Source organism: Biostraticola tofi (assembly GCF_004343195.1).
In the GTDB taxonomy this organism is placed as follows: domain Bacteria; phylum Pseudomonadota; class Gammaproteobacteria; order Enterobacterales; family Enterobacteriaceae; genus Biostraticola; species Biostraticola tofi.
Genome location: NZ_SMCR01000009.1, coordinates 57672 through 114642, shown reverse-complemented (window position 1 = coordinate 114642; position 56971 = coordinate 57672). Strand labels below are relative to the sequence as shown.

The following is a 56971-nucleotide window of genomic DNA, read 5'->3' as shown; positions in this document are numbered from 1 at the left end:
TGCATGGTCGCCGGTTCGAGGATGTCGCAGCGGATAATCAGGGTAGAATCTTCATAGAACGGGTCCATGACCGCCGTGGTCACATCGGGCATCAGCACCATGTCGGATTCATTAATGCCTTTCCAGCCGCCAATTGAAGAGCCGTCGAACATTTTACCTTCTTCAAAGAAATCTTCCTCTACCTGATGGGCAGGTATGGTAACGTGCTGTTCCTTCCCTTTGGTATCAGTGAAACGTAGGTCGACGAATTTTACTTCGTGTTCTTTAATCATCGTCATAACGTGTTCGGCGGACATACTTATTTCTCCCGGATGTGTCAGTGTCGTCTTGGAACGAATTCAAGTGGATTTATTTAGCTGGTTAGACTAAAGCTAAAACTGTGCCAACATTTAAATTAGCTGCTCAACGCGCCCCGATTCGATGTTTTGGCAAAGATTAGCCTGCACCAGTTTGGTTGCCAGGCTCTATAGTAGTGCATTTGGTGCGGATATCAGCACCAAATTGGTGCAATAGATGTGTCGGTGCACGATATTGCACCGATTATGGGACGTCAAAGCAAATAAAATGACGCAAATGCAGAGAACAGCGCGATCTTGTTTAGTCCCTCGTCTATTCCGTGTACAATAACGCGCTATTTCTAATGCCTGAGGCAAAGTTGTGATCGAAAATTTGCGTAACATCGCCATCATCGCGCACGTCGACCATGGTAAAACTACATTGGTCGATAAACTGTTGCAACAATCCGGAACACTGGGTGACCGTAACGACGCTACAGAACGCGTAATGGACTCCAACGATTTGGAGAAAGAGCGTGGGATTACCATCCTCGCAAAAAACACCGCCATCAACTGGCAGGATTACCGTATCAACATCGTTGATACCCCAGGACACGCCGACTTCGGTGGCGAGGTTGAACGCGTAATGTCCATGGTTGACTCAGTGCTGCTGCTGGTCGACGCCATGGATGGGCCTATGCCCCAGACTCGCTTTGTGACTCAGAAGGCATTTGCCTATGGTCTTAAGCCTATCGTTGTCATCAACAAGGTCGACCGCCCTGGCGCGCGCCCTGACTGGGTCGTTGATCAGGTATTCGACCTGTTCGTCAACCTTGGCGCCACCGACGAACAGCTGGATTTCCCCATCATTTATGCTTCCGCGCTGATGGGTATCGCTGGCTATGAACACGAGAACATGGCTGAAGACATGACCCCGCTGTTCGAATCGATTGTTAAAAAAGTTGAAGCGCCTAACGTTGACAGCGATGGTCCGTTCCAGATGCAGATCTCACAGCTCGACTACAACAGCTATGTTGGTGTTATCGGCATCGGCCGCATCAAGCGCGGTTCAGTCAGACCCAACCAGGCTGTTACCATCATCGACACCGAAGGCAAGCGTCGTAACGGTAAAGTGGGTCAGGTTCTGGGCCACATGGGCCTGCTGCGTATCGAGTCCAAACTGGCTGAAGCCGGCGACATCATTGCGGTTACCGGACTGGGCGAACTGAACATTTCCGATACCATCTGCGATCAGGCTCAGGTCGAAGCTCTGCCTCCGCTGACCGTCGATGAGCCTACCGTATCCATGTCCTTCGGCGTAAATACCTCGCCGTTCTGTGGTAAAGAAGGCAAGTATGTCACCTCTCGTCAAATCCTTGAGCGTCTGAACAAGGAGCTGGTGCACAACGTGGCACTGCGGGTTGAAGAAACCGAAGACCCGGATACCTTCCGTGTTTCAGGCCGTGGCGAACTGCATCTTTCTGTTCTTATCGAAAACATGCGCCGTGAAGGTTTTGAAATCGCCGTTTCCCGTCCGAAAGTTATTTTCCGTACCGTTGATGGCGCGAAGCAGGAACCATTCGAACAGGTAACTCTGGACATCGAAGAGCAACATCAGGGCCCGGTCATGGAAGCCATGGGTATCCGTAAGGGTGACATGCGCGACATGCTGCCTGATGGCAAGGGACGTATCCGTCTGGATTACATCATTCCTAGCCGTGGTCTTATCGGTTTCCGTACCGAATTCCTGACCATGACTTCAGGCACTGGTCTGCTGTATTCCACGTTCAGTCACTATGATGACGTACGCCCGGGTGAAATCGGCCAGCGCCAGAATGGCGTTCTGATTTCCAACGGCCAGGGTAAAGCGGTTGCCTATGCTCTTTACAGCCTGCAGGATCGTGGTCGTCTGTTCCTTGGACACGGTGCTGAAGTTTATGAAGGTCAGATCATCGGTATTCATACCCGTTCTAACGACCTGACGGTAAACTGCCTGACCGGTAAGAAACTGACCAACATGCGTGCCTCTGGCACCGATGAAGCCACCACCCTGGTTCCGGCGATTAAAATGTCTCTGGAACAGGCGCTGGAATTCATTGACGACGACGAACTGGTGGAAGTGACTCCTCAGTCCATTCGTCTGCGTAAACGTTACCTGACTGAAAACGAACGTAAGCGCGCCAACCGTTCTTAATCGTTCCGACCTGTTATCAATGCCAGTCAACGTTGTTGACTGGTTTTTTTTTGCCTGCATTACCCTCCTCTTTCCTTGCCAGACCCGGCTTTTGATCTCATATTCCGTTTTACAGGCCCTGGTTGTCTGAATGATGCGGGTTCATTGCTGTTCAGTTGGAGCATTTCCGGCTACATTGAACTGCACCATTCCACCAGAGGAGGGAACCATGCTTTATATCTTTGATTTAGGTAACGTTGTCATCGATATCGATTTTAATCGTGTATTGGGTGTCTGGAGTGATCTCAGCCGGGTACCGCTGGCGGCGCTGAAAAAACAATTCGTCATGGATGAAGCTTTTGAACTGCATGAGCGCGGCGATATTACCGACGAAGAGTTTGCCGGGCGTATTTGCCATCAACTGGGCATCGCACTGAGCTTTGAACAGTTTACCGCCGGCTGGCAGGCGGTGTTCGTCGGCGTGCGTCCCGAGGTCATCGATATCGCCCGCCGATTGCGCGAACAGGGACAGCGGGTAGTGATATTGTCCAATACCAACCGGCTGCACTGCAGCTTCTGGCCAAGCCAGTACCCGGAAGTCCAGCAGAATGTGGATAAGCTGTATCTCTCCCAGGACCTGGGCATGCGTAAGCCTGAGCCGGAAATCTACCGTTACGTGCTGGAACAAGAAGGCGTCGAGGCCAGCGATGCAGTGTTTTTCGATGATAATGCCGATAATATTGCCGGCGCTGAGGCTGTTGGACTGGAATGTATTCTCGTCACGGACAAGAATGTGGTGCCCGCCTATTTTGCCTGAGTCACTTTTGTCTTTTACCGGGGGAGGTCATGATGATGAGTCGTCTTAATCTCAAAAAAATGACGCCGTTGCTGACCTTCTTCAAATTATTGATAAAGCGCGCCTACGCTGATGATATCAGCGTGCTGGCGGGTCATCTGGCTTATGTCTCATTGCTGTCGCTGGTGCCGCTTATCACCGTTATTTTTGCGCTTTTCGCCGCATTCCCGGTATTTTCAGAAGTCAGCATCCAACTGAGGCAATTCATCTTTACCAATTTCATGCCGGCGACCGGTGATGTCATCCAGCGCTATCTGGAACAGTTTATCCTCAATTCAAGCCGGATGACTGCAGTCGGCACCTGCGGTCTTATCGTCACTGCTTTGCTACTGATTTATTCGGTGGATTCAGTGTTGAATATCATCTGGCGCAGTAAGAAAAAACGCCCGGTGGTGATTTCGTTCGCCGTTTACTGGATGGTGCTTACTCTTGGCCCCCTGCTGGCCGGCGCCAGCATGGTGGTGAGCTCTTATCTGCTTTCACTGAACTGGCTTAACAATACCGGCATCTCCACCTTCAAGGACGTCGCTTTGCGCGTGTTGCCACTGCTGCTGTCATGCGCTTCATTCTGGATGCTATACAGCCTGGTGCCTACCGTGCGGGTGCCGGCACGGGATGCGCTGACCGGGGCGCTGGTGGCCGGTTTACTGTTTGAACTGAGTAAAAAAATTTTCGGCCTGTATATCACCCTGTTTCCATCGTACCAGCTCATTTATGGCGTGCTCGCCGTCATTCCCATCTTATTTCTCTGGGTCTACGTAAGCTGGTGTATTGTATTGCTGGGGGCGGAAATTACCGTCTCACTTGCGGAACACCGGCATCGCGATCGGTCTGAATCAGGTAACAGGGAGCTTAAACCGTAATGATAGCCTTGCTGCAGCGGGTAAGCAGTGCCAATGTGGATATCGCCGGCGAAACAGTGGGAAAAATCGGCCCGGGTCTGCTGGTTTTGCTGGGCGTAGAAAAAAACGATGATGAGCGCAACGCTGCCAAGCTGTGTGAACGGGTGCTTGCCTATCGCATTTTTGCCGATGAGCAAGGGAAGATGAACCTTAACGTCCAGCAGTCCGGCGGCAGCCTGCTGGTGGTGTCGCAGTTCACACTGGCGGCGGATACCTCCAAAGGTCTGAGGCCCGGTTTTTCCCGCGGCGCTTCTCCTGTCAGCGCCGAGCATTTATATCAGCTATTTATTGATTGCTGTCGACAGACCGGCATTGAAACCCAGACCGGGCGGTTCGCGGCTGATATGCAGGTGGGCCTGGTCAATGACGGTCCGGTAACCTTCTGGCTTGAAGCGTGAATGGCGTGGCCGATGCGACGTCAGGTAATTATAAGAGAGAGAGTGGCATGTATCACTTGCGTGTACCGCAGACCGATGAAGAGCTGAACCAGTACTATCAGTTTCGCTGGGAAATGTTACGCAAGCCATTGCACCAGCCGATGGGTTCCGAAAGGGATGCTTATGACGTGACCGCCCATCATCAGATGGTGGTTGATGAACAGGGCAGACCGGTCGCGGTCGGACGGTTGTACGTTAACGCCGATAATGAGGCCTCTATCCGCTTCCTGGCGGTTCATCCTGATGTGCAAGATAAAGGGCTGGGAACGCTGGTGGCGATGACCCTGGAGTCTGTAGCGCGCCAGGAAGGGGTCAAGCGGGTAGTCTGCAGCGCCCGCGAAGATGCGGTCGAGTTCTTTTCCAAACTGGGTTTTATCAACCAGGGCGAGATCACCGTTCCCTCAACGACACCCATCAGGCATTTTCTGATGATAAAACCGATAGCCACCCTGGATGATATCCTGCATCGGCCAGACTGGTGCGGCCAACTGCAGCAAGCCTGGTATGAGCATATTCCGCTGAGTGAGAAAATGGGCGTGCGCATCAGCCAGTACACCGGCCAGAAGTTCATGACCACTATGCCTGAGACCGGTAACCAGAATCCTCATCATACCCTGTTTGCCGGCAGTCTCTTTTCACTGGCGACCCTGACCGGATGGGGTCTTATCTGGCTTTTGCTGCGAGAGCGCCACCTTGGCGGCACGATTATCCTGGCGGATGCGCATATCCGTTACCTTACCCCGGTAACCGGCAGGCCGAGCGCGGTTGCGGACTTGGGATCGCTGAGCGGGGACTTGGATCGACTGGCGCGCGGACGCAAAGCCCGGGTCCAGCTGGAGGTTGAAATGTTCGGCAATGATTCTCGCGGAGCGATTTTCGAAGGCGTTTACCTGGTTTTGCCGCCTTCCCCGGATAAGCCTCTGGAGCGGGGCGGCTCCCAGGCCATTATCTGACGGTTTACCACATCTGGGCTGGTGCCCCTGCAACGCTTGAGCGCAGGCCGGAGATACCCAGGCCTGCAGGCGGAATGCACCGCCCGGCTGCCGGGCCGCTATGGTGCGTCGCTGGCTGAAACATCGCCATTTACCATGGTCTGGTTGATGCTGTTGCCGCGGGTATCCACTGCACGCAGTTGACCGCTGATCGACTCTTTGAAAGATGTTGATCCCGCCAGGCTACCGCTCAGGTTTAACTGCAAATTGCCATTGCCTGCCAGCGGCAACGCCGGCCAGCCCCAGTTTTCCATCAGATTTACCGGTACAGATCGCCCGGACAGTCGCAATGTGAAGGCCCGTTCCGGCTGTTGACTTACCGAACCGCTGAGCTCGACCAGGCCCGATCCGGCAAAGGCGCTGGCTTCACTGATGGCGATTTTTCCCTCGTCTGCCTTGAGCGCCAGGGAAGGCCGACGGATATCAATTTTATTGAAGGTTGCATCGCTGCCGTTCAGGTTGAGATTGCCAGACCAGATCCCCCAGCGATGGTCACGAACCAGTTCCAGCTGTCTGGCGCTGACGTCAAGTGCGGTGACCTGAAACGGAAACGAGGGGGTAATATCAATCAGCAGATTGCGACTGGCCGTCAGCTTGGTGACCGCTACCCCGGCAAGCCAGGCCGGCAGTGGTTTCTGCCAGCTTTGCCGCCAGTCGGCAGGAAGGGTGTATTCGAGTCCGGCCATCATGAAATCATCTAGCACCAGACGCTTGCCATCACGCAGCCACTGGCCGGCGGTGCGCATCAACCCGCCTTCCCAGCGGCCGCTGAACTGCCCGATGGTGATACCCGACGGTGAAAAATTCATGCTGGCTATCGGATCGGAGAGATGTATGGGACCACTGACCAGTTCGCTGGCATTGAAAGACAGGTTGCCATCCTCGGAGGACCAGTCCCCCTGCTGAAAGGTTATGTCGCGCAGCGATAAGTCCAGATCGCTGAAGGCCCAGCTTTTGCCTTCCATGCGGGCGTCTATCAGGTCAAAGCGATGAATGGTAATTTTTGGCACTCGTGAAATCTGCTTCAGGAACTGCTCCAGCGACAGTTCGGTCTGCATGCGGACGTTGCTGAGGCGCAGATTGTCGACCTGCCAACTGCCATCCTGCTCACGACGGGCATTGCCGGTTAACTGTCCCTGGGACAGGTCGGCGCCCACATCATCCAGCGTCAGCTGCTGATTGTTTATGTTTCCCCTGACCAGGACATTTTCGGCCGGCATATCGTTAAGCGTCAATGAGCGGGCGCTGAGTTCGAAGCGGGCGCTACGGCCCAAAGGAAAGCCATTTTCCGGTTTCCAGGGGGTAATGCCGGCGCTGACGTTCTGGCCATTGAGATGCCACTCGCCGTGAGGGGATTGCACCGCCATGCCGTTCAACTGCAGCACGTCTGCCTGGAGAGGAAATGCCAGCGAGGCGGGATCAAGGTTTAGTGTGCCGTCCTGCAGCCTGATGCGTTCAAAATGGTAAGGGTCGGTCAGCTGGCGGCTGCTGAACCCTGCAACCAGCCGCTTGGCCACCAGCGTCGGCGTCCGCTCTTTCTGACCAAAAGCAATATTATCAAAAGCCAGCTCGCTGAGCTTTGACCAGCTATGGTCGATTTTACCCAGGGATAATTGATAATTGCTGTGGCGAGTGACCAGCTTGCCTATCCAGCCGGCACCCCAGGATGTTTGCAGCAGTACATATATCAAAACGATAAACAGCACTAGGACCAATAGTAGCGATAACAATATTTTCCCGATAAATTTCATTGCCTGGTCCAGTCCCGATGAAAGCGATACTGTGTTTATGCCGGAAATGACTGGCTATCTCAAGGGGCGAGTGCAAATCCAGGGTTAAAATAAAAAGCCGCTGCAGGAAACAGCGGCTTACATCCAGGCTTTTTAGTTATCTCAGGGGTTTAATAGCTGATCAACGCTCAGTAGTGCGCTCCGGCGGTAATATCAGGTTGAGTACGATGGCGGTAATACCGCCGGCAGCGATACCGGAGGACATCAGCGTCTTCAGCCACTGAGGAGCAAACTGCAGGATAAGCGGTTGCTGGGATACACCCAGGCCGACGGCCAGGGAAAGGGCAATAATCATTATCGCCCGACGATTCAGACGCTCGCGCGATACGATACGTACCCCTGAAGCGGCAATAGTGCCGAACATCACAATAGTGGCGCCGCCCAGCACCGGTTCAGGGATATGCTGGACGATACCGCTGACCGCAGGAAATAGACCCAGGATAATCAGCATCAGGGCGACAAAGAAGCCCACATAGCGACTGGCCACGCCGGTCAGTTGGATAACGCCATTATTCTGGCCAAAGCAGGAATTGGGGAAGGTGTTGAAGACGGCCGACAGCATTGAATTAAGCCCGTTGGCCAGAACGCCGCCCTTCAGTCTGCGCATATACAGCGGCCCGCGTACCGGCTGCTCGGACACATCGGATGTAGCAGTAATATCGCCGATGGTTTCAAGCGAGGTCACCATAAACACCAGCATCAGCGGAATAAGCAGGTTCCAGTCAAAGCCAAGACCATAATAGAGCGGGGTCGGAATAACGATAAGCGATTGTTCCGCCGCCGGCGGGGTTTCGGGCAGCATACCTGCCACCCATGCCGCCAGATAACCAACCAGCATGGCGATAACCAGCGAAGCCACGCGCAGATAAGGGTTGCGCTGCCGGTTAAGCAAAATGATGACCAGCAATACGATACCGGCCAGCATCAGGTTTTTCGGCGCCCCGAAGGTGTGGTCGTTAAGCGCTGAAAAGCCACCGCCGATTGACGTAAGCCCGACCTGGATAAGCGAAATACCGATAATCATGACCACGATGCCCGAGACTAACGGGGTAATAATGCGTTGGGCCAGGTGAAGTACCCGCGATAGCAGGATTTCGGTACAGGATGCGACCATTAGCGTGCCAAACAGCGCCGCCATCATGACCGGCACATCGACGCCGCCGTTTTTCAGCGCCAGCCCGCCCATAATCAGCGGACTGACAAAGTTGAAGCTGGTGCCCTGAATGGACAGCAAACCGGATCCCACCGGCCCCCAGGTTTTGATTTGCAGTAACGACGCCAGGCCGGAAGCGAACAGCGACATACTGATAATGTGCTGCGTATCCTGGGCCGGTAATCCTAACGCCTGGCAGATAAGCAACGCCGGGGTAATCACCGCCACAAACATCGCCAGCAGATGCTGGCAGGCGGCAAACAGAGTCTGCGGAAGAGGCGGACGATCATCCAGCCGGTAAATTAATTCGCTTTTGGCGGCCGGGGCGGTGGTCTCTGCGCTGTCGGCTGGTTGAATGGTCATGATCTGAAGCGTTCCTGAGCGGCAAAGTGGGCATTTTAATCATCTTTTTTCGAAAAGCAATCGATTGCGATAGTGCTTCGCTCCAGTGGGTTGATATAAGTCAACTCAGGGCTAGAAATAGCCTTTGATTCCAGGGTCTAACGATTTTACCGCGATGGCATCCTACCTAGGCATTGGTGTATTTGACGCGCTCGGGCATCCAGCGTTCGATCAGCGCCTGAGCAGACTGGGGCCAGTGCTGATGAATATGGCGCGCCAGACGCTGAACCTCGGGAATCATTGCCTGATCGCGTAGCAAATCGGCAACTTTGAACTCTGCATTGCCGGTCTGTCGGGTGCCTAACAGCTCGCCGGGACCGCGTATCTCCAGATCTCGCTGCGCAATGACAAAGCCATCATTGCTGTCTCGTAATACCTGCAGGCGCATTTGGGCGGTCTTACTCAGCGGTGACTTGTAAAGCAGAACGCAGTGGGAAGCAATGGCGCCACGGCCGACACGCCCACGCAACTGGTGAAGCTGGGCGAGCCCGAGACGCTCGGGGTTTTCAATAATCATCAAGCTGGCGTTGGGGACATCGACGCCCACCTCGATAACGGTGGTAGCGATCAGTAGTTGAATCTGACCGCTTTTAAACGCCTGCATGACCTGCTGCTTTTCTTGGGCTTTCATCCGGCCGTGGACCAGTCCGACCGTCAGCTCAGGCAATGCCAGCTTGAGCTCTTGCCATGTTGCCTCGGCGGCCTGTGCTTCCAGCAGATCTGACTCTTCAATCAGGGTACAGACCCAGTATGCCTGGCGCTGCTCGTGCCGGCAGGCCTGACGTACTCGCTCGATAATATCAGGGCGGCGCGTATCGGGGATGGCGACGGTGGTGACCGGTGTGCGCCCGGGGGGCAGCTCATCAATCACCGAGGTATCGAGATCCGCATAGGCGGTCATCGCCAGGGTGCGCGGGATGGGTGTAGCGGTCATAATCAACTGGTGAGGGTGGTAGCCCTGCGCCAGCCCTTTTTCCCACAACGCGAGCCGCTGGTGGACACCGAATCGATGCTGTTCGTCTATGATAACCAGCGCCAGTCCGGCGAATTGTACCTGTTCCTGAAATATGGCGTGGGTACCGACCACCATACTGACGCTGCCATCGGCAATGGCCTCCTGAGCGCTGAGCCGGGCTTTGCCTTTTTGCTTGCCCGCCAGCCAGCCAACATGAATACCGAGTGGTTCAAACCATTGCCGGAAATTATAAGCATGCTGCTCGGCCAGTAATTCTGTCGGCGCCATCAGGGCAACCTGCTTGTTTGCGCCGATAGCGCGCAGTGCGGTCAGGGCGGCAACCAGGGTTTTGCCCGAACCAACATCGCCTTGCACCAGTCGCATCATCGGAACGCTCTTTATCAGGTCCTGCTCTATTTCAGCCACCACCCGCTGCTGAGCACCGGTCGGCGTAAACGGCAATGAAGCCAGGAACAGGTCCTTCAGCGGGTGATCGGCAGTAAGGGGTAACGCCCGGTCTTTCTGCACGCCGGCGCGTACCGCCAGCATGCTGAGATTATGCGCCAGCAGTTCTTCCATAATAAGACGCTGCTGGGCAGGATGCCTGCCCTGTTCGAGTTCAACCAGTGAGATTTCAGGCGGGGGACGGTGCAGCAGCTGCAAAGCATCCGGCAGGCTGATTAAGCTGCGGCCAAGTTCAGGCGGCAGCAATTCGGCGATGTGATGCCGCTGGAGCAACTGCAGCGCCTGATCGGTAAGGTTGCGCAGTGTCGCCTGTCTGACGCCGTCCGTCGTCGGATAAACCGGCGTCAGCGAGGTGGCAAGCAAAGGACCGTCCTGGTTATCACCCAGCACATGGTATTCGGGATGGATGATCTCCGCGCCGATCTGGCCTCGGCGGATTTCTCCGTAGGCAGTGACCTGCCGGCCCGGGGACAGGCTGTTTTTCATCGCGGCATTGAAATTGAAAAAGCGCAGCGTGATAACCCCGCTGTCGTCACGCAGCCGACAGGTCAGCATGCGGCGGCGGCCAAAACTGATGTCGGTATTGACCACCTCGCCCTGTACAGTGGCGAACATGCCGGGAAGTGTCTCGCCGATGGCATACAGGCGGGTACGATCTTCATAACGTGACGGCAGATGGAGCAGCAAATCCTGCAGGTTTTCCAATCCCAACCGAGCAAGCCTGGCCGCCTGTGCCGGGCCGACGCCTGTCAGAGAGTTCAAGGGGAGGGTGTTCAACATCTGGCCTTGCATAGTTCTCTGCTCCGTGGCGTATCGGTTAACCTGGGGGCCAGCGTCGGTTGGCAGAGACCGGCCCCCAGGTCAGTTACGGTTGCGGGTCACTTTGATCACATCCGGCATGATACGGATTTTACGCATAATATTGGCCAGATGGATACGGTCATTTGTTGTCAGGCGGATAAAGGCGCTATAGACGCGGCCGTCTTTTTCTTCCGTATTCAGGCTCTGGATATTGGAATTGGCGGCGTTGATTGAGGCGGTCAGGTTCGCCAGCGCGCCCTGATGATTGAACATCTCCACTTTAATCTCAGCGATAAACTCCTGCTCGCTGACTACGTCCCATTCCACAGGCATGAATTTCTCAGGCTCTTTCTGGTAACCGCGGATATTACGGCAGGATTCGTGATGCACTACCAGCCCTTTACCTGGGCTGACATGGGCGATGATCGGATCACCGGGGATTGGACGGCAGCATTTGGCGAAGGTGATAAGCACCCCGTCAGCCCCTTTGATAGGCAGCGTTTTAGGCCCTGTCTGTGTCATATTGGAAGGGTCGCCCTGCAGATTGCGGGCAATTACCACGCTCATGGCGTTGCCAAGCCCGATCTCGGCCAGCAAATCATCCAGGGTCGCCAGCTTCATCCGATCAAGCTCATGCTGGATATTCTGGGGCGGGACTTCAGTCAGCTTGCGGCTGCCGCCAAGCGCATGGTTCAACAGACGGCGGCCCAGTCCTACGGAATCATCGCGCTTGAGATTTTTCAGCATCTGACGGATTTTGGCGCGCGCTTTGGAGCTGACGACAAAATTAAGCCAGGCGGCATTCGGCCGTGCGCCGGGGGCGGTGATGATTTCAACCGTCTGCCCGCTGCTCAGGGATTGCGAAAGCGGATAAGGCTGGCGATCTACCCTGGCGCCGACGCAGGCATGACCGATATCGGTATGGACGGCATAGGCAAAATCCACTGGAGTGGCGCCGGCGGGCAGCTCAACGATCCTGCCCTCAGGCGTAAACACGTATATCTCATCAGGAAACAGATCAGATTTAACGCTTTCGATAAACTCGAAGGAACTGCCGGCGCTTTGCTGAAGTTCAAGCAGACTCTGCATCCAGCGCTGAGCGCGGATCTGAGCGGTAGTCCCGGGTTCACCCTGCTCTTTATAGGCCCAGTGAGCGGCTACGCCCATTTCTGCCATTTGGTCCATGTCTTCGGTGCGGATTTGCACTTCAACCGGCACACCATGGGGACCAATCATCGAGGTATGCAGGGATTGATAGCCGTTGGCCTTGGGTATAGCGATGTAATCCTTCACCCGCCCTGGGCGCGGTTTATACAGGCTGTGCATCTGTCCCAGTACGCGGTAACAGGTATCCACTTCACCGACGATCACCCGAAACGCATAGATATCCATAATGGAATGAAAGCGCTGTTCTTTCAGGTGCATTTTGCAGTAAATGGAATAGAGGTGTTTCTCGCGTCCGCTGACCCGGCAGGGAATACCCGCTTCGATAAGCCGGCCTTCTATTTCAGAGAGGATTTTCTGAATCATCTCCTTGCGATTACCGCGTGCCGATTTTACAACTTCCTTGATGACCCGAAAACGATTGGGATACAGCGCTTCAAAACCCAGCTCTTCTAGTTCGGTTTTAAGGTGGTGAATACCCAGGCGGTGAGCCAGTGGGCTATATATCTCAAGGGTTTCGCGGGCGATGCGGCGGCGTTTATCCGGACGCAGGGCGCCCAGAGTCCGCATATTATGCGTGCGGTCAGCCAGTTTGATAAGCACGACGCGGATATCCTGCACCATCGCCATGATCATTTTGCGGAAGTTTTCCGCCTGGGCTTCTTTTTTATCGCGGAATTTAAGCTTGTCGAGCTTCGATACACCTTCGACCAGTTCGGCAACGCTCTTGCCAAACAGCTGTTCCATATCCTGATAGGTGGCTGGCGTATCTTCAATCACATCATGCAGCAGCGCTGCCATGAGGGTTTCATGATCGAGACGCATTTCAGCCAGGATACAGGCAACGGCAACCGGATGGGTTATATAGGGCTCGCCACTGGAACGAGACTGCCCCTCGTGGGCATCGCGTGCCACAAGGTACGCCTGCCGGAGGAGTTTTATCTGATCCTCGGGCAGGTAACGTTCAATAAGCAGATTCAGACTTTCAAAGAGATACAATTGCGAATCGTAGCCTGGAATTAACGACGGCCTTCAGCGATAGCGGTTACCGCCTGGATCTCTGCGGCTTCCTGCTCTTGCTGCTCCTGGCGATCGCGTAAATCAAGAATCTGGTTGGTGATCAACCCTTCTTCGATTTCGCGCAGCGAGATAACGGTAAATTTATCGTTTTCTTCCGGTACCAGTGGATCCTTGCCGCCGACCTGCAATTGTCTTGCGCGACGTGCAGCGACCAGCACCAGGTCAAAACGGTTACCAATTTTTTCGACGGCGTCTTGTACTGTTACGCGTGCCATGATTCTGTACTCCACTGATGAAGAAATGACTGGGCATCATACTGAAACTTGTCTCAGTCTGCCATTAGTTTGGTGATTAATGCGTAATGACGTAGTTTTTGACGCTCAAGACGCAGTTTTTCAGCGCGGATAATGGTTTTCAAGTCCATTAGCGCTGTGTTGAAATCATCGTTCACGATCAGGTAATCATACTCTGCATAGTGCGTCATTTCGGCAACGGCCTGCGCCATCCGCTGAGTAATGACCCCTTCACTGTCCTGCCCGCGCCCGCGAAGGCGGCGCGACAGCTCTTCTTTTGAGGGCGGCAGTATAAAAATGCTGCGGGCAAGCGGCATTCTCTGCCGTATTTGCTGCGCCCCTTGCCAGTCAATATCCAGGAACACATCCACGCCGGTGGAGAGCGTCTGGGTGATAGTTTCGCAGGACGTGCCATAATAATTACCGAACACTCTGGCATGCTCAAGGAAGGCATGCTCTTCGATCATTCGTTCGAATTGTTCCACGGAAACAAAGAAATAATGCTCTCCGTGTTTCTCTCCAGGGCGAATCGGGCGCGTAGTATGTGAAATCGATACTTGCGTATCGTAAAGCGGCTGTGTTTTGAGCAAAGCCTGGATCAGGCTGGATTTCCCCGCGCCGCTTGGAGCAGAAACAATGTAGAGCGTACCTTGGACCATAATGGGATATTCAGCTGAAGTTGAAGGAGCGATCTGTGAAAATGAAACCATGCATCATTATACACAGCATTTAACCATCATGCAGCCTTCCTTTTCAGCCTTTAGCGCCAGATACGGCGCCAAACCTGGCTTGGTGTCGTTACTGCCGTCTGGATTGTCAGGCCGGATAAATACCGCGGCCATTACCCAGGTTGCAGAATTCCCGAATGCGGCCCTTTATCCGGCAAACCGATTGCGTACTGCACTTATAAAAGGGGGCGGGCAGAGGATTACAGTGGCAATTACAGCGAATTTACTCATTCAGCAGTGGGTTAGTCAGATAATTATCAAGCCTATTTAATGTATTATCAGTTTATGGCTAAACAATAAGGCAGGTTCAGGCTATGCAAGCGGCAAATTCTTTCCGCCTGCATAACCACACTTACGAGATTAACATCATAAATATTTAATAATCGACTAGTAAAAAATTCATTTCCGTGTCCCAAACGTACTTATTATTTTTACGCAATTTCCAGCGTAGGTTTTTTGGACCATTCAATTGGGGTGCCGATTATAAGTATTGAGTAAGGCTAATGTCTTTTTTACTAAGATTATTGAGCTACTGGAATCAATAAGCCTTCCAATCAAGTTGCCTTACTTTTGATTAACTTCCAGCGCTGTGCAAATTTCATGAAATTTTTCCAATTGCAGTTCATTGAGCGGGGCAAACATGCGCTCAAGGATAACCTGATGGGTCTGCTGGGCAAATTGCAACTTATCAAGGCCTTTTTCAGTGATATAAACGTGCTTGACGCGGCGGTCGGTAGGGCTCTGCTGGCGCTGCAGCATTTCGTCTTTTTCAAGAGCATCCAGAACAGTTACCACAGTACGAGAGGAGAAGCCCATATAGTTCTTGATATCAGTCGCGCTGGTTTTGCCGCGGGTAATCAACTGCAGAATTTTCATTTTAGACATCGACAGCCCATCGTTTACCAATTGACCATTGACTTCTTTTTTCAGGCGATGATAAATGCGTGATAAAGATTCAACCATGACTGATGTATCGATTACTTTTTCCATTTTTTCTTCTCTCTTTATATTACAGCGATGACTATTTAAAATACAGGTGTGTCAAAATCTTCTGATGATCTTAAAAAGATTAATTTTTTTGTAAAACAATGTCAGGAGCCGCCAAAATCTTAGGGCTCTACAAAAGCATACATTTTTAATTAATTCTTCCTACTAAACCCTACAGAGCTTTAACGTTAACTGACAAATAACCGGATGCTGTTCAACTCCATTACGCTGAGTATTTCGGCTGAAAGAGTATCCCGTACTTTGTCTTTCTCTTGAATAACGCAACCAATAACAATTAATCCGGATATTCATTATTGATGACGGGGAGCAGTTTATATGAATATTTCCATTTTTGAAATATGACTAATTAAAAAATACGAATGTATAATGTAAATATAACAATGATTATATGTTTTTAGATTTTATTAGTGCAATGGTAAATTAATATCTGGCTATTCATAAGTTCTCTATGCCTTTTCAGCTGTCAAAAGTCGTTGAATGACATGGTCTTTTTTATTATCGACACCTCAAACAATAACTTCAGCGAAATGTGATACAAAGGCATAGAATCGCGTCATGTTTGAAAATAATTTGATATTTTTTCCTCACAAACATATCTGCTGCGTGCTTTTCAATGCACGTTAATACGTATAACCTATTGATATATATGATTTGATGTTTTTTATTTTTTTAGATAAAGTCAGTGGAAACTAGTTAATATCTATATTAATCAATATATTATGGCGTTACAGCGCATTGGCAGTGTCGCCTGGCATGAAAAATCACCACTGGCCGCTGGCGCAGACAGTCAATAGCTGATCATTCATCCCTGATGTCAGCCTTTGGGGCCGGTATGCAACTTCTCTTTTCGACCCCCTGTCACTTCCTGGTCGGTAGTTTATCTATAGTAATAGCAGATGATAATGGGAGGAAACACGTCTATGTTCAGCCATGTGCAGTTGGGAGCCAGGGATTTGTCGCGGATGATACGTTTTTATGATGACGTTCTTGCGGAACTGGGGCTCAAACGAGCGGCCAATGTTGACGATATCGCCGGGGTCATATGGAAAAAAGCAGGTCAGAGATGGCCGCAGTTTGTGGTCAATGTTCCTTATAATGGGTTGCCGGCAACCTGGGGGAATGGATGTCAGATAAGCTTTGCGGCCGTTTCGCCGGATGCGGTGGCGTCCGCCTGGTCAGTGGCTCTGGCCTGCGGCGGATATGATGAAGGGGAGCCTGGAATAAGGCCCCTATACAATGAAGACTTCTATAGCGCCTATTGCCGCGATCCTGAAGGCAATAAACTGAGCTTTGTTTTCGCCGGCGGCTTGAGCGATTCCTTCAAAGGTATTTAAAGAACACCGTGGTTGCGGTCAGAGTACCATCCGGCATCAGAGCATAATCGGGTATGATTCCCGACTGCTGCCAGCCCAGACGGGGATAGAGTGATTCGGCACTGCTGCCGGTGGCGGTATCGAGTACCAAAAGCATTTTCCCTTCTCGCCGAGCCCACGACTCGGCTTTTGTCATTAGCGCCGCGCCTATCCCCTGTTGCCTGGCCTGTCGATGCACCAGTAATTTCGCCACATCAGCCCGATGAGGCTGATTTTCCGGTTGGGCAAGCATAAGCTGGACGGTACCGACGATACGCGTAGTCGCATCACGGGCGACAAGTAAAGCGATCTCCCCGGCTTCGATTTGTTTATTCCGACTCTGCCAATATTGAGCCGCACGATCTGGGGTAAGGGAGGCCATAAAGCTGACTGAGGCGCCGCCTTCGACGCAATCCAGTAAAACATCGGCCAATTCAGACAAAACCTTGCCATCGTTCAGGGTATCTAATCGTTCAATTGCTATCCTGTGCATTAAATTCACTGCCTGTTTGGCTGACAATACCAAATTGATTATGATGGTTTTCTGCAACGGCTTCTAGCCATTAGCGAGCTGAATTACTTATAGGAAATATCATGGACTTACTTTGGCAAAGCTGGCACCACAATGAGCTTGATACCCGGACGCTGTATGCCATCCTGGCATTGCGAAACCGGGTTTTTATTATCGAACAGCATTGTCTGTATCAGGATGTAGACGGTAATGACTTGAAGAATGATCACCGGCATATCACCGCTTTCAAAAATCAAGAGTTGATCGCCTATGCACGTATTCTTACCCACGACCAAGGGGTAAGCATTGGACGGGTGATTATTTCTGAGCAGGCAAGAGGGTATAAACTTGGCCAGCAATTGATGACGCGTACTTTAGCTGACTGCCACGCTTTCTGGCCCGGTCAGAAAATCTCCCTCTCTGCCCAGGCTCATTTGCAGGATTTCTACCGGCGCTCCGGTTTTACAGCGACAACGGACGTTTATGATGAAGACGGAATTCCACATATAGGCATGACTTATAGGCCACTTTGAACATGGCCTGCTCCGTTCTATGGTCGACAATTAAAGGCGATGGTGCTTTTACAGTCTGATTACTTACTCTGAGCCACCGCCCATGCTACCTTTTTTCCGAGAGGCTCATTTCTGCAGAAATACCCGGACCGAAGCCAGCGATAATGCCTCGGTCGCCGCTATTAAGACTACCAGCCTCCCACATTCTGCGATAGGCTTCAAACACTACTGAGCTGGCAATATTGCCGCAATTCACCAAGGTGTCTCGGCTGAACGCAAATTTCTCACGGGCAACGCCTAGATATTTGCATAAATCGTCCAATATTCTCGGTCCACCGGCGTGGATAATGTAGTAGTCAAGATTATCGATTTCCCAGCCACTGGCCGCAGCCAGTTCCGTCATTACCGGCGCCAGCGGTTCCATGGTACCCGGCACTCTTTTGTCCAACCTGAAATGGAATCCACTGTCTTTTACCTGGTAGCGTATCCATTCTTCGGTGTCAGGAATTAAATAGCTGCTGTTTTTAAGCAATTCAAGCCCGGCACCTTGATCAGCAGTAACCACTGCCGCGGTTATTGCATCTCCGAACAGGCCATCGGAAAGCAGGCTACCAATGTCGCTATCGGTAGGTTGATAGCTAAGGGAACAGAATTCGCAACTCACGATGAGCACATTACTGCCGGGATGCGCGGCAATAAAATCTTTGGCTCGATTAATAGCCGCACCGCCCGCGGCGCAGCCTAACTGGGCGATAGGAATTTGCACTGTATTATAGGGTAAGCCCATTTTATTGATGAGCCAGGCCGTCAGAGAGGGCATAAGGAAACCTGAGCATGAAACGAAAATAATGGCTGATATATCACCGGGCATTATCTCGGCATTATTCATGGCTTGGCAAATCACATCAGGAACCAGTCGTTTTGACTGATATTCAAACACCGCATTCCGATAGCCGAATCCGGGATGCAAAGAGGCTAATTCAATGGGCTGAATAATATGCCTTTTTTTAACGCCAGTGTTGTTGATCAGATCAATGGCTTTTTTGAGATTCGGACTGTCCTTAAATTCCCTTTTGGCTAATTCAATGGTTTCTTCCAGGGTGATTATATATTCTGGCAGGTACAAAGCAGGTTTATTTAATATAGGCATTGTTAACTTTTCTCCATGTCGACTGACTGCTTAATATATATGGCTTGAATTTTTATTATTGAATTTAGGGTGAGCAGTGATTTTGACAGTCTGGTTTTTTTTTGTCAATTGAGGGTGAAATATGAATAAAATAATTGTTGCGTTTTTAAAAAACTGTTTATTCAATGTTTTAGGCGATTACCGGGCGTGAATATTTAGACTGCTGTAAGGATTAAGCAAGAATAAATATAACTTTTACCCATGAGAAATAACCTGTCATATGATGTAACTGCTAACAGGATGGCTTGGCAGAAAATTGCATAGGTAAAGAAGATATTCACAACAAAACGCTGATGTTGATATCAGTATTTAGTTATAATCAATTCGATAGGATTGTGTGAGATGTAACTCGTTAAATAGTCAATTATTGCTAGTTGCGATGCGCTAGTGATTAATCTGTAATAGATCCAGGCCGATGGATGCCAGGAATATTTTAATGTGAGGTTATGCCCCGGTATAAAGGACAACCCAATGAAGCGTAAAGGCATTATTCTCGCAGGAGGCGCAGGCACCCGATTACACCCCGCCACGCTCGCCATTTCAAAACAGTTATTGCCGGTATTCGATAAGCCGATGATTTATTACCCGCTCAGCACTCTGATGCTGGCTGGTATCAGAGAAATTCTTGTTATCTCCACCGAACAGGACATCCCTCGATTTCAACAACTGTTAGGAAGTGGCGAGCAATGGGGGCTACAGCTTAGCTATTGTGTGCAGCATACTCCTGATGGTCTGGCTCAGGCATTCATCCTGGCTGAGGATTTTATCCAGCAACACCCTTGTGCGCTCATTCTCGGGGATAACATTTTTCACGGTAACGACCTGCCTAAACTACTGCAGCATGCAATGCAGAATGAACAGGGTGCCAGTGTGTTTGCCTACCACGTCACTGATCCGGAGCGGTATGGCGTGGTGCAGTTCAATGCCTTGGGCGATGTACTCAGCCTGGAGGAAAAGCCTGAGAAACCGCAATCCAATTGTGCCGTAACCGGACTTTATTTCTACGATAAAGAGGTGTGCCGGCTGGCAAAAACATTAGCGCCTTCGTCTCGGGGAGAACTCGAAATTACCGATTTAAATCGATTATATCTGGAGCAGGGCAGATTAAAAGTCGAGGTAATGGGACGGGGCTATACCTGGCTTGATGCCGGGACACACAAGTCCTTGCTCGATGCCAGCCAATTCATTGCCACCCTTGAAACCCGCCAGGGTCTCAAGGTGTGCTGTCCGGAAGAAATCGCCTATAAACAGCACTGGATAGATGATATCCAGCTTACCCATCTCGCCCAGTCTCTGATTAAAAACGGCTACGGGGAATATCTGTTGTTTCTGCTTAAAGAGAATGCGCTATGAAATCCATCCGACTGTCCATTCCCGATGTTGTTCTGGTTGAGCCACGTCTGTTTGAGGATGAACGCGGTTATTTTTTTGAAAGTTTTAATCTGGAAAAATTCCAGCAGGCGGTTGATCGGGACGTTTTTTTTGTACAAAGCAACGAATCTTTATCTGTTCAGAATGTTATCCGTGGTCTTCATTATCAGATTGAACGCCCTCAGGGCAAGTTGGTCAGGGTGGTGGAAGGGGCTGTGTTTGATGTCGCAGTTGATCTTCGCACTGATTCGTCAACCTTCGGTCATTGGGTAGGAGCGACACTTTCTGATGACAATAACCATCAACTCTGGATACCTGAAGGATTTGCCCATGGTTTCCAGGTCTTGTCCAGAGAGGCAAAATTTCAATATATGGTAACCGAATACTGGTGCCCCTCTTATGAACGGTGCATACGCTATGACGATCCCGATATCGATATAGTCTGGCAGCAGCTTGCCGCACCTGATGGCCATCTCCTTGAGAGGAGCGTATCAGCAAAAGACCAGAATGGGACTGCCCTGGTAATGGCCGAGGTATTTTGATAGATGATGAAAATTCTTATTACCGGTGGAAGCGGCATGCTGGGAGCGTATGTCACCAGGGCCTGCAATATCTCTCGATATAATATTGTCGTTGCCGATCGCAGCAGGCTGGATCTGTCTCATCCGAGCGCCATTGAACATTACATTAAAGAAATACAGCCTCAGGTAATATTGCATTTCGCCGCAGAAACCGATGTCGATTTATGTGAACGTGATCCTCGGCGGGCGGGTATATATAACCACCTTGCCACCGAACATATTGCACGCGCTTCTGGGGCTTGCGGAGCATGGCTTTTATATATCTCCTCTTCTAACGTGTTCGGCGCAGAGGGTAAAACCTGTTACAACGAATTAGATATTCCTTTACCTACAAATTACTACGGTCGCTCCAAGTTGATGGGCGAGCTGGCGGTACGGGCACATTGTCCTGACAATCATCTTATCCTGCGCGCCGGATGGATGATCGGCGGTGGCCCGGAAAAGGATCACAAATTTGTGGGGAAAATTGTTCAGCAAATCAAAAGCGGCGCTACGGAACTCAGAGCGGTAAATGATCGATTAGGCAGCATTACCTACGCGGGTCAACTTAGCGATTTCATTATCTGGGCAACCGAGCATCGTCAGACCGGAACGCTGCATTTTGCCAGTTGCGGCACTATCAGCCGTTTTGATATCGCCAGAGCTATCGGTGATATTCTTGATTTCAAAGGCAATATTCACCCGGTCAAGTCATCGCTGTTTCCTCTTTCTGCGCCACGTCCTTTTTCCGAGGGCATTGAGTCAGTCTATCTCTCATTAGCCGGTAAGGCATTTATTCCCGGCTTCTGGAAAGATGACCTGGCAAAATATGTGGCATCATTTCAGGTCTGATTGTTCAATCTATGAAAAATAAAATCCTTAGCTTCTTAAAATTCAAAAGGCAATTTGGCCTGGGTAATACCGCCATCTTTGCGCTCTATAAATGTTTTCCGCGGTTTTTTGTCCTGTTGCATCAAAAGGTAGGGAACAGCGGGCATTCTACCTGGCCGGAAATGGCTTTTGTGCAACCGGTGATGGTAATCAATAAGGTGCTGGATTATCAGTCTTGGTCAGACTATGGCGGGGCACTGCAGCCTGTAACGGGAGACGCTACACGTCCAACCTATATCTGGTTTGTACCAGACTGGTCCAATGTTTGGGGCGGGGGACACTATACGCTGTTTCGATTTGCCAACCACTTTGCCAGTTATAATAGTAGGAATATCATTTTTATCTATAACAATGAAAGGCATGACAGTTCGGCCACACTTCAACAGGAATTGATGGCGGCGCTGCCCGATTGTCGGCTGGAAGTGATTATCGATCCCAAGCTCCTGCCTGCCTGTACCGGAGCGATTGCCACCACCTGGCAGTCGGCCTATCACGTCAGGGCATTTAATTTCACCAAGACTAAATTCTACTTTATGCAGGACTATGAAAGTCTGTTTTATGCCTATGGCACCGACTCTTTACAGGCAAATGCCACCTATGGCTTTGGCTTTGTGGGCATTACCGGCGGCGGCTGGCTTAAAAAATGTTATCAGTCCCATGGTGGGCATGCCGAAAATTACCTGTTTGCGGCCGATCGTGACATTTTTTATCCATCCGAAGCCGACGGCAGGGTTAGAGATAAAGTAAAGAGGGTGTTTTTTTATGGCCGTCCTTCTACCGAACGTCGTTGTTTTGATCTGGGCATGGCGGCATTGCAAAAAATTGCCGAAAAATACCCGGATGTTGAGATTGTCATTGCCGGGCTTGATCTCAAGTCTCAGCCGCCTTTCCCTGCCGTCTTGCTGGGAAATATGTCGCTTAAGGCAACCGGACAGCTTTATCGCACCTGTGATGTGGGTATTGCATTTTCAGCGACGAATCTTTCTTATCTGCCGGTAGAATTAATGGCATCCGGAGTGCCCGTTATCTCCAATTGCGGAAATCAGGTGGAGTGGCATTGTCGCCATGGGCAAAATGCCTGGCTCGCTGACCCAGTACCAGAGACCATCCTTGAAGCGTTTACCCGGCTTTATGATGAGCGAGCACTGCGGCAGAAATTAGTCAATGGCGGCCTGGCGACGATGGCGCATATAAGCTGGGAACAACAAATGTCACGCATCTATGAGTATGTGGTCGCTAATAGCCGTTAATACAGCCGTTAATACAGCCGTTGATGAAGCAGTTGATAATCGCTAATCAGAGCTTTTGCTGTTGGATGTCGGCATCCGGCCTGCTTTGAACCCATCGCGAACGCCCAGCAGCATCATTTTCATCCGTTGCCATCTGGGCGCCGCCAGCAGCGTAAAAAAAAGAAAAAATATCATTAGCCGATAAATATGTGCCAAGCGCCATGTCAGGCTCATCGGCGTGCAGCCTAGCAGCAGCAGGGTATTACGGAATATAAAATAGTTTCGCTGCGGGCTGTGTGCCGGAACTTCACGCCAGCGGCCCAGCCAGATACGAATAATAGAATCACCCAGACAGTGAATGAGGCAGGCCTTGCTGGCGCCGTACAGATGATATCCCCGGCTGGCGGCGCGAAAACACCACTCCGTATCCACCTGATCAATAAACAGCTCATCCCTCATCAGCCCGACATCTTTGAGCACTCGGCAGCGGATGAGCATTCCCGACGCAATCAGAAAATCTGTTTCTATGCAGTCGGCCGCCGGGCCGGGAAACTCGCGCCTGATTAAAATACCCCGCTTGCTGACAAATCCAGAACGGGTGAGCGTGCGACGGTCGATGCAGCTTGGGCCCACGGCGCCCACCTGCTGATGTAACATCAGTTGTCTGGACTCGACCAGCAGTAATTGTTTGACCATGTCATCAGCCGGCAGACTGTCATGATCAAGCAACAGGACGTGGGAGGCGTTTAATAGCCAAGAGATCCGGATGCCGGCATTCTGGGCTGCCGCGATACCCTGATTTTCACCCATAATGAAAAGATGGCGATGATCATCTGCCTCTGTCAGCTGAATCAGAGCGGCCTGACGTCCGGTATCGGATGCGTTGTCGATGATAATGATGTCTGCCACCTGACGGCTGAGGGATCCGATAACTTTTTCCACCCTATAAATCTCAGGATTAAATGTGACGATAATGGCACACACGTGCGGTATAGACTTCTCCATCATACCTCCTGCCGCAGACTGGGCTTTAATAAGCATGCTTGCGCCTACCGGCTAATGATATTGTGCTTCCAGCCAGTCAACATAGCTGCCGTTTGTCACTTGTTTGACCCATTGGGCATTACCCAGATACCAGTCCACCGTTTTATTCATTCCTGATTCAAAGGTTTCAGCGGGCAGCCAGCCTAATTCTCTCTCCAGTCGGCTAGCGTCCAAGGCGTAGCGTATGTCATGCCCCGGTCGGTCAGGGATAAAGCGAATCTGCCCGGCGTAAGACTGACCGTCAGATCGGGGTCTCAATCGGTCCAGCAGGGAGCAGACCAGGCGGACCACTTCAATATTGGTTTTTTCATTTTTCCCGCTGATATTGTAAGTTTTGCCTGCTTTACCTGATGACAGAATCGCTTGCAGAGCCTGACAATGGTCTTTTACATATAGCCAGTCGCGGATTTGCTGTCCGTCGCCATATACCGGCAGGGCTTTACCGGCCAGGGCATTATGAATGGTCAGCGGAATAAGCTTTTCCGGGAAATGGTAAGGCCCATAGTTATTAGAGCAATGAGACGTCAGCACCGGTATGCCATAAGTCCTGCAATACGCCCGCACCAGATGATCACCCGAGGCCTTACTGGCCGAATAAGGGCTATTGGGCGCATAGCGATTATCCTCTTTGGCGGGGGGGGCGTCCGCCGCCAGAGAGCCGAAGACTTCATCTGTCGAAACCTGTAAAAAACGAAACGATGCACGCAGTGGTTCAGCGGCCGCCTGCCAATACTCACGCACCGTTTCGAGCAGGTTGAATACGCCGAGAATGTTAGTTTGTATAAAGGGGGCGGGATTGAGAATTGATCGGTCAACATGGCTTTCTGCCGCAAAGTTGATGATCGCCCGGGGCTGATAGCGTGCCAGAAGCGTACCCAGTAACGCCCGGTCGCCAATATCTCCCTGAACGAACTGATGGCGGCCATCGGTGGAGAGGGACGCCAGGTTTGTCATATTGCCGGCATAGGTGAGTTTATCAAGATTAACAATGGTTTCGTCCATTTGCTCAAACCAGTGCAGGATGAAATTACTGCCTATAAAGCCGGCTCCGCCGGTGACTAATATGGTCATATGGTTAAATCTTCTTGAATAATGCGGCGAACAGCAGGCCCAGATTGCCTAACAGCGTCTGTCGATAGATCCCGGACTGGCTTAGTACCATAAGACGAGGAAGCAGCCAGGCATTGCGTGCGGCGGTAAAAGTATGGAGCAATCGCCGGTTTTCCGGCTTTAACCGATTACTGAGTCTATTCAGCGCTGTAATGTTGCAATCGATCCAATTCCTGAATTCCCCTTGCCAGAGTTTACGAAGTCTCACCCATTTATTGCGTAGGCCAGTATTGGTGCCGACGACATTTCGGGCATGTTGCCGATAACGTACTGATGGATATTCATCGTAGATGATATCTCCGCCGCAACCGGCAATAACAAGATAGGCCCACCAATCATGAGAAATGATGTTCACCTGCCCGGCCTCGACCAGCAGTCGCCGTGCCGCATGATTGAAGATCATGGTATTTGCACCGCCCAGGCTTTGTATAAGGGCATTCGCAAAACTGGGCGGCCTGGTAAACAACGGAGAAAAACCCAGTTCTCTGTCCCACTGGTCTACTATACGGGTTCTGGAGCAATACATCGCCGGATGATCCGCGGCTGTTTGTTGTATAAGCGACAGGGCGCGGGAGAGTTTATTGGGTTCCCAGATGTCATCCTGATCGGCAAAAGCATAATATTCGGCTTGGATATCAGTATTAAACACTAGGGACATAAAATTAGCGGCAAACCCCTGTCCCGGTCCGGATACCAGTTTGAGCCGCTGGGTTCCCCATTTTTGTTGAAATGACGCAATAAGCGGCAGGCTGTCATCTTGGGAGCCGTCATCGGAGATCCATACGGTCCACTCGATGCAGCTCTGGCCGGCTATCGATTCCAACTGATGAGACAGATAATCTTGGGCATTGTAAGTACCCATTAAAATAGCGACCCTGATGGGTGATTGCTCGCTGTGGCGTATTGTATTCACTTCATTCCCCCACTGGCAGAAAATCATCTCGAATTCAACCCATGACGGAATATGACGCCTGTATTATGGCGCTGTTTCATCACGGCGTCCGAGTCAGTATACTTACAGTAAAAGCTCATACTAGATCAGAACGTAATACTCATGAGTGTTTATAAAATTATTAACTAATTAACTTGATCTTGCTCGGTGAAATAAATATTTCAGTATCTAAAATCGTGAATTTCATTGCGATAAGGTAATATGAGGCTAAATAAGAAAAGTTATTATGAGCGATTGTTTATACTTTCCCAATCCATCCGTATTAATATGAATCAATCACGTTAAATTCGGCGATTGATTTATTTACCAAGTAAATGCCTTCGCGAGATTAAATGAAAAAAAACCAAGTATTCTGAAAGTGAGCAAAGAACAATAGTCAGTCAAAAATGCCGGGAATTTTGACAGTCATTTTTCATTAATAAGAGCAGCTGTGGCCATGTATCGTGCTTTTAAAGATGTGAAACAGACCTTGCATCACCATCTGCCGATGATTTTTCATCTGGCATACAGTGATACCAAGGCCAGATATAAACGCAGTATGCTGGGGCCTTTATGGCTTACCCTGGGCGCGGCTATTGGTGTGGTGGGTTTGGGTCTGGTCTGGAGCCAACTGCTGAACCAGCAACGCAGCCAGCTTATCCCTTCGCTGACGGTAGGATTGATTCTGTGGCAGTTTATCTCCGGCTGCGTGACTGAAAGCACCGCCGTTTTCGTCAGACAGTCGCAAATCATCCGCAATCTACAACTGCCCTATTTTATTCATCCTCTGCAACTGATGGCGCGTCAATCGATCACTCTGGCACATAATCTGCTGGTGCTGGTCGGCGTGCTCTGTGTTTATCCTCAGCCTGTCGGCTGGGTGAGTCTGCTGGCGGTGGTCGGGCTGGCAATCGTATTAATCAATCTACTGTGGATATCAGTGGTCCTGGGGCTTATTGGTGCCCGATTCAGAGATGTGGAGCAGATTGTCCAGTCGCTGATGCCTATTATATTTTTTTTGACGCCAGTGATTTATAAAGCGGGCCATGCTGGCGTAAATCAGGCAATTATCTGGCTGAATCCCTTTACTTATTTTATTACTCTGGTGCGTGATCCGATATTCGGTGTGGTGCCGGATCCCTTTGTCTATCAAGTCACACTGGCAATGGCGATAGCCGGTTGGATCTTCACCCTGGCCCTGTTCAGTCGTCATGCAGGTCGTCTGGCATTCTGGATTTAATCATGGCAACGCTTATCTTTGAGAATGTGACGGTGACATATCCTATTTATAATGCGCACTCGCAATCCTTGCGCAACCAACTGGTACGCATCGGCACCGGCGGGCGTATAGGCGGGCAGACCGGTACCATCGTTACCATCACTGCATTAAACAATATCAGCTTCGCGCTGCACAGTGGCGATGCTGTGGGTCTGGTCGGGCATAATGGCGCGGGCAAAAGCACCCTGTTGCGGACCATGGCCGGCATCTATGCCGCCACCGCCGGCAACATTCAACGCAGTGGATCGGTGGCGACGGTTTTTGAACTGGGTGCCGGGATGGATCCGGAATTGTCCGGCTATGAAAATATACTACGGATGCTGTTACTGATGGGTAATTCCCTCGCCGATGCCAAGGCAAAAGTGCCGGATATAGAGGATTTCAGTGAACTGGGCGATTTTCTGGTATTGCCGGTGCGTACCTATTCATCGGGCATGACCATGCGGCTGATGTTTGCTGTCGCCACCTCGGTCAGGCCCGATATCCTGCTGATAGACGAAATGTTCGGTACCGGCGATGACCTATTCCAGAAGAAAGCCGAGGCCCGGATGCAGGACTGGATTGCCGGCTCGGATATCTTTGTGTTTGCCTCCCATGATCGCAGCCTTATCAAGCGGCTGTGTAACCGGGTGCTCCGACTGGAGCATGGGGACGTTTATGAGGATGATATCGATCGGTTACCCTGATGTAGGTAGCTTAATGGAGCAATAGCCCTTTCAGCCGCTGCAATCCAGTCAGCCGCTGAAAGGGTTCACCGAGTGCCGCCTACCACCAGATTATCGACTTTCAAGGTAGGCTGACCGACGCATACCGGTACACTTTGCCCGGCTTTACCACATACGGCAACGCCGCGATCCAGGGCCAGGTCATTGCCTGCCATGCTGATCTGGCGCAACGTTTCCGGCCCATTACCGGTAAGCGTGGCACCTTTGACCGGGGTGGTGATTTTGCCGTTTTCAATCATATAAGCCAGCGCGGTCTGGAAACTGTACTGCCCGCTAACGATATCCACCTGGCCACTGCCCAGGTCGGCCAGATATAACCCGTTTTTGACTGAACCGATGATTTCCTGTGGATCATACTTGCCGTTACGCATAAAAGTATTGGTCATACGCGGCATCGGCAAATGGGCATATGACTGACGGCGGCCGTTACCGGTGGGAGGCAATCCCATCAGGCGGGCACTCAGGCTGTCGTGCATATAGCCTTTGAGTATACCGTCTTCAATCAGCGTCGTGCACTGGGTCGGTTGTCCTTCGTCATCCACGTTCAGCGATCCCCGATGTCCCGGCAGGGTGCCGTCATCGACGATGGTAATACCTGGCTGAGCCACGCGTTCACCCAACTTACCTGAATAGACGGATGTCCCCAGCCGGTTAAAGTCGCCTTCAAAGCCATGCCCCATGGCTTCATGCAGCAGCATGCCCGGCCAGCCGGCGGCGATGACCACGGGCATACTGCCGGAAGGGGCGGCTATCGCTTCCAGATTAATCAGAGCCGATTTAACCATGCCGCTCACCGCCGTCTGTAAAGCGGCATCATTAAACAGGTTAAAATCCCCGCGCCCGCCGATGCCGGTACTGGCTGATTCTTTGACGCCATTTCGTTCGACTATTACACCGATGCGCAGCACCAGCATCGGCCGGATATCTGCCGCCTGGTACAAATCATGGCGCAGCAGATAGTTCACCGAGTGGGTTAACTCCAGACTCGCTGTGACCTGGACCACTCTGGGATCCTGGGCGCGGGTCAGCCGGTTTATTTTTTGCAGCAGGGTGATTTTTTGCTCTGTATCCCGCGCAAGTATTGGATCGTCGGCGATAAAATGCCGCCGGTCAGCGAAGCATGCCGACCCAATGGCGAGCGGAGACCTGCCTGGAGCAGCAATGGTTTTCACCGATCGGGCGGCATGTTGCAAATGCTTCAGATCGATGTGCTGGGAAAAGGCGAAGGCGGTCTGGTCATGCTCAAGCGCACGTAGACCAAAGCCCTGGTCAACGTCGAAAGAACCAAAGTTGACCACGCCGTTTTCCAAAAACCAGCTTTCACGCCGCAGGCTCTGGATATACAGATCGGCATAATCGACCTGATGGCTCAGCACCGAGCCCATGATATCCTGCAGTCCGTCATCGGTGAGATTGTTTGATTCCAGCAACAGCTGCTTTACCCGCGCCAGATGGGGGGATGTGACCTTTACACTCATGATAAAACTCCTCTGGCTTAGCGCCCTGCCACCTGCAGGTTGTCGATTAACACTGAACCGCTGGTCAGTGCGCCCTGGGTAAAGCGGTCAGCTCCGACAGCAACAATCTGGTTGAACATCTGCTTCAGGTTGCCGGCTATGGTTACGCCATCGACCGCATGGCATAGCTTGCCGTTTTCTACCCAGAATCCCTGCAGGCTGCGTGAATAATCACCGTTTATCAATCGAGCGCCTCCACCAGTGAAACGCGTTACCAGCAGGCCGGTGTCCAGTTTTTTCAACATGGCGGCAAAATCATCGCCTGCTTTGGTTTGGCTGCTGTGCAGGGAAAGATTGCCTGGGCCCCAGCCGCTGCCGGTAGGCACCATGCCAAGGCGTCTGGCGGCGTAGGCCGAGAGGAAAAAAGCGGCCAAGTTCCCCTGGTCAACGATCCGTCTGACTGAACCGGCAATGCCGTCGCCATCAAATGATCGGCTGGCAAGGCCCTGTGGCACAAAAGGGTCTTCTTCGATGCTGATGTGGCTGCTGAACACACGCTGGCCTAACTGGTCGGCGAGAAAACTGTTCCGGTGATACAGCGCCGCGCCGCTGGTGGCCTGCACCAGATGCTCAAGCAATGTGAGGGCGCAGCCGGGATCAAACAGCACCGGACAACGCCTGCCGCCGTTCAGCGGGGCGATATCAAGCGCCGCCAGCGCCCGGCTCCCGGCCTGCAGACCAATGGTTTCGGGTGTCATCAGTGATGTCGCACGATGGGAATGCGAGCTCCAGAACGCCAGTTGGCTGCGGCCGTCCTTGGTGGCCAGCGCTTTGGCGCTCAAAAGGTGTTCGGTTTGCCGGTCGCCCTGGGCAAACCCACGGCTGTTCATTAAAAACCAGCTGGATTGCCCGGAACGGACCCAGGCGCCGTCGCTCTCGACATTACTGCCCGCCTGGTTCATGCCCGTTTCGATACGCTGGGCCAGATGGATGGCGCGAGCTTCATCTACATCCCACGGATGCCACAAATCAAGCTCTTGCGGTGCCTGGCAAAGGAATTCAACCGCTGCCAGGCCGGTAAACTGATCTTCGCCGGTATAGCTGGCAATACGGCAGGCGGCCTGTACCGTTTCCCGCAAGCGCGCCGGCGAGAAATCGGTGGAGCGGGCAGTGCCCTGATGATCGCCGCGGTAAACGGTAAGCGACATACTTGACTGGGCATCGCGGGTGCGCGACCGTACCCGGCCCTGACGCATTTCTATCAGCAGCCCATTACTTTGGGAAAAGTCCACCTGGGCATCGGTAGCCCCTTCATCCCTGGCAAGTGAAATGACGCTGCTGGCCAGTGCAGCCAACTGCGGCTGGCTGTACGCGAACGTATCGGTCATAGCTTCCTCCTTTAAAGACGCACAGGTTAAAAATCCGGGGCATCGGCCAGCAGACGATTGAGGGTCTGCTGCCACTGCGCGCTTCGCGGCCGGGCAAGTTGCTCAATGCTTTGATGAAAAGCGTGTTCTTTTTCAATGAATTCCGGATTCAGCGACTGCCATTCCTCTCTGAGTCGGGAGATTTCATCCTGGGTAAGTTTACCGTTCGGACTCAACCGTTCTTGTTCCATGAACCAGGCCAGACGGGCATCAGGCGTGGCCCGGTCCTCATCACTCCAGCCAGACTGAATTTCCAGCAGTTGGAACTCGGCCCAATTGATGTTGAGTGCGATAGTGCTCCATTTGCTGTCATCGGTGGTGGCGGGGGGAGGGGACAATTGCTCCAGCATGGCGGCGATATTTTTTTCCAGTTGGCGTCCGGACTGCTGCAGGTTTTGCCCCAGCAACGAAACCTGCTGTCCGATGTCTGACCAGGCCTCGGCGCCGACCTCATCGCCGTTAAGCCTGGCGGTGCACAGTGCCTGCCATTGGTTCAGCAACTGTACCAGCCGTGGATCGCGCAGGTGCTGGTTCCAGGCGGTAGCGCTTGCTCCTAGCCACCACTGCATAAACCGCAGCGGCACCAGCCGAAAATCCTTGCCGGCCTGCAGGGCGGCAAACAGGGCGCTGACCTGGTCCGCCGTCAGGTAGCCGCAGCGATCTATCAAGCGGGCCAGGGCAATCGGCAGGCCGGTGATGCGTTCAAAGGCATTGGTGTCCGGCTGGTGTACCATGGCCGCGGACGTGGTGCCTTTTCCCTCTATCCAGAAACTGCCCAGCCCGATGGAGAGCCGGCCTGCTTTCGCATGGTCGGCGATTCTCTGGCCGATAAATGCCTGCAGCAGGTCATCGCCGTAAAAACTGCCCCATTCCAACGTTTCCGATTGCGCAACCCGCGGTTGTGAAACCACATCAATCTGATGGGATCCCAGCCAGCTATTCAGTTGGCCCAGTGATTGACTGCCCACCTGGCGAACCGGCTCGGCATTGTCACGGAACAGCAGCAGGGTAGGAATACCGCGCACCGCATAGCGTTCCATTACGGCGGGGTATTTTTCGACGTCTATTTTGGCCACCAGCAGTTTGCCGACGGTGTTTCTGGCCAATTTATCGATCACCGGCGCCATGGTGCGACAGGGCACGCACCATGGCGCCCAAAGATCTATCAGTACCGGAAGCCGAGCGTCGGCCAGGAACGAGTCCAGGCTGGTATCGGTTAACTCATGGGGATGATTGGCCATAATTATTCCTAGTGAAAATCACTTATCCTGCCCGGGAGCGAGGGTAAGAATATGATGATGAAATTGCTCCAGCGACTTGCGGTGGGCCACGCTGATAAGGGTGCTGTCGGGAAGCTTTTCGACCAGTGTCTGGTACAGCTGGTACTCGGTGTCTGGATCCAGGGCGCTGGTGGCTTCATCCAGAAAAATAAAATCAGGCCGGTGCAGGAACACCCGGGCCATGGCCAGCCGTTGCTGCTCACCGCCGGACAATACCTGCTGCCAGCGGCCTGACTCGGTCAGCGAGTCGGCGCGCTCCGCCAGACAGCTGTCTTCCAGCGCTTGGCGGTATTGCTGGTCGGTAAAGGATTCCGGCTCCAGAGGATAGGCCAGCGCACTTTTCAAAGTGCCGACCGGAATATAGCTTTTTTGCGGCAAAAACAGGGTTCGCACGCCTTCTGGGGCGATTATCGAGCCCTCGCCATAGGGCCATAGGCCGGCACAGGCTCGTAACAGAGTACTTTTACCGCTGCCGGATTGTCCTGTGACCACCCAGCGTTCGCCGGCATTGACCTGCCAGTGCGGTAAATGAGACAGCACCACGCCATCCGGGCGAAACAGGGTCAACCCGTCGCAGAAAAGTGCGGTTCCCTGCCGTGTCAGACTGATGCCGGCGAGTTGATCGCGCGCTTTGCTCAAGGCCCACAGCAGGTCTCTAAGCCGGTTAGCTAATGCCACCCAATTGGTAAAGCTTTGATAAGCTTGCTGAAAAAAGGCCAGGGTGCTGAGCAGGGTGCCATAGGCCATGGTTATTTGAGTCAAGCCTCCCATGGTGATTTTCCCCGACAGCAGCAACGGCAGCGCCAGCAGCATAGGCAAGGGGGAAAAAACCTGGGCGAACATGCTCTGAAACAGGCTGAGTTTGAAGGTTTTGCGCATCATCAGCAGGGTGTTATCCCTTACTCGCCCGAAGCGGGACACCAATCGTTGTCCCTCGCGATCGCCGCCGCCGAAAAAGGCAATCTGTTCGGCATTTTCCCGCATCTGCATACCGAGGAAACGGAAATCCGCCTCCACCGTTTGCCGATGCATATTGACGCCGATCAGCACCTTGCCCAGCCAGTGGGTCAGCGCCAGATGGGCAAACGAATAGAGATACACCGCAAATACCATATAACCGGGAATGGTCAGCGTCCGTTCGCCCAGGGGGATCGACAGCGCACCTGACAGCCCCCACAAAATGATGGTAAAGGTGGTCACATTAACCACCACGTAAATAATATTTGTGAAGAGGTTAATGGTGGTATCGGTGAATAGCTTTATATCCTCGGCAATACGCTGGTCGCCATTGGTGATAAGGTTATCCCGCTCTAATTGGTAATAGGCTGGATGCCGGGTCCAGTGGCTTATGAAACTTTTGGTCATCCAGGTTCGCCAGCGCAGGGTCAGATACTCGATCGCCAGTACGCTTATCAGCGGCATAATGGTGCTTACTACGCCGATGCCCAGTGTTTTTAACATCGTCATACTGATAAGCGGCCAGTCCAGCGCAACCAATGCATCAGTCAGACCGCCATGCAGTTTATTCAATGCCACATGGGCATAGGTCGTGGTGAAGTTAATCGTCAGAATCAGGCCGAGCAGAGCAAAAGCCAGCCATCTTTCTGACGATACCCAATAAGGGCGAATGAGTTGCCATATACCCGGACGATTACCGTCATTGGGCAACTGTTGGTTGTCGGCTTGGGTTTTCATCATGGCTTAGAATGAATAACTTACCGACAAACGGGCTGTACGGCCCGGTTTCACGCCGATATAACTTGCCGTGGTGGAGTAATCATAAAGATCGCGGTCGAAAATATTTTTAACGCCCAGCGTAACGGTGTATTTCGGCTGACGATAGAAAATCGAGGCATCGGTTTGCGCCCAGCCACCCATTTTGAAATAGTTGCCCGTTGAGCCATTCAGCGTTTCACTGGCCGCTTCAATGCCCACGCCGGCGCCTAATCCCTGGAAACGCCCCTCCTGCAGCTCATAGCTACTCCAGATACTGCCGGTATGTTTGGGTTGAGCAGTGATTCTGGACTTATAGCCGGTCTGATCCGAATTATCGGCATCTTTCGGCTGGGCAAAGGTATAACTGGCGCTGATATTCCAGCCCGGCAGTACCTCGCCGTTTAAATCGAAATCGAAACCCTTGGTTTCACGGCCTTCCGCACCCACGGCATCGCCGGCGATATTATAAATGACCACGTTTTTCTGCTGAATATCGAAAACGGAGGTGGTGATAGTCAGATTGTCGTCCAGCAGATTAAATTTGACGCCGGCTTCCTTTGATTTACCGGTAGAAGGGGGCATCGGTTTTTTAGTGATGGTGTTTAACGCACCGGCAGTCTGGAAGCTGTTCAGTAAATTGGCATAGACGGTGACTTCAGGGGTGATGTCATAGCTGACGCCATAGCTGGGAATCCATTTCGTTTCATCAGAGAAGCTGGTATTGGTGCGATTGCGTGGGTAGGTGGATGTTTTGGATGTCCACTCGGCGCGCTTGACGGATAATTGCAGATGGAGTTTATCCCAGATATCGATCTGGTCCTGCAGAATCAAGCCCTTTTGATCCTGAACCATTTTATAGGACTTATAGCCGGGGATCGGGATATCAGGAAATGACAGGCTGTCTGGATTATTATAGTTCCCCGTGGTGAAAATTCTGCCGCTGTATAAATCCCAACTGGTGGTGGTCAAATGCTGGTAATCATAACCGACCAGAATATTATGGGTTAACGGACCGGTATCAAATTTACCGCGAATATCGTTTTGCAGACTTATCGAGTTCAAATCCTGCTTATTGGCCAGTTCGTGGGTGGTTAAATCCCCATTAGTCGCAACGGCATAGGTTTCATGAATCCGGTAGTTCATGGTGCTGTCAAGATAAGTGGCCTTGCTGTTAAACGACCAGTTGTCGCTTAAATCCTGACCCAATTCGTAATAGACCGTTTTCGCATTGCCGGCAAAATGGTTGTCTTTATCGCCCAGCCGATAGGTTGGCAACCGCTGGACACGGTCATTGTTATACAAAGTGGCTGCCGGGCCAGAGGAGCGGGAAACATTGAATTCCGCGCCTACCGTCAGGCGGGTCGTATCGCCTTCCCATGCCAGGGCGGGAGCCACATAATCCGCACGTTTACCGTTAAAATCCGGAAAACTGTGGTCTGCATGCATGGTAGAGGCATTTAAGCGGTAGCGAAAACTTTTATCGTCATTCAGCGGACCGCCCAGATCGATAGCGGTTTTGACTTCGCCGTATTTGGCGGTTTCGAATTTCACCGTGTGCAATGGATAGGCGGTCGGGGCCTTACGCACCACATTAACCGAACCGGCAGGTGAACTGTTGCCCGCCAGCACCGCCTGCGGTCCTTTCAACACCTCTACCCGCTCGATACCGTCAATGTTGGAATAGCCGGTGGCGCTGCCATTAGCGGAGGTGCCGGGGTTGGATACGCCATTGGTGGAACCGGCGGTGACATTAAAACCACGAATATTGAGTGAATTAGGCCCGCGGTTACCGCCCTGCAATGTGACGCCGCCGGCATTGCGCAATGCATCCTCCACCGAGATCGCCTGCCGGTCTTCAATAAGCTTGCGGCTGACGACCTGCACCGATTGTGCGGTTTCCTGCAAGGCGAGAGTGGTGCGGGTGGCTGAGCTGGACAGGGAGGGGTTATAAACGCTGGCGTCCTCGCTCTTTTCAGCGCCGCCGCTGACGGTAATCGCCGGCAGGGTCTGGCCGCTGTCCCGGGCGGCCTGTAATGCTGATGTCGGCGCTTTTGGCGGGGTGGTGGTAACGGCATCAATGGTCAGGGTGCCGTTTGCGGTGGCGGTGACGGACAGCGGAGTGCCCTGCAGCTGCTGCAAGATCGCCTGTTCAAGCGTGAACCTGCCGTTAATCGGTTTAGCCTGATAAGGCGCTACCCGTTTGGGATCAAATGAAATGGTCTGCTGACTCTGACGGGCAATGGCGAGCAAGGCCTGTTCCAGTGAACCTGATGATACTGAATAGGTGCTGGTTGCCGTCGGTGCCGCACTGGCTGACTCAGGTAGCAACGCTGTGCTGGTCAGGGCTAAAGTGATATGAATGGCCAATGCCAGCCGGCCTGGTTTAAAGCGTTGCTTCCATGCGCGTTGCAGTACTGCGTTCATTGATCGGGCTCCCAGAAAAAGATAAAAGTGTCACGACGCCATATTGGGGTCAGCAGGTCATCTACGTGGTTATGTGCAACCAGCAACCAAATGTGTCACCGTCGGGTAATGACTTTTTTTCTGAAGCGGGGTCTTACGCTTTAATTTATTAAAAAACTTACTATTATTTTTTATACTCTTTCAGTAATAAATAAATATATTCAAGCGCCGAGAGATTTCACTGATACGACTGTGCCAAGGGGAGCGAAATGAACTCTCAGCCCCTTTTTGGTGCGAGACAGGGCCGATTTGTCGTAAAAATGCACTGTGTCTGCTCATCAGCTATGCCAGGTAAAAGAGACAAGCTGGCTTATACCGAAACTGGTCTTAGCAAATAAAAAAATATACTTATACTCTATGGGTATAACGTAGATATAAATATTATTGGCTCGTTTATTGCTGAACAGGCTTGAATACTCGCACCACTCTGCCCAGAACAAATAAAGTCAGGAATGAGCGGCACAATAAAGAGGGGGAACCTATCCCTTATCTGGGCCTGAGACAGGGTTTTACGATTAGATTTAGCCAGACGGATAATATGATGCCAGCTGAGTTTACCAACCGTTCAGATTTACTCACGCTTATATTTCGCAGTGATTACCGATGGCTCACTGACAAATTAAGGCGGCGCATCAGTCACGGCACTGGCGCGGAGGACATTGCCAGTGAAGCGTTCGTCAGGCTGGCGGCAATACCTGAATTACTGGACATCCGTGAACCCAGGGCCATGCTGACGACGCTGGCCCAGCGCGTGCTGTATGAAAACTGGCGCCGTCGCGATTTGGAGCAGGCCTATCTGAAAGCCTTGGCAAGCAGTCCTCAGCTTTGCCATCCTTCGCCGGAAGAGCAGGAAATGGTCATTGAGTCACTGTTGGCTATTGACCGTGCCCTGGACGGACTGTCGATCAATGCGCGCAAAGCATTTCTGTTTAATCAGCTTGATGGTATGACCTATGCCGAAATCGCGCAGGAGTTGGGTGTGTCCGCCAGCATGGTACGCAAGTATGTGGCGAAGGCGCTAACGAACTGTTACCTGGTGACAGCAGGCCCCAATGAATAATTTGTCGATAAGCAAATGATAAAATCAACTGCCTGCCGCCCTGATAGCGCGGCTCAAAAAGCCATTGAATGGATGGTACTGCTCCGTTCCGGCGAGGCTACCGAGGACGATTACCTCGAGTATGAGTGCTGGCGCTATGCCGATGCGAGACACGATGCCGCCTGCGCGAAAATCGAATCGACACTGGGCAAGATTCAAAATCTGGCGCAGATGATGCCGCAGGAGAACATGCGTCAGGCGCTGATGGCGCCCTCCAGCCGACGTAAGTTTCTGCAGAATACCTTAGGCATAGCGTCGGTTGCCGTGGTCGGCAGCCTGGCGCTGAATCAGGAATATTCGCTGCCCTATCTGCTGTCCGATGCGCATACCCAGACTGCCCAGCGCCGGCGTATTGAGCTGGACGACGGCAGCACCCTGGACATGAACGCCCGTACGGCGCTGAATATTATCCTTGATGAACGGATGCGGGATGTTGAGTTACGCACCGGCGGCGTCATTGCCAAGGTGGCAGCGGACGATCGCCCGTTTCGCATCAACACCGGCATTGGCCATATTCTTTCCAGGCAAGCTCGTTTTCATGTCCGCCAGGAGTCCGGTGGCATCCATCTGGCGGTACTGGACTCGGTGGTGAAAGTGACTGGTTTGCGGGGCAACAGCCAACTGGTCAAAGCAGGCCATGGTCTTTGGTTCAATCAGCATACGTTTTACCCGGTGGCGATTTCGCCTTATGCAGAAACCGCCTGGACCGAAGGGCGTCTAGAAGTGAGAGATGCCTCGTTGAGCTCGGTTATCGGCTCGCTTAAAAATTACAGCCAGGCGGTTATTCGCCTCGATCCTTCCATCGCCCAACTGCGCGTCAGCGGTAATTTTCCGCTGGACGATGTGCCCTATGCCCTGGATGCGCTGGCCCAGACGATGCCGATTGCGATTACCCGCACCACGGATTATTGGATCCACATCAAAGCGGCAGATGTCTGATGGCGATGGAGCGGCAATTTTTTTGCCTCCAGAGTGTCACTTTTGGTTCCTCATTGCACATACAGGATAAGTCTCCCAGAGATTGCTGGTAATACAGGTTTGCAGGCAGTCAGGATTTATCGCGAGGTAGTGGTGAAAGCACAGCAGCTGATGTTGAACGATAGGATTGAAGTACCGGCAATGGCCGCCGCCGCTATGCCTTTACCCACCGGTATCGCTGCCAAAAAAAACTACCTGTCCCGGTTAACGGTGGCGGCTGTGATAATCGCCCATCTGGCGGTTATAGCCGCTGCACTGACTCAGACTACCCAGTATCGGCCACTGGATATCATTAATCCGGCTGAGCAGACCAGTCTCCAGGTCACCATGGTCGAAGCGCCAGTGCCTGAGCCCGCTCCGCCGGAACCCCAGGTGAATGAAGCGCCGCCGGTACTGGCGGCTGAAAACAGCCAGCGGGAAGTGGTACAGAATGAAACGGTGCCCGCCACGCCTGCGCCAGAAATAAAACCGGTAACGCCAACGCCCAAACCGCTTCCCAAGCCTAAACCTAAAAAGGTTATCAAAGCCAAACCGGTGCAGGAAAATCCTCGTCCGGTGGTCGAGGCTGAACCTGCGCCGATAAAGAACGCCAGAGTAGCCGCACAAGCGGCAATCCCGGCAACCTCGCGGGGGGAAATGTTGAAAAGCGTGCCTAATGCCACACCTAAATCAGTGTCGACGGTGGGCTGTCAGGTGCCGGCACCTGACTATCCGCGCAAAGCCAAACGGCTGCGCCAACAGGGCGAGGTGCTTATCAGGCTGGTGATCAATGCCAACGGCACGCTTGGCCGCAGTGAAATAGCGCGCAGCAGCGGTTTTGACAGTCTTGATCAGGCCGCGATGGCGGCGGTGTCCGGCATCCGCTGCAATCCCTATCTGGAGAACGGCCAGGCCATTCCGGTGATGACGGTGCAGCCTATTACGTTCACATTAGCCGGCTAGCCCAGATAGGCGCCGGCAGATGAACACCCTTCAGTGAAATGACCGATAGCGTTTTTGATAATCGAGGAAGCAAAATGAATGAGTTTGGCATTGAACACGTTTGGCAGCAGGGGGACATGGTCACCCGCGGCGTTGCCCTGGTCCTGCTGGTCATGTCAGTGATGTCCTGGTCGGTCATTATTATCAAATGCATCCAGGGTGCCGGGTTGCGTAACATCGCCCAGCGCACCAAGCACCGTTTCTGGAGTGAAAAGACCCTGCCGGCAGCGATAGAATCCCTGGGCAACAGGGGGAACAATCCTTTTCGTGACCTGGCGATAGCCGGGCATGCGGCCCTGTCTCACCAGCACAATATCGAAGCCGGTATCAGCAACAATATCGATATCAGCGACTGGCTGGCGCGTGGCTTGAAAAACAGCATTGATGACAGCAGCTCTCGCCTGCAGTCCGGGCTGGGCATTCTGGCCTCGATTGGCAGTACTGCGCCTTTTGTCGGTCTGCTGGGCACGGTGTGGGGGATCTACCATGCGCTGCAGTCCATCAGTATGGTGGATCAGCCGGATCTGGCCCATGTGGCCGGCCCGGTCGGAGAGGCTCTTATCATGACGGCGTTCGGTCTGTTCGTGGCGATCCCGGCGGTGCTGGGCTACAACACCATCAACCGGCGCAACCGCGGCTTGCAGCATGCCATTGCCCGCTTTGCTCACGATTTGCATGCCTACTACCTGACCGGCTCACGGGTGACGACCGCCGATGTCACCGAACTGCGCATCAGCGAGGCATCGGTGGCCCACCGAGTGCAGCCGTTTCGTGCCGGTCAGTCAATCTAACCGCGGGTCCGGGAGCTTGTTATGAGTATGTTGGGCAGTTCGCAGTTCGAAGCCGATGAAGATCCGTTGGTCAACGATATCAATATGACGCCGTTCATTGATGTCATGCTGGTGTTATTGATTGTATTTATGATTACCCTGCCGGTTATCAATCATGCTGTTAAGGTCAATTTGCCCAAAGCGAACGCCAGCGCAGTTGATAAGCACGTTAAGGCGATAGATATTTCGATCATGGCTGACGGCAGCATTGCCTGGGATAAACAGCCGCTGGACGATATGGCGTTTAAAGGCCGGCTCGAAGAAGCGGCCAAACTGCCCCAGGCGCCTCATTTGCGTATTTATGCCGATAAGGCTACGGAATATGGTCGCGTCTCGTTTGTGATGACCAGTGCTCAAGGGGTAGGACTGTCGAAATTTGATTTCGTGGTCGATAAAACCGGTTCATAGCCTGCTGGATGCAGCTGTTGGCGGAATGGGCATCGCCTATCTGGCGACATGGCTGGCCGCTGAGCCGATTGATAACGCTAAACTCACTGTCCTTACTCTTTCCATTCCCTCGGCCGATCTGCCAATTACCGCGCTCTGGCCACGCTCGAGGGATTTAGCGCCTAAAGTCAGAGTGATTGGCGATGCATTGGTGAGCCAGTTTGTTCCGCTGACGCCCTGGGATAGACGGTTCAAAGACAATCACCCTCAATGACTGTGTTTGCGGCTGCCGAGGAATGTCTCATTCAGGTTAATATACTGATAAAATAAGGTCTTGTGCTGATTTACTTTTCCTGTCATGCAGTGAGAATTCACCCCTATGACACGGTATAAGGAAAATGTAATGCTTGGATGTTTAAAGCTCTTAGCATGCCTGCCTGGCAGTAAAGTCTCTCCAGGTGAAAGAAAGCCCTTTGTAGGCAAGACCCAGATAAGCGCTGAGGGTTACAGCGTTACCCATTCCAGTCGGCCGGATATCCGACCGGTCAAACAGGTTGAGGCCAGGGCCGCCATGAGTGCGCAGCAGTTAACGGCCGTCAGAGCGCTTTTTGATGATTTGGGTGTGACAGAAAATCTCAGTGAAGACGCGACAATCAACCCGGAAAACTGCGGCATGCCTTATTTTCCGCCCTGCCGCACAGCGAGCGATATTCACCGAAACTCGACAATGGCTATTGAATTTGTTTTCCCCTGAAAGAGGTAATGCCGCGCGCTGACGCCATTCGCCCAGCGGCTTCATCGGTTATCGGCGGCCAGGGGGTAACGCAATTGGATCTCTGGGGCACCTTCATCGATCATGGTGAACATGTTTGTGAATAGTCCTGACAATGCTTTTATCTGATGGCGGTTTACTCTGCCGCATTTGAAACGTTCAAGTCATGGCATCGAAAATCCCTTTCTGGTGCGAGTCATGTGAAAATGCCATTGTTATCTGTTTAAGCGTTACCAGCAGCTCTGCTTGCGAGTCAATCCTTGCTTGTTGGCATCCGCCAGGTTAAGGCCTTAGGTAAAAAGGACGTGTGCGCTTAGGTAACATCCTATGCGGCTACATGAACATAAAAAAGCCTGCATCACGACAGGCTTTCAGGATTTTTACCATTGCGTGCGGCGCCAAGAATGGCTACTCGATATTTTGAATCTGCTCACGCATCTGCTCAATCAATACCTTAAGCTCGATCGCCGCCGCGGTGACGCCGGCATTAATCGATTTCGACGCCAGGGTGTTCGACTCCCGGTTAAACTCCTGCATCATAAAATCAAGGCGCCGGCCGACGGCCTCTTCCTTCTTCAGGATGTTATAGGTTTCCTGCACGTGGGCATCGAGCCGGTCGAGTTCTTCAGCCACGTCAACCCGCTGGGCCAGCATCACCAACTCCTGCTCCAGGCGGTTGTTTTCCAGCTGTACTTTGGCATCTTCCAGCTTTGACTGCAGGCGCTCGCGCTGCCACAGCAGGATGTCGGGCATTTGCTGACGCACGGTGGTGACGGCGGCGCTGACGCCGGCCAGACGTTGCTCAATCATCAGCTTCAGTGCATTCCCTTCGCTTTCGCGGGCGATGATGAAGTCATCCAGGGCGGCATCCAACCCGGCCAGCAGCTCGGCGCTGATGGCATCCAGATCCTGTTCCTGTACCGACATCACGCCTGGCCAGCGCAGGATATCAACCGGATCTATTTCTCCTTCGTCGCTCTGCATCTTGACCCATTGAGCGGCTTCAACCAGCTGTTTGGCTAACGTTTCATTCAGAATAAGAGCGCTTTGCGCGTGCGGATTGATATCAAAGCGCAGGTTGCACTCGATTTTGCCGCGGGTCAGACGTTTACGGATACGATCGCGAATGGCGGGCTCCAGGCCACGGAACTGCTCCGGCGAACGAATGTAGGTTTCCAGATAACGCTGATTAACGGAGCGAAGCTCCCAGGAAGCGTTGCCCCAACTGCCCTTGATTTCACGACGGGCGAAGGCGGTCATACTGCGAATCATAAGCGTACCTGTAGTTAATGGGGTAATAAGAGTTGAGGGGGATTATATCGCCCCAGCGACGGGCATGATAGGCATAAGGCATCTAAGGCCGTATAATGCGCAGCCAATACACGAATTGCGAGCCGGAGATACCCGATATGCGCCCAGCAGGCAGAGACGTACAGCAAGTGCGGCCAGTAACCATCACCCGTCACTTTACCAAACATGCAGAGGGCTCAGTGCTTATCGCCTTTGGCGAAACCCGGGTACTTTGCACCGCTACCGTCGAAGAGGGCGTGCCGCGTTTCCTTAAAGGCCAGGGCCAGGGATGGATTACCGCCGAGTACGGTATGCTGCCCCGCGCCACCCACAGCCGTAATCCGCGTGAAGCCGCCAAAGGCAAGCAGGGTGGGCGTACCCTGGAAATCCAGCGTCTGATTGCCCGCTCATTGCGCGCGGCGGTGGATTTGACCAAGCTGGGCGAATATACCATCACTCTGGACTGTGATGTCCTGCAGGCCGATGGCGGTACTCGCACAGCATCTATCACCGGCGCCTGCGTTGCCCTGGCCGATGCGCTCAATGGTATGAAGAAAAAAGGCCAGTTGAAAGCCGATCCGTTCAAAGGCTTTGTCGCTGCGATTTCCGTGGGCATCGTCGCCGGCCAGCCGGTGTGCGATCTGGAATACGTGGAAGACGCTGCGGCTGAAACCGATATGAATGTGGTCATGATGGAAGATGGCCGCATGATTGAAGTTCAGGGAACGGCCGAAGGCGAGCCCTTCAGTCAGGAAGAACTGCTGCAACTGCTGTCTCTGGCGCGCGGCGGTATTGAAAGCCTGATTGCGGCGCAGAAAGCCGCCCTGGCTGATTAATTTCCTCCAGCGACAGCGGTATCGACAGTTGATGAAGGTTGCCTGTGTAATGCCGCCTGTTGCCAGACAGTTTTATCCAAAGCAGCCGGTTTTCCATGCTCGCCCTTCGGGCTGAACGGGGCTGCAGAAAATACGATGCATCAGTGAGGAGTGGTCTCGGTGAAAGATTATCAGCGTCAGTTTATTGAATTCGCTTTAAACAAGCAGGTACTGAAGTTCGGCGAATTTACGCTAAAATCGGGCCGCATCAGCCCCTATTTTTTCAATGCAGGCCTGTTCAATACCGGTCGCGACCTGGCGCTGCTGGGCCGTTTTTATGCGGCGGCGTTAGTGGATTCGGCTATCGATTTTGATTTGCTGTTCGGCCCTGCCTACAAAGGCATCCCTATTGCGACCACTGCCGCAGTGGCACTGGCTGACCATTATGAGCGTGATGTGCCTTACTGCTTTAATCGTAAGGAAGCCAAGACCCATGGCGAAGGCGGCAATCTGGTTGGCAGTCCGCTGCAGGGCAAAGTGATGCTGGTGGATGATGTCATTACCGCAGGCACCGCTATCCGTGAGTCTATGGACATTATCACCGCGCATCACGCCACGTTGGCCGGCGTGTTGATTTCGCTTGACCGGCAGGAAAAGGGCCGCGGCGAGATATCGGCCATTCAGGAAGTCGAGCGGGATTACCACTGTCAGGTCATCGCCATTGTTACACTGGCAGACCTGATTGATTATCTGGGAGAAAAGACCGAAATGGCGGATCATCTGGCGTCGGTTCGCGCCTATCAGCGCCAATACGGGATCTGATCGTTGCGCCTGGCGGTGCGGGCCGGGCCGCACCGCTTTTCACACGGTTCAGCGTCCCAGTTGCGCCACCAGCAGCGGCCAGCGCGTATCGAAATCCTCGGTAGGCAGGTAACGGAATTCGGTACGAACGAAACGGGAAAGCATGCCCTCGCAAAATGCCAGCAGCTGACCTGCAAGCAGGGCTTCATCATGTTCGAAGGCCTCACCCTCCCTGAGCTTGCGTTCGCGCAGGACTTGCCGTAATTGCACTTCAATGCGTTCATAAAGCTGGTTGATACGCCCCTGTAAGCGATCCTGTTCAAACATCAGCGCATGACCACTCATGATACGGGTCAGACCTGGGTTACGTTCGGCAAAACCCAGAATAAGCAGCAAAATCAGACGAAGACGATTAAGTGTTTCCTTTTCGTCCTGTAGTATCAGATTGATTCGGCTGATAAGGCTGTCTTCGATAAACTCAATCAGACTATCGAACATACGGGTTTTACTGGGGAAATGGCGATAAAGCGCCGCTTCTGAAACACCGACTGTCGCAGCCAGCTTTGCGGTGGTGATACGCTGACTGCCGTCGCTGGACTCAAGCATTTGCGCCAAGGCCTGCAGGATCTCCTCGCGGCGGTTACGTTTCGTATTCTCTTTTTCAGCCATGCTGGATAGGTCCCTGGATAATATCAATCGGTAATGGATAAACATCAGGCATCGGCCGTAACATCTGAATATGTTACGGCATTGATATTGGAAATTTTCGATGCCGGTAAGCGTGTCCTGCGTTAACGCTTACTGACGGCCGGAATGGCCGAAACCGCCTTCACCACGATCGCTTTGGTTGAAACCCTCCACGATATTGAATTCAACCTGAACTACCGGTACGAATACCAATTGCGCCATACGGTCTCCGGGCGTCAGGGTAAACACGTCATGGCCGCGATTCCAGACCGACACGTTAAGCTCTCCCTGATAATCGGAGTCAATCAGACCCACCAGATTACCCAGAACAATGCCATGCTTGTGGCCGAGACCTGAGCGCGGCAAGATAACCGCCGCCAACCCGGTATCCTCGATATGAATCGCCAGGCCGGTGGGAATCATCTGGGTTTCCCCGGGGGCAATGACTACCGGGCCATCAATACAGGCGCGTAAGTCAAGGCCGGCGGAGCCGGTGGTAGCGTAAGCCGGTAATGGGAAAAGATCACCAATACGGCGATCAATGATCTTGATGTCGATTTTTTTCTTCATAGAGGCTGACAATCTCTTCTATTAATTGTTTACCAAGCATAGATTTATCGCTCAGTGGTAACCGGCTTTCTCCATCCTGCCAGATCAGATGCAGCGCGTTGCTGTCACTGTTGAACCCTTGCCCGGGCCGGGAAACGTCATTAGCACAGATTAAATCAAGATTTTTACGAATACGCTTCTGCCGGGCGTATTCTTCCACATTCCGGGTTTCAGCCGCAAATCCGACGACATACGGACGATGCTGGGTCATGGACCCGACCCCGGCAACGATGTCAGGGTTTTTAATAAGGGTAAAGGTAATTTCATCGCCACTGCTTTTGATTTTGTCATCGGCAGGACTGCTGGCCCGATAGTCGGCCACGGCGGCGCAGCCAATGAAAATATGCTGTTGCTCGACCGACTGCATCACCGCCTGCTGCATTTCCAGCGCCGTCACCACATCAATGCGCTTTACTCCGGGCGGCGTAGGCAAATCAACCGGACCGGCCACTAGCGTAACATTACCCCCGTTGGCTGCCGCCGCCTCTGCAATGGCAAAGCCCATTTTGCCCGAGCTGTGATTACTGATAAACCTGACCGGGTCGAGGGCTTCCCGGGTCGGACCGGCGGTAATCATGATATTGAGAGGGGCCAGGGGACGGGCGGGCAAAAAATGGTCGACCACCTGGTCTACCAGCAGCAGGGGATCCAGCATTCTGCCGGGCCCCACATCGCCGCAGGCCTGGCTGCCGCTTTCCGGACCCCATATCAGCATGCCGCGCGCCACCAGGGTGTGCAGGTTGGCCTGGGTAGCCGCCGCCCGGTACATCTGCTGGTTCATGGCGGGAGCGATGGCGATCGGGGCGGCGGTCGCCAGGCAGACGGTCGTCAGCAGGTCATTGGCCATCCCTGCCGCCAGGCGCGCCATCAAATCAGCGCTGGCGGGCGCCAGCAGCACCAGGTCGGCCCATTTGCCGAGTTCAATGTGACCCATGGCGGCTTCAGCCGCCGGATCCAGCAAATCATCGGCAACCGGATAACCGGACACCGCCTGCAGCGTCAGCGGCGTAATAAAGGCTTTGGCCGCCGGGGTCATCACCACCCTGACCTCAGCGCCCCGATCGCGCAGGCGTCGTACCAGCTCAGGGGTTTTATAGGCGGCAATACCTCCGCTTACGCCAATTACAATATGTTTGCCAGCCAGTCCCGCCATCTCGATTGCCCATGTAAAAACGATATTGCCGTTATTTTACCATAACCCTCAGGCCAATCGTCACTGGTCTGTTTCATTGATCCCAAAGGCGGGTTGCTAAGCGCGTTCAGATTAAGGGGATTGCCCGTCGCGGCGGCGAGGTCACAGTGGCAAGATAGGAAAAAAACAGCACGGAGGCTGCATGGATACGACTATTAAAACACTCTGGCCAACGCATTTAAGGCCTCGGGAAAAGCTCATCGAAGAAGGGCCATCATCGTTGACGGATACCGAACTACTGGCGATTTTCCTGCGCACCGGGTTGCCAGGCCTGCACGTTATGCAACTGGCGGAAAATCTGCTGAGTCATTTCGGATCGCTGCATAAGCTGATTTCGGCAGAACGTAACATACTCTGCGATACCAAGGGGCTGGGGGTTGCAACCTACGCCCAGCTCCAGGCGGTAGGAGAGATGGCCCACCGTTATTACTGTTCCCGCCTGATGCGTGAAAATGTAATGACCAGCCCGATTATGGCCCGCAATTATCTTCAGTTGCTGCTCGCCCGTCGCGAGCGGGAAATTTTTATCGTACTGTTTCTGGATAATCGGCATCACCTCATCTGCCATCGGGAGCTTTTTCAGGGCACGGTGAACAGCGTGGAGGTCCATCCGCGTGAAATACTGCGCGAGGCGCTTAAAGTCAATGCAGCGGCAGTTATTTTGGCGCACAATCACCCGTCTGGAAATGCTGAGCCCAGTCGCGCTGACCGCGAAGTGACCGAACGAGTAGTAAAAGCATGCCTTTATCTAGATATCCGGGTACTCGATCATCTGGTCATCGGTGCGGGAGATTGCGTTTCTTTTGCCGAAAGAGGGTGGTTGTGAGCATGTTTTATGCGATCCGGCGGGATCTTTAGTTGTGCGGGACTTGAGCACTTGCGCCTCAAGGCGTATACTACGCCACCTTTGAGAATCTTGGGTGTGGCGTTGAGAGCCTATCTCAGCAGAGTCAAATCTGTTGGTAGCTCTCCTCAGTGAATATGCTGAGATAGGCTCTAAAGCCTGACGAGGCGGCCAACACCCTGTTTACGAAGCTCGAGCTGATTTGATTTTTGGAGAATAGACATGTCCCGAGTCTGCCAAGTTACTGGCAAGCGCCCGGTGAGCGGCAACAACCGCTCCCACGCAATGAATGCGACCAAACGCCGTTTTCTGCCTAACCTGCACTCTCACCGTTTTTGGGTTGAGAGCGAAAAACGCTTTGTCACGCTGCGCGTATCTGCTAAAGGTATGCGTGTTATCGATAAGAAGGGCATCGAAACGGTCTTGGCCGATCTGCGTGTCCGCGGTGAGAAGTATTAAGGAAAGGATCTGAACCATGGCTAAAGGTGTTCGCGAGAAGATCAAGCTGGTTTCTTCTGCTGGTACTGGTCACTTCTATACCACCACGAAGAACAAGCGTACCAAACCGGAAAAATTGGAATTGAAGAAATTCGATCCGGTTGTACGCCAGCATGTGATTTACAAAGAAGCTAAAATTAAATAATTTTAGTGGACTGCTAAAAAACCCGGCTCAGGCCGGGTTTTTTTATGGGTCACTCTTTCTACTGCCAAATGGTTAAAAACATGCCTGAACTGCCAGAAGTTGAAACCAGCCGCCGGGGTATAGAGCCCTGGGTTGCCGGCCATACTATCGTCAATGCGGTGGTCCGGAACGCACGCTTGCGCTGGCCGGTTGCCAGTGAAGTCATTCGTTTGCGAAATAAAAAGGTGCTGAGCGTACAGCGCCGGGCCAAGTATTTGCTGCTGGAACTGGAGGATGGCTGGATTATTGTCCATCTCGGCATGTCGGGCAGCCTGAGAGTATTGCCGCAGCCGATTCCCGCCCAAAAGCACGACCATGTCGATCTGATCATGAGCAATGGTTGCATTATACGCTATACCGACCCGCGCCGGTTCGGTGCCTGGCTGTGGAGCGATGATCTGGCGACCAGCAGCGTCCTGTCTCACCTTGGTCCCGAACCGCTGAGTGAAGATTTCAACGCAGAATGGCTGTTTGCGCGTTCACGCAATAAACGGACTTTATTAAAACCGTGGCTGATGGATAACAAGCTGGTGGTCGGTGTCGGCAATATCTATGCCAGTGAATCGCTGTTTGTGGCGGGTATTCTTCCTGACCGGCCCGCCGGCTCGCTCACTGAGGCAGAAGCCGCGCTGCTGGCCGAGACTATCAAAGCTGTGCTGCTGCGTTCAATCGAGCAGGGCGGCACTACGCTGCGGGATTTTATGCAGTCCGATGGTAAACCGGGATATTTTGTGCAGGAGCTGCAGGTCTACGGGCGCGGCGGCGAGCCGTGCCGGGTATGCGGAACGCCGATATTGACTGCCAGGCATGGCCAGCGCAGCACCTTCTTCTGCCCGCAGTGCCAGCATTAGACCCTTAGGGGTGAAGACGGGCCTTGACTGCCCGGGCGATAGGCTCGGGTAGGAAGTGATCGATATCGCCGCCGTGCAGCGCGACTTCCTTGACCAGCGAAGAAGAAATAAACGACCACTGTTCGGCCGGCATCAGGAATACGCTCTCCAGTTCAGGCATCAGATGGTGGTTCATTTTAGCCAGTTGCATTTCGTATTCAAAATCCGAGATGGCGCGTAACCCCCGCACCAGGATGTTGGCCTGCTGCTGGCGGGCGAAATTAGCCATTAAATCAGCAAAGCCAACCACGTCGACGTTGGATAAATGCCCTGTCACCTGCGTGGCCAGCGACACTCGCTCCTCGAGTGAGAACAGCGGTTTTTTACTGGGGCTGAAGGCAATGGCCAGCACGACATGGTCGAACATGCTGGCAGCACGAGCGACCAAATCCAGATGTCCATTGGTCAGGGGATCGAACGTTCCGGGATAGATTGCCTTGGTAGTCATCAAAGATGCCTCTTTGCCTGGTAGCGAAAAGCCCATAATGCGGCATATTTAGTGAAAGTATATTGCGCATTGACCATCGCCAGCAACCATCCCTGCCTGCCATCCAGAAAGCCTGCCCGCAGCAGCCAGGTTTTGAGAAATGCGCCCAGGGTGTGACTGATAATCGAAAAGAAGCTGCAGCGCTTACCCTGCTGATGTCTGGCCCTGGCCCAGGCCTCGGCATATTGCAGCTGCTTGCGCTGGAAACTGCACAGGTCCCGGCATGTCAGGTGCAGCATATCGCCCTTGAGCACCTTGACACGCGCACTGCCGGTAGCGAGGGATTCATGCACCTGGTGGTCGCTGTAGCGGTAAGCGTCACGCCGATAAAGCCGAGTGACCCGGTCTGGATACCATCCGCTGTGCCGCATAAAACGTCCCAGAAACAGGTTGCGGCGGGCGAAACTGTAGACGGTATCCGGCAGCGGTTCCCTGATCGCCTGTTCGATGGACCGGCGTAATTCAGGGGTGACGCGCTCGTCGGCATCTATCATCAAGATATAATCCCCTGATGCCAGCTCCTGCGCTCGCTGGCGCTGTATGCCAAACCCTGGCCAGCTGTCGCTGCTGTGCACCTTGGCGCCCTGCTTGCGGGCAATGGGCACTGTCTCATCGGTGCTGCCGGCATCAAGCACGATAATTTCGTCGGCCCACAGTACCGAGTCAAGACATTCGGTCAGCAGTTCCGCTTCATTGTGAGTGATAAGGACAACCGACAGGCGATAAGTCTGTGACATTTACTGGCTCCGGGGGGGCAGGTACGGCTCAAGCAAATGAAGCAAACGCTGCAGAGCGCCCTGGTTCTGATGCAGAACTTCCACGGCATGGCGACCATAGTACAGCCGATAATCTTCGTCGGTCAGCAATGTGGTGACTTCTTTGACCAGCGACGGCACGTCGGTAACGGTGATAAGACCGCCGGCCTCAGAGAGTTTGGCGCAGATATCCTTGAAATTGAATGTGTGGGGTCCCATCAGCACCGGCATGGCATGGGCTGCAGCCTCAAGCGGGTTATGGCCCCCGCGATCCACCAGGCTGCCGCCGACAAAAGCCACATCGGCAATGCCATACAGCAGCATCAGCTCGCCCATACTGTCGCCGATGATCACCTGGGTACTGGAGGAAGGAATTTCGCCTGAACTGCGCAGGATCTGGCTGAACCCCGCTTTTTGCGTCAATTCCCGCGCATTGATGAAGCGTTCAGGATGCCGCGGCACCAGCATCAACAACAGCTCCGGGAACACCGCCAGCAGCTGGCGATGGGCCTGCAGAATCAATGTTTCTTCGCCATCGTGGGTACTGGTGGCGATCCATACCGGCCGGCGAGGGGCCCACTGCCGGCGCAGGGCGAGAGCTCTGGCGGCCAGTTCCGGAGTGATCGAGATATCGAATTTCAGGCTGCCGGTAATCGCCAGTTGATTACGCTTGAGGCCCAGTTCAAGAAAGCGGTCGCCGTCTTCCTGATTCTGTGCGGCGATAAGCGTGATGCGGCGCATGATATTGCCGATAAAGCCGCTGAATTTTTTATAGCCTGCTGCTGAACGTGCTGAAAGCCGGGCGTTGGCCACCACCAGGGGGATCTTGCGCTGATGCAGTGACTTGATAAGATTTGGCCAGAGCTCGGTTTCCATTACGATAACCAGCTTGGGGTTAACTTCATTCAAAAATCGATTCATCGCCCCTGGCAGATCGTAGGGCAGATAGACATGGTGCACGTCTTTGCCGAATGCCGACTGGACGCGTTCTGAACCGGTGGGCGTCATGGTGGTGACGGTTATGGGCAGGAACGGATAGCGATGACGCAAGGCCCGTACCAGAGGAATAGCCGCCAGCGTTTCTCCAACGGAGACCGAGTGCAGCATGATGCCGCCGGCTTTGACTTTACCTCGGCAGAAACCGTAACGTTCAGCCCAGCGCCGGCGGTAGGCAGGGGCTTTACGACTGCGCCACAATAATCGCAACCAGATAAGAGGCTGAATTAAATAGATGATTAAATTATATATCATTATAGTTAGCTATTGTAAGGCACAGCGATTGATGTGCTGAGTTAGTTTTTATCCAAATTATTCAAATCTCACCTTAGGCATCGCCATGCTAACAGATAAGTCATTTTCCCTCATTACATCCGGTGTTTTTATTATGGCAGCAACTGCTGATAAAGCTGGAGCAGTTGCTCGGAAAGATGAGCTGGCGTACAGCCCAGCACGCGTTTACGCGCCAGGTAACCCATCTGTGGATCGCGATGACGCAGCGGAATCTGTGCGCTGAAACTGGCAAGGGATTCAGCATCCAGTGCATCACAAACGAAGCCCTGTCGGCCCTGTTCAATAAATTCCGCCCCTCCGCAGCTCAGGCTGGTAATCACCGGCAGTCCGCAGGCCATCGCCTCCAGGATAACATTGGGAAACGGATCGTAGAGCGTTGGCAATATCAAACCATCCGCAGCATGATAGAAGGCTAACACCTCCTTTTGTACGCCGACGAAACGAATACGCTGCAGGCAACCCAGGCTCTGGGCAAAAGCCCGGTATTTCTGCTGGTGTTTATCCTGTCCTACCACGATCAGATATCGGTCGGTGCTGGCAATGGCGGTAATGGCCTGTTTCAGCCCTTTGCGTTCAAAGCCGGAGCCAACGTAAATCAGCGTACAGGCATCTGCCGGCAGATCCAGTTGTCGGCGCGCTCGCAGTCGGGCAGCTTCATCGGCCGGGTAAAACCGGTTGCAGTCAATGGCATTGTAAATAATAGCGAATTTATCTTCCGGCACCTGATAACAGCGGATGATCTGCTGTTTGACCATCTCTGAATTGCAGATAATTTTCTTCAGTGAGCCGCAGTTGAACATTTCCTTTTCGGCTGCCAGCACATAACGGTGATAGCCGCTAAGGGCTGTCAGTAATCGCTGATAACTCGGAATAATGCGGGCGCGCTGCTCGAGCCAGACCTGATGGACACCGTCGCCTGCCCGGAAAACATCGCAGCCGGCGATGCGTTCATGGCTCTGCACCAGGTCGAACTGCTCACGTTGCCAACACTGGCGTGCGCTATCGGCAAAGCGGCGCTCCCTGGAGACGCGCCCCCACTTGGGCGGATTGCAAAGGTGCACATGCCAGTCAGGATTGGGTTCACCACTCCATTGACGAGTGATGATGTTAAGCTCCAGATTCTGGTTATCCAGCGCCTCAAGCGCTCGGGAGATGAAACGTTCGGCACCCCCATCGGGACGATATTTCTGTCTGACTATCGCCAGGCGGGTTTTTTTCATGTCAGGTAACTCTTGGCAGCCTGTAATACACTTTCAACCGGTATGGCACTCAGGTAGCGCTCATGGGTATTGGTATCAATGGTGTCGGGCCTGGGGAGCGCGGCGAAATCACCCGCCCAGATGACGGTACTGTTTTCATTCCATGGGCGCCAATGCTGCAGTTTGGTAGGCCCGAATAATGCGATACAGGGTGTATCTAGTGCTGCCGCCATATGCATGGGAGCCGAGTCAACGCCGATGAACAATCGGGCATGGTCGATAACCGCCGCCAATTGGGGCAGCGTCAATTCGCCGGCCAGAGACACTGCGTCCGACCCGATGCTGAGCGATTGGATATGGTCAATCATTTGCCGCTCCTTCTTGTCAGGCGCGGCAGTGAGCACAATAGAGAGATTATACTCGCCCAGACCGTCGATCAGCGCAGCCACCTTTGCATCATCCCAGCATTTATAGCGCCAGCGCGAGGTGGGCTGAATGACGATGTACGCGCCGGTGACCCCGGCCGCGGCCAGCTTTTCCCGGCCCACGCGGTCGTCGGACGGTGAGTAATGCATCGAGGTCCGATCATTGTCGATTGCGAGGTTAAGCGGTGCGAGAATAGCGAGGTTTTGCTCAACGGTGTGCAGTTGACCGAAGTTATCTGTCGGCACCAAGTGGGTATGTGCCTGGCGCCATACAGCAGAACGGCGTTTACTGAAGGCATACCCGATACGGCATGGCGCACCGCTGGCCCAGGTAATTATCGCACTGCGCCATTGGTCAGCAAGGTTGATAACGATATCATAACGGCGGCGGCGGATGGCTTTTATCAGTCCCAGTTCCTGCTTTAGGTGGAAAACGAAGCCTTGTTTCTTCCATGCGCGATCAATGGCATGTATTACCGAGATCGCCGGGTGGGCGCGCAGGATAGCTTCGGTTTCCTTGTAAAGCAAAATGTCTATTTCACAATCCGGATAGTGGTGGCGAAGATTATTAATTACCGGAGTGGTTAATAGCATATCGCCATGATGACGAAGTTTAATGATCAGAATTCTTTTCGGAGCTACGGATAAATCGGCATGACGCATTGGCATGGTGGCGCGAACCTGTAAAAAACACATTATGATGATGGCATGAAGAAGAGGCGGAAAATTGCCCGTGATAGAAAAAAGGTAATTTCACAACCGGCCTGTTCAGGCAGTCCATCACTTCAAGATCGAATCCGAATAATCAGACAGCGATTCTAATCTTAAATTCAACGCTTACGCCAGACATAAATCCGACGCAGCCAAAGGAGTAATTGATACCATTGACGAACGCCCCGTGCATTGCGCATCATTCGTTTATGCGTGCCGCTACTGAAAATATCATTGAGCATCATCTGACGAGCTACCGGATCAGGCTCACGTCTGATGGAGTGGCAAATAGATAATGCCTCATGAGTGACCTGGATCCGGAACTCGGGATACATTTTTATTTTCGTACAATAACGTTGATTAATGTTCTCTAGCAGCTGGGCTATGCGGATATAGTGACGCTGGTACTCGACATTTTTGATGCCGGTCCGGGTACGGTTGCTTATCGATTGATCGTGTATATAGTAACGGTACAAGACTTCCTGGGTATAGCGGACACGGGCTGCATTGAACATCAGTTCAGTGGTCCAGGGAATATCCTGATGATGCAGGCCAGGCTCAAAAGACAGGCCGCACTGTTTTATCAAATCATGCCGATATATACCGAGCCATACCACATGCAGATAGCGTTTGGTCGACAGCGCTTTATGCAGCCATGTCGGGCCATCTAGTATCTCAGTGGAAGACAGCCTATCGATAGGTATAAGCGTTTTAATCCGCTGTGATCCCAGAAAATAACGTTCGGCATTGCACTGTGCGACATCAAGATTGTCTTTTTCAGCCATCTCCATTAGCGTTTGGTAGAGCTTTGGATATAGGGTGTCGTCAGCATCAGGGAAGGTGACATATCTGCCCTGTGCTATGGCCATGCCTGCATTGCGCGCGCGGGAAACCCCGCCATTCTGCTGATGGATCACCCTGATATTGTGATAGCTGTCTGCATAATGTTGGGCTCGAATGTCTGACCCGTCAGTAGAGCCATCGTTAACGATGATGATTTCAATTTCTTTCAGCGTCTGATCAAGCAATGACGTCATGAATTTGTCGAACATTTCGCCAGCATTATAGAGAGGAGTAATTACGCTGAGCTTTACATCCGGACTAGGGGGATTCTGATGAGTCATGATCGGTTTATTCCGGCTTCAGCCTGCTTTTGTTCAGATATGTTAAAAAATACGATGGGCATAACGTTAATCCGGCAATGTTTCCGCGCGCGATTTAGGCACATCGACCAATCGTAACATCATCAAAAAGCCTAAAACAAGAATCATTAAATAGGGCGATTCACGATTATAAAATTGGCAGTCTCCCTGACTGAAGAAAACGACCGGCAGTGACAGAAGTAGAAATGCCTGGCTGCCGGGGAACATTTTAAACGGCCAAAGCAATAGAGCGATAAAAAAGGCCAGCATGATAATACCGCCAAAAATACCCTGTAGAGATAATGTATCCAGCAGGTCGTTATGAGTATGAAACTGGATGTTATTCAACGCTTCCTGGTTACTGTTTTCATGTTGCACGATATAGCGGGTTGCCAGCGCATTGCGACTGTCAACCGATTGTCCCAATGGATGGTGTTTGAAACTGTACCACGCCGATTTCCACAGGCTTAGGCGTGCGCCCACTGAGGAATTATTCTGGCCCTGGGTGTACAGCGTTACTTCCTGCTGTATCGCATCCATCCTTTCCAGGGCCGGATTATAATAAGGCTTGGCCAAGAAAAGAGCAAAAGCAACTGTAGTCAAAATGATCGCGGCAAACAGTTTTTTATGCGCTTTTTTACCGTAAAATAGATCATGAACCAGACAGAAAATAATGAACAAACCATAAAATAACAGTGCAGAGCGGGTCTCCGTTGCCAGCAGATTGATAACCGATAGTATCAGTGCAGCCAGGCAAAGTGGTCGATATAACTTCGGAGTAAAACGGCGCAGGCAGTATATCGTCAGCATCGAGAACAACACAAACATATAGGCGCCTGAGGTGGCGGCATCGCTGTTGACTTTAACGCGTTCCCCGGTCTTGAGATAAAGCACGGCATTAGTGACTGATATCATTATCAGCAGGACAAAAAGGATATAGCTGGCGATCGATGCCGCTTTAAAGCTGATACGCCACTGGCTAAGATTACGCTGGATACAATAGAGGACAAAATAGCCCAGTACCATGCGTTTGCCGCTGATTTGATAATGGTGAGCCACCAGTGGGAATTCAGGGCTGCTGGTCAGCAGCAGCCAAACCAGTTTGCTGGCACCGAGAAGAAAAACCAGCGTCGGCAGCAGATACAGATGCATTTTCTTATCGATCTTGAACACCCAATAGCAAAAATAAATGATGCTGATATAGGTGAGGATATAAAACGCGTTACGACTTACTTCGCCTGAATAGAGAAAAAAAGCAATGGATATACTTGAAAAAAACATATAAATCAAAGGGATGAGTTTGTCTATCCCGCTCAGACGGGACGAATTTGACCAACAAATCATTTTGCGGCACCGGCGTGGAAAAATTTATTTTTTATATATTTCATCAACCAGAGCAGGCTGTAGGAATAACGTTTTTGAAACCATAATACATAAGCATATCGCTTCATCTCTTTATGCCTTACCGGCGTATCCAATGGCTGTGTTTGCCATGGGGTTCGCTGATAGTATGAATAATACAGATCGGCCAGCGGGCTTGATGCCCACAGATGCCACGGCTTGCATTTACCGGTAAAATGGATCAGGACAGTATCTTCAGGTATATCAGGGCGGTAGTTAACTTTTTTGGCAATGATATCGTAG

At 52.4% G+C, this 56971-nt stretch carries 57 protein-coding genes (2 of these 57 only partly in view); 27 read left to right on the top strand and 30 right to left on the bottom strand.

From position 1 onward, the window contains the following. Positions 1–296, bottom strand: the start of a protein-coding gene (gene glnA, locus EDC52_RS16325) for a glutamate--ammonia ligase (protein ID WP_131866774.1). Its footprint begins 1114 nt before the window's first position; only the first 296 of its 1410 coding nucleotides appear in the window; it begins with the start codon at positions 294–296; its stop codon lies off the left edge, out of view. A 361-nt stretch (positions 297–657) separates the two neighbouring features. Here glnA and typA point away from each other — a divergent pair, with 361 nt between their 5' ends. The 5 genes from typA to fabY all read left to right on the top strand — a co-directional run bounded on the left by typA (position 658) and on the right by fabY (position 5596). Continuing rightward, positions 658–2469 (top strand): translational GTPase TypA, encoded by a 1812-nt coding sequence (gene typA / locus EDC52_RS16320; RefSeq protein ID WP_131866772.1) that lies wholly within the window; start codon positions 658–660, stop codon positions 2467–2469. A 208-nt stretch (positions 2470–2677) separates the two neighbouring features. Beyond that, a complete protein-coding gene (gene yihX, locus EDC52_RS16315; protein ID WP_131866770.1) occupies positions 2678–3265 on the top strand; it encodes a glucose-1-phosphatase in 588 nt (195 codons plus the stop codon). Between the two features lie 35 nt (positions 3266–3300). Next, positions 3301–4167: a virulence factor BrkB family protein gene (locus tag EDC52_RS16310; RefSeq protein ID WP_131866827.1), complete on the top strand. Its 867-nt coding sequence runs from the start codon at positions 3301–3303 to the stop codon at positions 4165–4167. Continuing rightward, positions 4167–4604 (top strand): D-aminoacyl-tRNA deacylase, encoded by a 438-nt coding sequence (gene dtd / locus EDC52_RS16305; protein ID WP_131866768.1) that lies wholly within the window; start codon positions 4167–4169, stop codon positions 4602–4604. Before EDC52_RS16310 ends, dtd begins: the two co-directional genes overlap by 1 nt. A 47-nt stretch (positions 4605–4651) precedes the next feature. After that, positions 4652–5596 (top strand): fatty acid biosynthesis protein FabY, encoded by a 945-nt coding sequence (gene fabY, locus EDC52_RS16300; protein WP_131866766.1) that lies wholly within the window; start codon positions 4652–4654, stop codon positions 5594–5596. A gap of 98 nt (positions 5597–5694) precedes the next feature. Here fabY and EDC52_RS16295 read toward each other — a convergent pair whose 3' ends face one another. The 6 genes from EDC52_RS16295 to gmk all read right to left on the bottom strand — a co-directional run bounded on the left by EDC52_RS16295 (position 5695) and on the right by gmk (position 14337). Then, positions 5695–7386: an AsmA family protein gene (locus EDC52_RS16295; RefSeq protein ID WP_131866764.1), complete on the bottom strand. Its 1692-nt coding sequence runs from the start codon at positions 7384–7386 to the stop codon at positions 5695–5697. Between the two features lie 160 nt (positions 7387–7546). After that, entirely contained in the window at positions 7547–8941 is a 1395-nt protein-coding gene (locus EDC52_RS16290) for a nucleobase:cation symporter-2 family protein (RefSeq protein ID WP_131866762.1), read from the bottom strand. A 166-nt stretch (positions 8942–9107) separates the two neighbouring features. Further along, positions 9108–11192, bottom strand: a complete 2085-nt coding sequence (recG, locus tag EDC52_RS16285) for an ATP-dependent DNA helicase RecG (RefSeq protein ID WP_131866760.1) — start codon at positions 11190–11192, stop codon at positions 9108–9110. A gap of 69 nt (positions 11193–11261) precedes the next feature. Continuing rightward, complete coding sequence (spoT, locus tag EDC52_RS16280) at positions 11262–13364, bottom strand: bifunctional GTP diphosphokinase/guanosine-3',5'-bis pyrophosphate 3'-pyrophosphohydrolase (RefSeq protein WP_131866758.1); 2103 nt, start codon at positions 13362–13364, stop codon at positions 11262–11264. Positions 13365–13384: 20 nt separating this feature from the next. Next, on the bottom strand, positions 13385–13660 hold the full coding sequence (gene rpoZ / locus EDC52_RS16275) for a DNA-directed RNA polymerase subunit omega (protein WP_131866756.1): 276 nt from the start codon (positions 13658–13660) through the stop codon (positions 13385–13387). A gap of 53 nt (positions 13661–13713) precedes the next feature. After that, a complete protein-coding gene (gene gmk, locus EDC52_RS16270; protein ID WP_131866754.1) occupies positions 13714–14337 on the bottom strand; it encodes a guanylate kinase in 624 nt (207 codons plus the stop codon). 1 nt (position 14338) lies between these two features. Between gmk and EDC52_RS16265 the strand changes: the two genes are divergently transcribed. Beyond that, positions 14339–14677 carry a hypothetical protein gene (locus EDC52_RS16265; RefSeq protein ID WP_131866752.1) on the top strand — a complete coding sequence of 113 codons (339 nt, stop codon included), beginning with the start codon at positions 14339–14341 and terminating at the stop codon, positions 14675–14677. Positions 14678–14970: 293 nt separating this feature from the next. Here EDC52_RS16265 and EDC52_RS16260 read toward each other — a convergent pair whose 3' ends face one another. Next, complete coding sequence (locus tag EDC52_RS16260; RefSeq protein ID WP_131866750.1) at positions 14971–15396, bottom strand: MarR family winged helix-turn-helix transcriptional regulator; 426 nt, start codon at positions 15394–15396, stop codon at positions 14971–14973. A 938-nt stretch (positions 15397–16334) separates the two neighbouring features. On the opposite strand from EDC52_RS16260, the gene EDC52_RS16255 reads away from it, so the two are divergent. Further along, the gene (locus tag EDC52_RS16255; RefSeq protein ID WP_131866748.1) at positions 16335–16748 is read left to right on the top strand and encodes a VOC family protein; all 414 of its coding nucleotides are present in this window, start codon (positions 16335–16337) and stop codon (positions 16746–16748) included. On the opposite strand, the gene EDC52_RS16250 is transcribed toward EDC52_RS16255, so the two are convergent. Then, positions 16735–17259: a GNAT family N-acetyltransferase gene (locus EDC52_RS16250; RefSeq protein ID WP_131866746.1), complete on the bottom strand. Its 525-nt coding sequence runs from the start codon at positions 17257–17259 to the stop codon at positions 16735–16737. The genes EDC52_RS16255 and EDC52_RS16250 overlap by 14 nt on opposite strands. 101 nt (positions 17260–17360) lie before the next feature. Between EDC52_RS16250 and EDC52_RS16245 the strand changes: the two genes are divergently transcribed. Continuing rightward, positions 17361–17810 (top strand): GNAT family N-acetyltransferase, encoded by a 450-nt coding sequence (locus tag EDC52_RS16245; RefSeq protein WP_131866744.1) that lies wholly within the window; start codon positions 17361–17363, stop codon positions 17808–17810. Positions 17811–17895: 85 nt separating this feature from the next. On the opposite strand, the gene EDC52_RS16240 is transcribed toward EDC52_RS16245, so the two are convergent. Continuing rightward, positions 17896–18939, bottom strand: a complete 1044-nt coding sequence (locus EDC52_RS16240; protein WP_131866742.1) for a type III polyketide synthase — start codon at positions 18937–18939, stop codon at positions 17896–17898. Positions 18940–19449: 510 nt separating this feature from the next. On the opposite strand from EDC52_RS16240, the gene rfbA reads away from it, so the two are divergent. The 4 genes from rfbA to EDC52_RS16220 are packed head-to-tail and all read left to right on the top strand — an operon-like array spanning position 19450 to position 23050. After that, the gene (gene rfbA / locus EDC52_RS16235) at positions 19450–20331 is read left to right on the top strand and encodes a glucose-1-phosphate thymidylyltransferase RfbA (RefSeq protein ID WP_131866740.1); all 882 of its coding nucleotides are present in this window, start codon (positions 19450–19452) and stop codon (positions 20329–20331) included. Further along, entirely contained in the window at positions 20328–20891 is a 564-nt protein-coding gene (gene rfbC, locus EDC52_RS16230; RefSeq protein ID WP_131866738.1) for a dTDP-4-dehydrorhamnose 3,5-epimerase, read from the top strand. Before rfbA ends, rfbC begins: the two co-directional genes overlap by 4 nt. Before the next feature lie 3 nt (positions 20892–20894). Then, positions 20895–21761 (top strand): dTDP-4-dehydrorhamnose reductase family protein, encoded by an 867-nt coding sequence (locus tag EDC52_RS16225; RefSeq protein ID WP_131866736.1) that lies wholly within the window; start codon positions 20895–20897, stop codon positions 21759–21761. 11 nt (positions 21762–21772) lie between these two features. Further along, complete coding sequence (locus EDC52_RS16220) at positions 21773–23050, top strand: glycosyltransferase family 4 protein (protein WP_131866734.1); 1278 nt, start codon at positions 21773–21775, stop codon at positions 23048–23050. A 42-nt stretch (positions 23051–23092) separates the two neighbouring features. On the opposite strand, the gene EDC52_RS16215 is transcribed toward EDC52_RS16220, so the two are convergent. Genes EDC52_RS16215 through EDC52_RS16205 form a run of 3 tightly spaced genes read right to left on the bottom strand, consistent with a single transcriptional unit; the run spans position 23093 to position 26096 of the window. Continuing rightward, a complete protein-coding gene (locus tag EDC52_RS16215; RefSeq protein WP_230468076.1) occupies positions 23093–24037 on the bottom strand; it encodes a rhamnosyltransferase in 945 nt (314 codons plus the stop codon). Between the two features lie 48 nt (positions 24038–24085). After that, entirely contained in the window at positions 24086–25144 is a 1059-nt protein-coding gene (rfbB, locus tag EDC52_RS16210) for a dTDP-glucose 4,6-dehydratase (RefSeq protein WP_131866732.1), read from the bottom strand. Positions 25145–25148: 4 nt separating this feature from the next. Next, positions 25149–26096 (bottom strand): glycosyltransferase family 2 protein, encoded by a 948-nt coding sequence (locus EDC52_RS16205; RefSeq protein WP_230468075.1) that lies wholly within the window; start codon positions 26094–26096, stop codon positions 25149–25151. A gap of 475 nt (positions 26097–26571) precedes the next feature. Here EDC52_RS16205 and EDC52_RS16200 point away from each other — a divergent pair, with 475 nt between their 5' ends. Together EDC52_RS16200 and EDC52_RS16195 are read left to right on the top strand one after the other, a co-directional pair. Then, entirely contained in the window at positions 26572–27354 is a 783-nt protein-coding gene (locus EDC52_RS16200; protein ID WP_131866730.1) for an ABC transporter permease, read from the top strand. Between the two features lie 2 nt (positions 27355–27356). Then, on the top strand, positions 27357–28079 hold the full coding sequence (locus tag EDC52_RS16195; RefSeq protein WP_131866728.1) for an ABC transporter ATP-binding protein: 723 nt from the start codon (positions 27357–27359) through the stop codon (positions 28077–28079). 65 nt (positions 28080–28144) lie between these two features. On the opposite strand, the gene tldD is transcribed toward EDC52_RS16195, so the two are convergent. From tldD to EDC52_RS16170, 5 genes are read right to left on the bottom strand one after another with little or no spacing between them, the layout of a single operon-like run. After that, on the bottom strand, positions 28145–29596 hold the full coding sequence (gene tldD / locus EDC52_RS16190; RefSeq protein WP_131866726.1) for a metalloprotease TldD: 1452 nt from the start codon (positions 29594–29596) through the stop codon (positions 28145–28147). Positions 29597–29613: 17 nt separating this feature from the next. Next, the gene (locus EDC52_RS16185; RefSeq protein ID WP_131866724.1) at positions 29614–30963 is read right to left on the bottom strand and encodes a TldD/PmbA family protein; all 1350 of its coding nucleotides are present in this window, start codon (positions 30961–30963) and stop codon (positions 29614–29616) included. Between the two features lie 26 nt (positions 30964–30989). Continuing rightward, positions 30990–32243 (bottom strand): thioredoxin family protein, encoded by a 1254-nt coding sequence (locus EDC52_RS16180; protein ID WP_131866722.1) that lies wholly within the window; start codon positions 32241–32243, stop codon positions 30990–30992. 18 nt (positions 32244–32261) lie between these two features. Further along, on the bottom strand, positions 32262–33980 hold the full coding sequence (locus EDC52_RS16175) for an ABC transporter ATP-binding protein/permease (protein ID WP_230468074.1): 1719 nt from the start codon (positions 33978–33980) through the stop codon (positions 32262–32264). Positions 33981–33983: 3 nt separating this feature from the next. Continuing rightward, on the bottom strand, positions 33984–36422 hold the full coding sequence (locus EDC52_RS16170) for a TonB-dependent siderophore receptor (RefSeq protein WP_131866720.1): 2439 nt from the start codon (positions 36420–36422) through the stop codon (positions 33984–33986). 580 nt (positions 36423–37002) lie between these two features. On the opposite strand from EDC52_RS16170, the gene EDC52_RS16165 reads away from it, so the two are divergent. From EDC52_RS16165 to EDC52_RS19895, 7 genes are all read left to right on the top strand, one after another. Then, positions 37003–37521 (top strand): sigma-70 family RNA polymerase sigma factor, encoded by a 519-nt coding sequence (locus EDC52_RS16165; RefSeq protein WP_131866819.1) that lies wholly within the window; start codon positions 37003–37005, stop codon positions 37519–37521. A gap of 15 nt (positions 37522–37536) precedes the next feature. Continuing rightward, positions 37537–38499: a FecR family protein gene (locus tag EDC52_RS16160; RefSeq protein WP_407924227.1), complete on the top strand. Its 963-nt coding sequence runs from the start codon at positions 37537–37539 to the stop codon at positions 38497–38499. A gap of 150 nt (positions 38500–38649) precedes the next feature. Then, entirely contained in the window at positions 38650–39480 is an 831-nt protein-coding gene (locus EDC52_RS16155; protein ID WP_230468072.1) for an energy transducer TonB, read from the top strand. A 74-nt stretch (positions 39481–39554) separates the two neighbouring features. Further along, entirely contained in the window at positions 39555–40310 is a 756-nt protein-coding gene (locus EDC52_RS16150; protein ID WP_131866718.1) for a MotA/TolQ/ExbB proton channel family protein, read from the top strand. A gap of 21 nt (positions 40311–40331) precedes the next feature. Beyond that, entirely contained in the window at positions 40332–40757 is a 426-nt protein-coding gene (locus EDC52_RS16145) for an ExbD/TolR family protein (protein ID WP_131866716.1), read from the top strand. After that, on the top strand, positions 40726–41010 hold the full coding sequence (locus tag EDC52_RS16140; RefSeq protein ID WP_230468071.1) for a LysR substrate-binding domain-containing protein: 285 nt from the start codon (positions 40726–40728) through the stop codon (positions 41008–41010). Before EDC52_RS16145 ends, EDC52_RS16140 begins: the two co-directional genes overlap by 32 nt. Before the next feature lie 129 nt (positions 41011–41139). Further along, a complete protein-coding gene (locus EDC52_RS19895) occupies positions 41140–41490 on the top strand; it encodes a hypothetical protein (protein WP_165911739.1) in 351 nt (116 codons plus the stop codon). Positions 41491–41916: 426 nt separating this feature from the next. On the opposite strand, the gene EDC52_RS16130 is transcribed toward EDC52_RS19895, so the two are convergent. Then, positions 41917–42780, bottom strand: a complete 864-nt coding sequence (locus tag EDC52_RS16130; protein ID WP_131866712.1) for a YicC/YloC family endoribonuclease — start codon at positions 42778–42780, stop codon at positions 41917–41919. Positions 42781–42917: 137 nt separating this feature from the next. Here EDC52_RS16130 and rph point away from each other — a divergent pair, with 137 nt between their 5' ends. Together rph and pyrE are read left to right on the top strand one after the other, a co-directional pair. Beyond that, positions 42918–43634 carry a ribonuclease PH gene (gene rph / locus EDC52_RS16125; RefSeq protein WP_131866710.1) on the top strand — a complete coding sequence of 239 codons (717 nt, stop codon included), beginning with the start codon at positions 42918–42920 and terminating at the stop codon, positions 43632–43634. Positions 43635–43793: 159 nt separating this feature from the next. Then, the gene (pyrE, locus tag EDC52_RS16120; protein WP_131866708.1) at positions 43794–44435 is read left to right on the top strand and encodes an orotate phosphoribosyltransferase; all 642 of its coding nucleotides are present in this window, start codon (positions 43794–43796) and stop codon (positions 44433–44435) included. A 48-nt stretch (positions 44436–44483) separates the two neighbouring features. Here pyrE and slmA read toward each other — a convergent pair whose 3' ends face one another. From slmA to coaBC, 3 genes are all read right to left on the bottom strand, one after another. After that, positions 44484–45083, bottom strand: coding sequence for a nucleoid occlusion factor SlmA (slmA, locus tag EDC52_RS16115; RefSeq protein ID WP_131866706.1), 600 nt, complete (start codon positions 45081–45083; stop codon positions 44484–44486). Positions 45084–45212: 129 nt separating this feature from the next. Beyond that, a complete protein-coding gene (gene dut, locus EDC52_RS16110) occupies positions 45213–45671 on the bottom strand; it encodes a dUTP diphosphatase (RefSeq protein WP_131866704.1) in 459 nt (152 codons plus the stop codon). Then, a complete protein-coding gene (gene coaBC, locus EDC52_RS16105; protein ID WP_131866702.1) occupies positions 45640–46863 on the bottom strand; it encodes a bifunctional phosphopantothenoylcysteine decarboxylase/phosphopantothenate--cysteine ligase CoaBC in 1224 nt (407 codons plus the stop codon). Before coaBC ends, dut begins: the two co-directional genes overlap by 32 nt. A 181-nt stretch (positions 46864–47044) precedes the next feature. Between coaBC and radC the strand changes: the two genes are divergently transcribed. From radC to mutM, 4 genes are all read left to right on the top strand, one after another. Further along, positions 47045–47728 carry a RadC family protein gene (radC, locus tag EDC52_RS16100; RefSeq protein ID WP_131866700.1) on the top strand — a complete coding sequence of 228 codons (684 nt, stop codon included), beginning with the start codon at positions 47045–47047 and terminating at the stop codon, positions 47726–47728. 240 nt (positions 47729–47968) lie between these two features. Next, on the top strand, positions 47969–48205 hold the full coding sequence (gene rpmB, locus EDC52_RS16090; RefSeq protein WP_025424096.1) for a 50S ribosomal protein L28: 237 nt from the start codon (positions 47969–47971) through the stop codon (positions 48203–48205). A 16-nt stretch (positions 48206–48221) separates the two neighbouring features. After that, positions 48222–48389 carry a 50S ribosomal protein L33 gene (rpmG, locus tag EDC52_RS16085; protein WP_004392084.1) on the top strand — a complete coding sequence of 56 codons (168 nt, stop codon included), beginning with the start codon at positions 48222–48224 and terminating at the stop codon, positions 48387–48389. Positions 48390–48469: 80 nt separating this feature from the next. Next, complete coding sequence (gene mutM, locus EDC52_RS16080; RefSeq protein WP_131866698.1) at positions 48470–49279, top strand: bifunctional DNA-formamidopyrimidine glycosylase/DNA-(apurinic or apyrimidinic site) lyase; 810 nt, start codon at positions 48470–48472, stop codon at positions 49277–49279. A 4-nt stretch (positions 49280–49283) separates the two neighbouring features. Here the strand turns inward: mutM and coaD are convergent, their stop codons facing one another. The 8 genes from coaD to EDC52_RS16040 form a co-directional block, all read right to left on the bottom strand. Further along, complete coding sequence (gene coaD / locus EDC52_RS16075; RefSeq protein WP_131866696.1) at positions 49284–49766, bottom strand: pantetheine-phosphate adenylyltransferase; 483 nt, start codon at positions 49764–49766, stop codon at positions 49284–49286. Next, complete coding sequence (locus EDC52_RS16070; RefSeq protein ID WP_131866694.1) at positions 49766–50542, bottom strand: glycosyltransferase family 2 protein; 777 nt, start codon at positions 50540–50542, stop codon at positions 49766–49768. Before EDC52_RS16070 ends, coaD begins: the two co-directional genes overlap by 1 nt. Continuing rightward, a complete protein-coding gene (gene waaA / locus EDC52_RS16065) occupies positions 50543–51811 on the bottom strand; it encodes a lipid IV(A) 3-deoxy-D-manno-octulosonic acid transferase (protein ID WP_131866692.1) in 1269 nt (422 codons plus the stop codon). Positions 51812–51942: 131 nt separating this feature from the next. After that, a complete protein-coding gene (locus EDC52_RS16060) occupies positions 51943–53070 on the bottom strand; it encodes a glycosyltransferase family 4 protein (RefSeq protein ID WP_131866691.1) in 1128 nt (375 codons plus the stop codon). Further along, entirely contained in the window at positions 53067–54143 is a 1077-nt protein-coding gene (gene rfaQ / locus EDC52_RS16055; protein WP_407924225.1) for a putative lipopolysaccharide heptosyltransferase III, read from the bottom strand. The genes EDC52_RS16060 and rfaQ overlap by 4 nt, the downstream gene beginning before the upstream one ends. A gap of 161 nt (positions 54144–54304) precedes the next feature. Next, positions 54305–55309, bottom strand: a complete 1005-nt coding sequence (locus tag EDC52_RS16050) for a glycosyltransferase (RefSeq protein ID WP_131866689.1) — start codon at positions 55307–55309, stop codon at positions 54305–54307. A 66-nt stretch (positions 55310–55375) separates the two neighbouring features. After that, positions 55376–56608, bottom strand: coding sequence for an O-antigen ligase family protein (locus tag EDC52_RS16045; protein ID WP_165911738.1), 1233 nt, complete (start codon positions 56606–56608; stop codon positions 55376–55378). Positions 56609–56667: 59 nt separating this feature from the next. Then, positions 56668–56971 carry the final stretch of a glycosyltransferase family 8 protein gene (locus EDC52_RS16040; protein WP_131866685.1) on the bottom strand. It continues 704 nt past the right edge of the window, so 304 of the gene's 1008 nt are visible here — the last part of the coding sequence; its start codon lies beyond the right edge, outside the window — the gene reads right to left on this strand; it ends in the stop codon at positions 56668–56670.

What these genes read in the sequence shown, in the direction of transcription:
- yihX (WP_131866770.1), top strand. Translation starts at nt 2,678, where the DNA reads ATGCTTTATATCTTTGATTTAGGTAACGTTGTCATCGATATCGATTTT.
- EDC52_RS16310 (WP_131866827.1), top strand. Translation starts at nt 3,301, where the DNA reads ATGAGTCGTCTTAATCTCAAAAAAATGACGCCGTTGCTGACCTTCTTC.
- dtd (WP_131866768.1), top strand. Translation starts at nt 4,167, where the DNA reads ATGATAGCCTTGCTGCAGCGGGTAAGCAGTGCCAATGTGGATATCGCC.
- fabY (WP_131866766.1), top strand. Translation starts at nt 4,652, where the DNA reads ATGTATCACTTGCGTGTACCGCAGACCGATGAAGAGCTGAACCAGTAC.
- EDC52_RS16295 (WP_131866764.1), bottom strand. Translation starts at nt 7,386, where the DNA reads ATGAAATTTATCGGGAAAATATTGTTATCGCTACTATTGGTCCTAGTG.
- EDC52_RS16290 (WP_131866762.1), bottom strand. Translation starts at nt 8,941, where the DNA reads ATGACCATTCAACCAGCCGACAGCGCAGAGACCACCGCCCCGGCCGCC.
- recG (WP_131866760.1), bottom strand. Translation starts at nt 11,192, where the DNA reads ATGCAAGGCCAGATGTTGAACACCCTCCCCTTGAACTCTCTGACAGGC.
- rpoZ (WP_131866756.1), bottom strand. Translation starts at nt 13,660, where the DNA reads ATGGCACGCGTAACAGTACAAGACGCCGTCGAAAAAATTGGTAACCGT.
- gmk (WP_131866754.1), bottom strand. Translation starts at nt 14,337, where the DNA reads ATGGTCCAAGGTACGCTCTACATTGTTTCTGCTCCAAGCGGCGCGGGG.
- EDC52_RS16265 (WP_131866752.1), top strand. Translation starts at nt 14,339, where the DNA reads ATGGGATATTCAGCTGAAGTTGAAGGAGCGATCTGTGAAAATGAAACC.
- EDC52_RS16260 (WP_131866750.1), bottom strand. Translation starts at nt 15,396, where the DNA reads ATGGAAAAAGTAATCGATACATCAGTCATGGTTGAATCTTTATCACGC.
- EDC52_RS16255 (WP_131866748.1), top strand. Translation starts at nt 16,335, where the DNA reads ATGTTCAGCCATGTGCAGTTGGGAGCCAGGGATTTGTCGCGGATGATA.
- EDC52_RS16250 (WP_131866746.1), bottom strand. Translation starts at nt 17,259, where the DNA reads ATGCACAGGATAGCAATTGAACGATTAGATACCCTGAACGATGGCAAG.
- EDC52_RS16245 (WP_131866744.1), top strand. Translation starts at nt 17,361, where the DNA reads ATGGACTTACTTTGGCAAAGCTGGCACCACAATGAGCTTGATACCCGG.
- EDC52_RS16240 (WP_131866742.1), bottom strand. Translation starts at nt 18,939, where the DNA reads ATGCCTATATTAAATAAACCTGCTTTGTACCTGCCAGAATATATAATC.
- rfbA (WP_131866740.1), top strand. Translation starts at nt 19,450, where the DNA reads ATGAAGCGTAAAGGCATTATTCTCGCAGGAGGCGCAGGCACCCGATTA.
- rfbC (WP_131866738.1), top strand. Translation starts at nt 20,328, where the DNA reads ATGAAATCCATCCGACTGTCCATTCCCGATGTTGTTCTGGTTGAGCCA.
- EDC52_RS16225 (WP_131866736.1), top strand. Translation starts at nt 20,895, where the DNA reads ATGATGAAAATTCTTATTACCGGTGGAAGCGGCATGCTGGGAGCGTAT.
- EDC52_RS16220 (WP_131866734.1), top strand. Translation starts at nt 21,773, where the DNA reads ATGAAAAATAAAATCCTTAGCTTCTTAAAATTCAAAAGGCAATTTGGC.
- EDC52_RS16215 (WP_230468076.1), bottom strand. Translation starts at nt 24,037, where the DNA reads ATGATGGAGAAGTCTATACCGCACGTGTGTGCCATTATCGTCACATTT.
- rfbB (WP_131866732.1), bottom strand. Translation starts at nt 25,144, where the DNA reads ATGACCATATTAGTCACCGGCGGAGCCGGCTTTATAGGCAGTAATTTC.
- EDC52_RS16200 (WP_131866730.1), top strand. Translation starts at nt 26,572, where the DNA reads ATGTATCGTGCTTTTAAAGATGTGAAACAGACCTTGCATCACCATCTG.
- EDC52_RS16195 (WP_131866728.1), top strand. Translation starts at nt 27,357, where the DNA reads ATGGCAACGCTTATCTTTGAGAATGTGACGGTGACATATCCTATTTAT.
- tldD (WP_131866726.1), bottom strand. Translation starts at nt 29,596, where the DNA reads ATGAGTGTAAAGGTCACATCCCCCCATCTGGCGCGGGTAAAGCAGCTG.
- EDC52_RS16185 (WP_131866724.1), bottom strand. Translation starts at nt 30,963, where the DNA reads ATGACCGATACGTTCGCGTACAGCCAGCCGCAGTTGGCTGCACTGGCC.
- EDC52_RS16180 (WP_131866722.1), bottom strand. Translation starts at nt 32,243, where the DNA reads ATGGCCAATCATCCCCATGAGTTAACCGATACCAGCCTGGACTCGTTC.
- EDC52_RS16175 (WP_230468074.1), bottom strand. Translation starts at nt 33,980, where the DNA reads ATGATGAAAACCCAAGCCGACAACCAACAGTTGCCCAATGACGGTAAT.
- EDC52_RS16170 (WP_131866720.1), bottom strand. Translation starts at nt 36,422, where the DNA reads ATGAACGCAGTACTGCAACGCGCATGGAAGCAACGCTTTAAACCAGGC.
- EDC52_RS16165 (WP_131866819.1), top strand. Translation starts at nt 37,003, where the DNA reads ATGCCAGCTGAGTTTACCAACCGTTCAGATTTACTCACGCTTATATTT.
- EDC52_RS16160 (WP_407924227.1), top strand. Translation starts at nt 37,537, where the DNA reads ATGATAAAATCAACTGCCTGCCGCCCTGATAGCGCGGCTCAAAAAGCC.
- EDC52_RS16155 (WP_230468072.1), top strand. Translation starts at nt 38,650, where the DNA reads ATGTTGAACGATAGGATTGAAGTACCGGCAATGGCCGCCGCCGCTATG.
- EDC52_RS16150 (WP_131866718.1), top strand. Translation starts at nt 39,555, where the DNA reads ATGAATGAGTTTGGCATTGAACACGTTTGGCAGCAGGGGGACATGGTC.
- EDC52_RS16145 (WP_131866716.1), top strand. Translation starts at nt 40,332, where the DNA reads ATGAGTATGTTGGGCAGTTCGCAGTTCGAAGCCGATGAAGATCCGTTG.
- EDC52_RS19895 (WP_165911739.1), top strand. Translation starts at nt 41,140, where the DNA reads ATGCTTGGATGTTTAAAGCTCTTAGCATGCCTGCCTGGCAGTAAAGTC.
- EDC52_RS16130 (WP_131866712.1), bottom strand. Translation starts at nt 42,780, where the DNA reads ATGATTCGCAGTATGACCGCCTTCGCCCGTCGTGAAATCAAGGGCAGT.
- rph (WP_131866710.1), top strand. Translation starts at nt 42,918, where the DNA reads ATGCGCCCAGCAGGCAGAGACGTACAGCAAGTGCGGCCAGTAACCATC.
- slmA (WP_131866706.1), bottom strand. Translation starts at nt 45,083, where the DNA reads ATGGCTGAAAAAGAGAATACGAAACGTAACCGCCGCGAGGAGATCCTG.
- dut (WP_131866704.1), bottom strand. Translation starts at nt 45,671, where the DNA reads ATGAAGAAAAAAATCGACATCAAGATCATTGATCGCCGTATTGGTGAT.
- coaBC (WP_131866702.1), bottom strand. Translation starts at nt 46,863, where the DNA reads ATGGCGGGACTGGCTGGCAAACATATTGTAATTGGCGTAAGCGGAGGT.
- radC (WP_131866700.1), top strand. Translation starts at nt 47,045, where the DNA reads ATGGATACGACTATTAAAACACTCTGGCCAACGCATTTAAGGCCTCGG.
- rpmB (WP_025424096.1), top strand. Translation starts at nt 47,969, where the DNA reads ATGTCCCGAGTCTGCCAAGTTACTGGCAAGCGCCCGGTGAGCGGCAAC.
- rpmG (WP_004392084.1), top strand. Translation starts at nt 48,222, where the DNA reads ATGGCTAAAGGTGTTCGCGAGAAGATCAAGCTGGTTTCTTCTGCTGGT.
- mutM (WP_131866698.1), top strand. Translation starts at nt 48,470, where the DNA reads ATGCCTGAACTGCCAGAAGTTGAAACCAGCCGCCGGGGTATAGAGCCC.
- coaD (WP_131866696.1), bottom strand. Translation starts at nt 49,766, where the DNA reads ATGACTACCAAGGCAATCTATCCCGGAACGTTCGATCCCCTGACCAAT.
- EDC52_RS16070 (WP_131866694.1), bottom strand. Translation starts at nt 50,542, where the DNA reads ATGTCACAGACTTATCGCCTGTCGGTTGTCCTTATCACTCACAATGAA.
- waaA (WP_131866692.1), bottom strand. Translation starts at nt 51,811, where the DNA reads ATGATATATAATTTAATCATCTATTTAATTCAGCCTCTTATCTGGTTG.
- EDC52_RS16060 (WP_131866691.1), bottom strand. Translation starts at nt 53,070, where the DNA reads ATGAAAAAAACCCGCCTGGCGATAGTCAGACAGAAATATCGTCCCGAT.
- rfaQ (WP_407924225.1), bottom strand. Translation starts at nt 54,143, where the DNA reads ATGCCAATGCGTCATGCCGATTTATCCGTAGCTCCGAAAAGAATTCTG.
- EDC52_RS16050 (WP_131866689.1), bottom strand. Translation starts at nt 55,309, where the DNA reads ATGACTCATCAGAATCCCCCTAGTCCGGATGTAAAGCTCAGCGTAATT.
- EDC52_RS16045 (WP_165911738.1), bottom strand. Translation starts at nt 56,608, where the DNA reads ATGTTTTTTTCAAGTATATCCATTGCTTTTTTTCTCTATTCAGGCGAA.